Source organism: Pontibacillus yanchengensis (assembly GCF_009856295.1).
GTDB classification, from domain to species: Bacteria; Bacillota; Bacilli; order Bacillales; family BH030062; genus Pontibacillus; species Pontibacillus yanchengensis_A.
The window spans coordinates 519,042-575,667 of the sequence record NZ_WMEU01000002.1; the positions used below are offsets into that span (position 1 = coordinate 519,042).

The following is a 56,626-nucleotide window of genomic DNA, read 5'->3' on the forward strand; positions in this document are numbered from 1 at the left end:
GTAATTTGTTGTAATTGGTATGTGGTTTGGAAGATTGCGTTGTTTCAAAGAATCGTTCACGAGTACGCCTACGAGCTCTGTATCTGTACCTAACTTTTCGGATATATATTGGTCATGAGAAAGGAGTGTCTCATACACTCCTTGCCCAACTGTTCCAAGACCCAGAATGGCTATCTTAATAGTCATGCTTTTCCTCCTTGCTCTGCCTCATATCAAAAAGAGGATTATACTTTAGCTGTTTCATAAGTGTTTTTTGGAGCCCTTACACGTTGAGCTTCACGATATAAACTATCTGTTTCCTTGTAAGATATTGATAGATCGTTCAGACGTTGTTTGGATGTCGGACTTATGATGTTCTGGGTGATGAAGAAATAAGAGTCATCTATCGTTGAAGAAGCTTTTTCGATGCCAAGATTACTTAGGGCATACACAATGTCTGTCTTTTCAGGTAATGATTCATATTCAAAATAGAGAGAAAAACCTAATCTCTCCAATTTAGCAAATTCTTCCGGTTTACTGGTTCGATCAGCGCCAAACACAGCAATGGTTTTAGGGCGTACGATTTGTTCATCTCTATATAGGGAAGAAGAAAGCACTGCTTCTATAGGTGGTTGATGATTGGAATAATCACTCTTTAAGCCAGTAGCTTGCTCTATTGCATATTCTAAATCACTAATAAGATCATCTGTCGACTCCAATCCAATTGATAATCGTATTAGATCCTCTGTAACACCTGTTTTAACAAGGTCTTCTTGATTTAACTGTTGGTGCGTAGTCGATGCTGGATGAATGATTAGTGATTTTGCATCTCCAACGTTGGCAACATGAGACCATAAACGTATATTGTCAATTACTTTTCGTCCTTCTTCGCGTCCACCTTTAATACCAAACACGATAATGGAACCGTAGCCGTTATGAAGGTACTGCTGTGCTAATTGGTGGGATGGATGGTTTTCAAGACCTGGATAGGATACCCAATCAACTCCAGGGTGCGCCTCTAGGTAACGAGATATTATCTGCGCATTTTCTAGATGACGTTCTACTCTAAGGTGAAGTGTTTCTAATCCTTGTAAAAGATAAAATGCGTTTTGTGGACTTAAACAAGCACCAATGTCACGCAAAAGCTGCACACGAAGTTTTACAGCAAATCCTGCTGGTCCGACATCTATTCCATATCGAATACCATGATAACTTTCATCAGGCTCAGTGAACCCAGGAAACTTTTCGTGATTCCAGTTAAAACGTCCACTATCTACGACTACACCGCCTATAGAATTTCCGTGTCCTCCAATCCATTTCGTTGCGGAGTGGATAACAATATCTGCTCCCCAAGAAATCGGTTTGCAGACGTGAGGAGTAGCAAATGTACTATCCACTAGAAGAGGGATATGATGAGCATGGGCAACATCAGCAACACTTTCAATATCAAGCACATCTAAACTAGGGTTTCCTATTACTTCCGCAAAGATAGCTTTTGTTTTAGGAGTAATGGCTGAACGGAAGCTTTCTGGATCCGTTCCATCCACAAACGTTACGTGAATTCCATACTTTGGAAGCGTCACTGCAAATAGATTATAAGTCCCACCGTATAGGTTCGTGGAAGTAACAATTTCATCACCAGCACTTGCTATATTTAAAATAGCTAAAGTGATAGCTGCCATACCTGAAGAAGTAGCTACTGCGGCAACACCATCTTCTAATAGGGCGACTCGTTGTTCAAAAGCATCAATGGTAGGATTACCAATTCGAGTGTATATGTTTCCAGGTTCTGCTAAGGCGAATAGGTTTTGAGCATGTTCTGTGTCATTAAATACGTAGGAAGTTGTTTGATAAATAGGTACCGCACGTGATCCAGTAGTTGGATCTGGGGATTGACCTCCGTGTAAACTTAACGTCTCCAATTGATATTGATGATAGGGTAGTGTCATACAACAATTCCTCCTTAAAATTTTGAGAGATACTAGGAAAAATTGCCTGACAGGTAAGGAGGAAGAGGGTAAAATAAAAACCCCCTTCCTAAGAAGAGGGTGTATATGTACAGTCCTCCTCTTATCTTCCAGATCCTCATGACCTGTAGGAATTAGCACCTTTCCCAAACCGTTTGTTTGGATGGTTGCCGGGCTTCACAGGGCCTAGTCCCTCTGCCGCTCTAGATAAGAGATATTAAATTTACTTTCTTTGTTCCACTTGTATAGGATTATATCCTATACTGCATTAAAACGTCAATACAGTTGTTAGATAAATTAGAATATTAATTCTGTATTGAATATTCTAATTTAATATAGTGAGTCGTTAGCAAAATATGTTAGTTTTTTACTTGCAACAAAGTTAAATGTATTTAATACTAAATGGTAACTTAAAGGAATGTAGGAGTTGAGATTTCATGCCTAAATACGCAAGCTTTGGCAGGAAGTTATTAGCTGATTTATTGGATTATTTACTATTTGGTATAGTTGTTGCTACGATTATCTTTTTTGTAACAGGTAAATTTTCTTTAGTGGATGCTAACGGCTCCATCTACTTTGAGCTTTCCCATGTTCTTTATATGACTTTGTTGCCTTTACTTTGGAGCGGCTATATTGTTGGCAAGCGAATATTTAATATTTATATTACCAAAGATGGTCAACCTTTAATATTATCAACAATGGTACTTCGTGAAATCTTTGGCAAGTTTATCTTAGCTGGGGTTACACTACACTAGGTACTACTGTAATCATTAGTATCTTCATGATAAACATTCGAGAAAATCGACGTGCTATTTAAGATTTGATTGCAGGAACGATGTGGTTCATGGGAAGCCCGCAAAAACATAAGCCTTTTTCATTTTTGGTATAATGAAAATAGTTATTAAATATGGGTGTGATACACTATGGTAAATAAAATTATTCTCTTTGATGGTGAATGTAACTTCTGTGATGTAAGTGTGCAGTTTATTTTAAAACGTGACAAGCAAGAACAATTTACATTTGCGTCCTTACAAGGTGAACACGGTCAAAAATTATTAAAGCAGCATGGCATTTCTTCAAGTGTTGATAGCTTTGTTTTAGTAGATGATAAACAGATACACTTCCAATCAACTGCAGCGCTTAAAGTATGTAAGGAGTTGGCTGGCGCATGGAAATTGCTCTATGTGTTTATTGTAATTCCAAAACCAATTAGAGATAAAGTGTACAACTTTGTTGCTAATAATCGATATAAATGGTTTGGGAAGAAAAATCAATGTGCTTTGCCTTCACCTGAAACAAGAAAGCGTTTTTTAGACTAATAAAAACCTCCTATCGTTTAGGAGGTTTTTTTATGTTCAAATATAATCTGAGTTTCTTTCAATATGGCCCCAAAGCCTTTTTTGATGGGGGTGTTTTATTATCGTCTAGAAAATCATTAACGGGTAGTGGATAACCCTGCTAAAGATATGGCCACGTTCAGCTCCAGCGCCCAGCGACTAGCAAACTTCCTGCCCCTCTTTACGATAAGTCAACATCGAATCGCCATCGCTCTTCATGGTTCCTATATCTCTGAAAAGATTTAAGGAAGTTCTATTAAGGTCGCTGCATCGTGCAGCAACATCGAACCAACCCACATCGTGAGGGCAGCAGTTTGTACGTCGCTAAGCGGGTGCCTTGGGCTTTTGTTCCTAGCGATGTTCTTTATCTCCTTGGAATCCTTTTTTGGAATTACGGTTAGAGACTCTTTCCATCTTTTCACGACTAATCGTTTCATCGTTTAACTCTACATTTCCAAGGCTTTCTGTAGGTGTCATGTTATTTTTTTGTGCAGCATCATGTGTAACTTTGCGTTTGGTCATAGTAGACCCTCCTTTCCATTCTATTTTTTACAAATCACAAGGTATCATGCATGTATTATTCTTTTTCAATTTCGTCCATCATAGTGATGAATGCTTCAGGATTTTCGAATTGTTTCATTTCCCAATTGGCATGAATCCATTTCACTAATTCCTCTTTAGAATTAAAAACCTCACCACTTGTATCTTCTTTTCTAATCATGTAGCGTCCATTATCTGGATCATTGGTGACTACACAAGGGTAAGCTCCGCTTTTGCCATACAATTGATGTTCCAAAAAACATTCTCCTTTTTATCGTAGTATTTACCCTTAACATGGACTTATTCTTAATACGATTAATGAATGATTCTTATGGGAAAATCAATACTAAGAACAATAAAATAAGGAGGTACACACTTATGAAAAAAATTAAAATCAACCGTGAAAGTCATAATAAATTAGCTGGTGCATTTAACGCTAACATGAAAATCAGTAAAGCGTTTAATGAACAAGATAAAGAAGATGGGGTTACAGAGGGTGAATTACTGTCTAGTTATTACATGAAAGAAGACATAGATGATGTGAACTATTCAACAGAAAGAAATGGGAAAAGTGTTAACGACCAAGTTCGTAACCACGAATGATGCGATGTAGAGGTAGTTTATGTGTGTAGGCTTTAGGAAATAGGATTCTTCCCCATAAAACAGGCATGCTTTGATTAGCATGCCTGTTTTTACGTTACTCCAGTTCGTTATGATCTTCTTCATCCTCAAGGTAGCTATCTGTTTCAGAATAATGTATTTCTCCCACTATCGACATCATTCCGGATTCATCTAGGTCTTCTTCATATTCATCATGTTGGGCGTTAGGATACACTGTTACGTTATTGCCATACATATCAACACCTGTGAAGTTTTCATAATCCTCAACGTAACTTACATTTTCATCTGAGTTTATATACGTATCATCATATTGTTCAATATCCTGACCTGAGAAATCGGAAGGTGTTTCGGATGTCCCGTATCGGGCCACATCTTGCCATGAATCTTCTGAGTCATAGAATGCGGTAGAAATGGATTCATCTGAACGTCTACGTAATCCAGGTTGAAGCACTTCTTCCTCAACAGGCCGTTGCTCATGTTCTTCTTGGTCTGGGCTGTGTTCTTTACAATATACGGTCGTCGGAAGGGCTTCCAAACGTTCGAATGGTATTTCTTTATTACATTCTTCGCAACGTCCATAACTTCCTTGATCCATTCTATATAGTGCTTGGACAATATCTTTTAACTCTTTTTCTGCGTGTTCATTTAATGCAATATCCTTTTCACGCTCATATAGATAAGTGGCATTATCACCAGGATGGTTATCATAATTGGAAAGTTCACTAACGGACTCTTGAACGGACTCGTCTTCCAAGCCATAGTGATCATTTTGCTCTAAATGGGTCAACAGCTCTCTTTGTTGACTGTACAATTCTGTTTTTAGCTGTTGGGTTTGTTTCTCTGTTAACATGGTTTTCCCTCCTTGGAGGTTTTACTTTTCGAACATACATATAGTATTTACATCCTTAATGAAATCATGCTTTAAGATATAGCATCTAGGCTTACGATATATACGTCTTAAGGCTTACTTGAAAATATGGCTGTAGCTCATTATGCAATCCTTTTGAGACAGGTATGATAAGAGTAAGAAAGATGAAAGGAGGGCAACCGCATGAAACAATTTCTATGGTTTATCGCTGGATTAGTTGCTTTGTCTCTAGTTCTTGCTAACTTAGGTCCAATGATATTGCTTGGAGTTAGTGTATGGTTGTTGTACATCATTTTCAAGAAATTTATGAAGACCGATTCTACAGCAAAAAAAGTCTTATGGGTCGTATTGGGCTTAATTGTCTTAAGCATTACGGTGTCCAATTTATACGCATTAATTGGAGTAGCTGCAGCTTATGTTCTTTATGTACTTTACAAAGGCTGGAAATCGAAGAACAATGATCACGTTGTTGGCGATTCTATTCAAAAAGATGATGATCCATTTATTAATTTTGAAAAGCAATGGGCAGAATTAAATAAATCGTAAAGGGAGAGATTACATTGGCAAATTTATTTACCCGAATTAAAGAATCTATTTCAGCTGATTTACACGACATGTTAGATGAAAAAGAAGAAAAAAATCCAGTAGCAGCATTAAACCATTACCTTAGACAAAGTGAACAAGAAACAGAAAAAGTACGTAAGCTTGTAGAGCGACAATATCGTTTGCGAGAAGAGTTTTCGAAAGAAGCTCAGCAGGCAAGAGATATGGCTGATAAGCGAAAACAACAACTAGAAATTGCACGAAAAGCTGGGGAAGAGCAAATGGTAGAATTTGCAATGAGGGAATATGAAGAATACACAGCTCGTGCTGAGCGGATGGAGAAATCAAGACAAGAAGCAGCTAGCCAGCTAGAAACGTTAGAACAAAAGTATGAAGAAATGAAGCATCGATTAAAAGACATGAAGCTTAAGCGAATGGAAGTGATGGGGCGCGAAAATATCGCAAGAGCTCATCACCGCATGGATAGCGTGATTAACGAGTCTTCTGATAAGCCATATTCGCGTTTCGGGGAACTAGACCAATACATTCAAGATTTAGAATACAAAGTAAACAGTTCCTATTACAAAAGTACATTTGACAGTAAAATAGCACAATTAGAAAAAGATATGGAAAATAAAGAAAACGTTTCAGTCCAATCATAAAAATATGATATCCTAAAGGAAATAAGTGTAGGAAAAAAAGGCGCAGTGCTCTGCGTCTTTTTATATCGAAAGGTACAAGTTTATATTATAAGATAAACTATGAAAGAAAGGAGGACATCTAATGCTATCACGGTTATCAACCAGTACATTAAATTGGATTATCATCATTGGATTTATCCTGTTAGGCGTAGAAATAATTTTCTTTAATGGTGGTTTAATCTTTTCGTTACTGTTCTCCTCTCTTTTATTGTATGTAGGGAAAAGAAAATACTACAGAACCTTTGGTAAAGTTTTGTTTTGGGTAGGAGTCATCACAATCTTCTTTACAGTAATAAATATGATTGCTGTACGATTTTTATTGATAGCAGGCATTGTCTTATTTGTTCGTTATTACTATAAGACAAAACAAAATCCTGACAAATGGGAAGCTATATTTGCAAGTTCAACTGTTCAGGAGAATGAACATTTATGTCGAACAGCACCATTACTTAAACAACGACTGATGGGAGATCAAATTACAAGTGAAGTTGGATATGAATGGCATGATGTCAATATTCATGGTGGATTTGGGGACCGTGTGCTTGATTTAAGTAATACAGTTCTCCCAGATGAAGCTGTGATATCCATACGTCATTTAATTGGAAATATTGAAATATACGTTCCCTATGAGGTAGAAGTAAGTGTCCACCATAGTTCTATATTAGGTAGAGCTAATATATTTGGAACCCATCATCTTAAATTGATGAATCATCAACTTTCATATCATACACCTGGATATGTAACAGAGAAACCCAAGGTTAAGATCGTTACCTCCTTATTCTCTGGAGATATCGAGGTGAAACGAATATGAACCTTTTGTCTCGTCAAACCATAGCTGGATTATTGTTTTCATTCACCATTACTATTCTGATATTATTTATTACTTTTTTAGCATTTCCACTCAATGAGTGGTCTGATTTATGGAATCAAGAAACATTTGATATACCTTATATAATGTTTATTAGTACCTTTGTTATTTGTACAGGTGTACTAGGTGGCTGGTATTATGGCTGGATGTGGAGAAGGAGAGTTCATGCAATATACCAGCGTTTAGATGAACTGATGAAAGGTCATCCACTTTCATTAGACCACACTGAACAGGTTATTGAATTTATTCAATTAAACCAACAGCTTCAAAAACTTGAAGATAAACTCACCAAGCAAACTGAATTATCACAAAGGCTAGCAACTGAAAGAGCAAATGAGCGGGAAGAAAGCCTTCAAGAAGTAGTCGTTCAAGAACGTAATCGACTAGCTAGAGAATTACATGATTCGGTAAGTCAACATTTATTTGCGGCTTCCATGATGATGTCAGCTATAAATGACTCTAACCCTCCAGAAAATGATGGTATAAGAAAACAAATGAGTATGGTTGAACATATGATTCAACAATCCCAACTTGAGATGAGAGCCTTGCTCCTTCACTTACGTCCCGTTCCACTAACAGGAAAGAGTCTCCAAGAAGGAATGCAAGAATTGTTAGAAGAACTCACTCAAAAGGTGCCGATGGAAATAGACTGGAAGGTAGAAACGTTCCATCTCGATAAGGGGATAGAGGACCAGTTATTTCGTATATTACAAGAGGCTGTTTCCAATACCTTACGTCATGCTGAGGCATATTCCCTCCATGTGATGCTTATTCAAAGAGATGAATTTGTTATCATGAGGGTGGTAGATGATGGAAAAGGTTTTAATGTAGAAGAAGAAAAAACAAGTTCATATGGATTACACAACATGCAGGAGCGTGCTATGGAAGTAGGTGGTACATTAAAGGTGATTAGTTTACCAAATCAAGGTACTCGTCTTGAGGTAAAGGTACCTTATGTAAAAGGAAAGGGGGATGACAATGATTAACGTTCTCTTTGCAGATGATCATGAAATGGTTCGCATTGGAGTTTCCGCATACCTATCTTCACAAAAAGATATTGATGTTATAGCTGAAGCTGATGATGGTCAGCAGGCTGTAAATTTAGCTTTACAGCATCGGCCTGATATTATATTAATGGACCTTGTTATGAAAGAGATGGATGGTATAGAAGCAACAAAAAGAATTATTGAGCAATGGCCAACTGCTAAAATCATTATCGTGACAAGCTTTTTAGATGATGAGAAAGTATACCCAGCGTTAGAAGCTGGAGCAACAAGTTATATGTTAAAAACTTCCAAAGCAAATGAAATAGCAGACGCAATTCGGTCAACATATGAAGGTCAATCCATCTTAGAACCAGAGGTAACAGGGAAAATCATGAACAAAATGCGTCAAAAGCCAGTACAATACCCTCACGAATATTTAACAGAAAGAGAAAAAGAGATTTTAATGTTAATGGCAGAAGGGAAAGTGAATCAAGAAATAGCAGACGAGCTATATATTGCATTGAAAACTGTAAAGGTTCATGTAAGTAACATTTTAGGAAAGCTAGAAGTACAGGATAGAACACAAGCCGTAATTTATGCGTTTAAACATGATTTAGTAAAGTAATCATTCTTAACCCTTTATAATAAAAAATAAAGAACATAAAAGGGAATTACGAAACATTTACTAATGAAAAAGACTATGTAAGCAAAGGGTGAAGGAAATGACTAAAAAGAAAGTTGGCATATTATTTGGAGGGAAATCCTCAGAACATGAAGTATCATTACAATCCGCCAAAAATATTGTTGATGCAATTGATAAGGAGAAGTATGAGGTAGTGTTAATTGGCATCGATAAAGATGGAGGTTGGCATGTGAATGATCAATCTCAGTACTTGTTGCATGCGGAAGATCCTAAATTAATTACGTTAAATAAAACGAATGAGGGTGTAGCAGTTGTTCCAGGTAGCACAAGTAATCAAATGCTGAATCTTTCCACGACAACAAGCTTAGGTCAGTTAGATGCAGTTTTTCCAATTCTTCATGGGACGTTAGGGGAAGACGGAAGTATCCAAGGTATGTTGCGACTAGCCAACATCCCATATGTTGGTACGAATGTGTTAGGGTCAGCTATGTGCATGGATAAGGATATTACAAAGCGCTTGTTAAGGGACGCTGGTATTGGTGTAGCTAAATGGTACTCTTATAAAAAGCATCAAAAAGATCGAATCCAATTCAATGAAATGAAAGATAATCTGGGAATGCCGTTTTTTGTAAAACCAGCTAACCAAGGCTCTTCAGTAGGAGTTAGTAAAGTAAGAAGTGAAGCGGAATTTACAAAAGCTATAGAAGAAGCATTCTTATATGATTATAAAGTTATTATTGAAGAGGGTGTAGTAGGAAGAGAAATTGAATGTTCTGTATTGGGCAATGAAGAGCCTAAGGCATCCGTACCTGGAGAAATTCTGTCGTCAACTGATTTCTATTCTTACGAAACAAAGTATATCGATGAAAGTGGGGCAAAGTTAGAAATTCCTGCTTCATTAGATCAACAAACAGAAGATCGTGTTAGACAAACGGCCATCGAGGCATTTCGAGTTCTTGAATGTGAAGGATTATCACGAGTAGATGTTTTCTTAAAAGAAAATGGAGAAATTATTGTGAATGAAATCAACACATTACCAGGCTTTACGAAAATCAGCATGTATCCAAAGCTTTGGGAAGCAAGTGGTATTTCATATCCAGCACTTATTGATGAATTAATTGAGCTTGCTATCCAAAGATATGAGCGCGATGCTTCCTTGAAGAATACAAGAGAAGATTAAGAAGGAAATTTAGTAACCCTAGTACATATGACATGTACTAGGGTTTTTTCTTTAAAAGTAAAATAAGAATAAGTTTCTAGCGTGTCTAGCTCAAACTCCCAGCGCCTAGTATGCTTCCCTCGCCTCCGTACAATAAGTTAACATCGAATCACGCATGTTTTCGTGTTTCCTTAATCTCCTACGGAATCAGGTGAAGTTCGATTAAAATCGCTACATCACGTAGCAACATCGAACCAACCTACGTCGTGTAGGCCGCGGCATATACCGTCGCTAAACTGGTGCCCTAAGCTTTTGTTCTGAAGTGCAAATTAATCTTTCTTTGCTCCAAAGACTTGTCAGGCGACAGTTTTCTTCTTTTTAAATAATTGAATATTATGAATATATCTATAGACCTTAACAAACTAAAGGATAAAAGCTATACTTGGTTCCATCATAAAGCAACATATGTACATTTGAGGAGGACAAAAATGAAAATAGGACTTTTACCAAGATTAATTATTGCGATCATAATAGGAATTGGTGCTGGATTATTACTCCCTCAGTGGTGGATACAATTATTGGCTACATTTAATGGTTTATTTGGTGGCTTTCTAAATTTCATTATCCCTTTGATTATATTAGGATTTATCGCTCCAGGTATTGGTGAATTAGGGAAGGGTGCTGGAAAACTAGTGGCACTAACCACTACTGTAGCATACACATCTACTGTTGTAGCAGGGTTGTTAGCCTTCTTTAGTGGGCGTTTGTTATTTCCCACTCTATTATCATCAGGTAGTACATCAGGGAACTTTGAAAACCCGGAAGAGTTTCTTCAATCCCCGTTATTTGAAGTGAATTTAGAACCTGTGATGAGTGTAATGACAGCTCTTATTTTAGCCTTTGTCCTAGGTTTAGGATTAGCTTCTATTAATGGAACATCGCTGCAAAAAGGGTTGGTTGATTTTCGTAGCATTATTGAGAAGGTCATACATTATGTCATTATTCCTTTGCTACCTGTCCACATATTAGGGATTTTCGCGAATATGACGTATGGGGGTCAAGTGGCGATGATTATGTCCACTTTTATAAAAGTATTTGCCGTTATCATCGTACTACACGTTGTTATGCTCCTTGCTCAGTATAGTACAGCATCTGCTCTATCAGGGAAAAACGTACTACATTCCTTAAGAAATATGGTTCCAGCATATTTCACTGCACTTGGTACACAGTCATCTGCTACAACGATACCAGTGACGCTTAAACAAACCAAAAGCAATCAAGTGAGAGAAAAAATAGCTGATTTCGTAGTACCTTTATGCGCCAACATTCATCTGTCCGGTAGTACGATTACACTTGTCAGTTGTTCTATGGCCGTAATGATGCTAAATGGAATGCAGCCTACCTTTACTAGCATTTTTCCATTTATTTTAGCTCTAGGCTTAACGATGATTGCTGCACCTGGTGTACCTGGAGGAGCTGTAATGGCTGTTCTAGGGCTGCTTCAATCTATGTTAGGTTTTAGCGAAACTATGACTTCACTAATGATTGCCCTTTACCTAGCTCAAGATAGCTTTGGCACGGCAACTAACGTAACAGGAGACGGAGCGCTATCCATTATTATTGATAAGTTAATGGGAAAGGATATAAATACTATAGAGGTTGAAGAACATAATAATAAGACTGCTTAAAAAAAACCGGAGAGAATTTAGACTAACCTAATAAAATGAGACACTAAAAAAACACCTTCGAAATGGTACACTTAATAAAAGTACTGATTCGGAGGTGTTTTTGTGTGGGCAAAAACTTTTATTCAGGAGAAATGAAGTGTGAAGTCGTTAAGATAAGATGAGTGGGGTCTTAAGTCTGAGGAATTTCAGTACGTGAAGTTTAAATCAATAGGCATGGATAAGGTCAGAGAGCATGTAGACGATTATATAAAATACTATAATAAAGAGCGAATTCAAGAAAAATTAGGCTACCACTCTCCAATTGAATTTGGAGAAATGGCAGCCTAAGAAGGCGTTTTATTCCTGTCTCAAATGAACAGGTCAGTCTAATTCTTCGGCTTTTTTTATAAAATTAATTCGTTGTTACCAAATGTTTTCTTAAAATGATAACTCTGTTCTTCTTCAAACAATTGATTATAATAAACAGCATGGGAATACCCGTCATAAATAGAAAATAAATAAATGGATGGGAAGAAGAGTAACCATTGGACATTAATCAACTCAGGTATCATTTCAAATTTACCTGTTAATGTATAAAGGAACATTAAAGGGAGTTTTGTGTAGTAACTAATAATAACGGTCCATCCTAATATTGTAATTCCACTAATCAATTTGTTATTACAAATATGAAAGAGACCTGGAAATATCGTGTTCCACACATAAGCCATTTTTGGATTACGTACGTTAAGCGTATTTATTCCCCATGTATCTATGAAGCCAAATGTAAGTTCTCTACTTGATTGTTTTTCTTCAATTAAACTGGATTTATTGGTATCGATGCAGATACGGTATGAATCCCATATCGCAAAAACGAAAAAAGAACAATATAAGGATAGCCAATTGTAATTGATTACCTCATGTACTTGTGAGAAATTACCGATCATGGAATAAAAAATGGCTTCATTCAAGTGAGATAAATTATTTAAGATAATCTCACCGCTAACTAATAATAGTCCTTTCAAATAATGTCCTAAATGAATATGTCCCATGCCTGGAAGAGCAGCTGACCACCAAGCTATGATGATCGGTCGACGTTTCTTAATGTAATTTACGTCAAAGGCACCAATCTTTACCTTGGCTCTCCTCGGTTTAAACATTTTAATGGTTTGGATATTTTTTGACAAAAAAATCACCTCTAACGAGTATTTTGTCCATAACTAGCCACACTATCTAATGGTGTTATTTGTAAAATGGGGTGTTATTATGCATGTTTTTGCTGCTTTTGAAAGTAATGAATATGTGGAAATGGCTATAGGAGAAATTGTGGAACATCAATTTCCCAAAGAAAATATTGTGTTTGTTGAGATGAACAATGAGGAAACTGAGCGTACATTAGTAGATTCGATTAATTATTCAGATGGGATGAGCTTCTCTGATACAACAGCAACTTTAGCCACAATTGGTATGCTTTTAGGGGTCATTTATGGTTCGGTGATTTTTTTAGGTCCTGTTATTATTGGTTTAATTGGATTGGTTGCTGGAGGGTTAATAGGGTATTTTTTTGATAAAAGGAAAGAGAAGCAAAAACTAAAAAGAAGAAAACAAGAAATGAATATTAGAATCTTATTTATCATTCAATGTAAAACATACGCAGAAGTTCAACTTATTCAAGAAATTTGTAGAAAGTATTTTGTTTCCTATTTAGGAGTACACAATAAAGGAAAACAATCTAATAAGGGTGATTAAGAGAGAATGTTACGCCAAGTAGCGTTCTCTTTACTTTGATAACTTTCTGTTATCCGTTATACTTTTTTTAACATTGATATTAATCCTCAAAAGAGTTACAAGGCTAGGGAGGTATAACGAACGAAGCCCTTTATACATAATCATCAGTTTAATTATATCCAACAACAAAACGGGTTGAGGTTGTCTTTAATTTAGTGATGTTGCCACGTCCAGCTCCGGCGCCCAGCGACTAGCAAACTTCCTGCACCTCCTTACGATAAGTCAACATCGAATCGCTATCGCTCTTCGTGTTCCTTTATCTCATACGGAGCCGTCCAGTTTGTACGTCGCTAACCGGGTGCTTGCGCTTTTGTCCGAATGTGTTGGGAGAGAGAACAAGAATCTGGAGGTGAAGATATGACGGAAAAACAGAAGATGTTAGCAGGAGAATTTTATGAGGCTAGTGATACAGAGCTTTCGCAGGATCGTTTACGTGCAAAGCAAATATGCCATCAATTTAATCAGACGAATCCGAGTCAAATTCAACATCAGCAATCTATACTGAAGGAGTTATTTAATCAGGAAACAAATGCCCATATTGAACCACATTTTTATTGTGATTATGGATACAATATCCAATTAGGAGACGGCTTTTATGCTAACCATAATTGTGTGATTTTAGATTGCAATATTGTAACTATCGGTGATTTTGTTCAATTTGGACCGAATGTACAGGTGTACACAGCTACACATCCAATTGATTCCAAACAAAGATTCGAAGGTAAAGAAATGGCTTACCCTATACATATTGGGGATTATACTTGGATTGGTGGAAGCACTGTTATTATGCCTGGAGTGAAGATTGGCAGTAATACGGTGATTGGTGCAGGCAGTGTGGTGACGAAATCAATTCCAGATAATGTAGTGGCCGCAGGTAATCCTTGTAAAGTAATTAAGCATATCTAAAAGTTATGTATTATTGGAAAAGGGTGGTGCCCATAGAGGACACCACCCTTTGTAATTTATATATTCACATTTTCATTACTTCAAACCTTGTGCCGCGGTATGATCACTGTGCTATACTTTGAAAACCTTAAATAATGAAAGCCCTACCTCTCTCTCATCCTTGCGGCTCCTTGACCGCGCCAGTGAAAATAAGGTGCTGTGCGTTCAATGTTTTCACAGTTGCCAGTTGATTTTACCGTAACGTTAATGGAACTATCTTTTATAGTACAGATTCATCTGTTCTGCAGTACATTTATATAATATATCACTTATTTTGATGTATGTAAAGAGTTAGTTTGATGTTTTATTTGTCTATGTGGAGTTCAATAAAGAGAAGTAAGGTTATTCCATATAAGAGGCATGATCTGGAAGACTTGAGGTCGAGGTAGTTTGGGTGAGTGGGGTGTTTCCGTTGTGTTAAGGGAGAAAAGATAGGCCTGGAAATTAGCTCACTTTCCTGTGTTCTTTACACATCTGTTTTTCAACGGGTCGCATTTATCATGCAATACATGGACTTGTCATGTCGCTGTGATAAAAACATGGGCGCGACTTTTCCTGCTTTCGGAGCGACCGCTGTTTTTTGGGGGGTCTGGAGGGGCGGTTGTGCGAGCAAATTTTCAAGTTTCGGAGCAACCGGGTATGCGGACAGAAATGCGGTGCGCCAGAGCCCCTTTGCGAGCGAGTTTTCGAAAATTGGAGCGACTTTCTGAATATAGGAGCGATCGTCCCAATTTCCCGGCCCATGTTTCCGTACCTCCCAACATCGCGGGTGGTGGCCTGGGAACAAGGAGACTCCCGCCGGAGAAAGAGGTAGGCAAGATCCCCTGAGGGCGTTTTCCTCCGAAGGTAGCTTGCCAGCTCGCGGCAGGACGCGAGTTGTTCCCAGGCCAACTTTAGTCTAACTAAGGCAACGGAAATATTCCTCTTATAACCAATAAAAGCCCCATTAACTCGAATCCAAGTCTTCAAGATAATGGGGCTTATTTGGATAAGATGATCAACATGAATAGTTTGTACATGATCGTAAAGAGCTTTATATAAATACAAAAAACCTATTATAGTAAAACTTTTGTACTAAAATTAATTTTTTGGAAAATAGGAAGATTTTTCAAAAATATTTCAGGGTAAAATTTAAACAAATAGAATAAAATAAAGCCAAAAGGAGGGTGATGATTACTAATGAAGAAATGGAACAAAGTAAATGAACGTTTTGAAGTAGAAGAACAAGAATTTGCTGAAAATATGTACTATAAAGACCATTATAAAGACGATCGTAAAATGACAGATTTAGAATTACTATCCATATACTATAGCAACAACAATACCATCCCCATTGATGTGAGCAAATTTAATAGTAAAAGATAAGAACTCTGCAGTTTGCAGAGTTCTTTTTTAGTAGTAATGATAAAATTTATATACAAATAAAATGCTACCGTTTGATTATTTTTTGCTTGAAACGTGTGAAAGGACATTTTGATGGAATGGTATCATCATCTCTTAAGTAATACTGTTTCCACTCATAGTTATCTTCTTGACCATACCATTTCAATGATGGGTGAGCTGGTATGTTGTCATAGTTGGTTAACCTATCTCGTATTACTTGTTTAATCTTTCTACCAAAAGTTGTTGAATCATTAATTTCATTAAATACCCATCTTGGTTGTAGGGCAATCAAAAAATGAGAAGAGTGTCGGCTTTTTCTCATTTGATGAGCAGGTGTAGCACAAAAAGCGAAATAAGGTTGCTCATGAAAGCAAAACTCCCATTCATGATCATTGGGGTCTTTGGGTATGGAATCCGGCCATTCTTTTTCGTCAAACTTACTTACACCGTTTATAACAGACCAGAATAACTCTTCATAGTTTTCAACATTATAATGTTGTTTCATCTCTTCTGGGGTATAGAACATCAAAGCTAAAGATGCATATTTTCCAGTATCTCGAGAACATAAGGTGTATTCCTTTAATACCTTAGCAAATTGCTCGTGAGTTTCTTTATTTCTAGGGTCACCTAAAAATCCATAACGTAATGAATCTTCCAAAAATCCTTGGCGTCCAGGTACACATGGATACGTATGATCTTCCATCATGTTAGCAAAATCCTCGTATGCTTGTTGCTGCCATGATTCAAGAGATAGAAGGTTTTCCTCAATCCAACTTCTAGTGTACAGTTCAGTCATCCCTAATTCCTCCTTACATTATATAACATAATCAATGGAGAAAAATAGGTGACTGTCCATGTAGTTTAGATTATAATCTTAAAAGCTTGAATTCCAAAATAAATCCCAAATCCAATTAATACAAGTCCAGCTATTACTGAAATGTATGTAAGTATTTTAGGTTTGCGTAATTTCTGAAGGGAACTTGCTACTAATGCCATGAAGACATCCCAGCAAAGAATTCCTAAAAATATACCAGAACTATAAAAGAAAAGTTGAGATTGTCCATATTGATCCATGGTTTTAGCAAGAATGGAACCATAAATTCCTAACCAAAACAAAATATTCAACGGATTGGAAAGAGCCATGAAGAAGCCAGTAAAAAAAGATCTACTAGATCTTTGCGAATCTTCATTAGAAGAAGTGTCATTAGAGGACTTGATACTTTCAATACCGGTGTACACTAAAACAAAAGCCCCAAAAAACCATATAAATGTTTTTACTATAGGAATCATTATAACTTGCGCTAAACCAAAATAAATCAGCAACATAAAACCCATATCAGCAACCATAGCACCTATTCCTACCAACCAAGCACTTAGAAACCCATACTTTATTCCTTTATCAAGTTGTGCAGCGTTAATAGGACCTATGGGTGCTGAAAGGGATAGACCAAGAAAAATGTAACTAAAGAATATACTCATCCACCTTAACCCCCTTGAAAATACTCCTCTTCCAATTTTATGCAACATAATTAGCTTGTACTACAAATATGAAACCTGTTAAAACCTATTCTCGTCAAAAGGTTATAATCTCCGTTCTAAAGGTAATGTCATGCATCTAATGCCTCCGCCGCCTTTTTCTAATTCTGTAACATCTATGGATAGATATTTTTTCTTTTTCAAAACAGGATGGTCTCTGAATATTTCTAAGTTAGCCTGTTTACTAATTAGTATTGTTTCAGGATTGATATTTAAGAAGTTAATGTCGGGTATGGTTTTGTATGATTCAATCCAATATACATCAAACCCATGTCGACTCATAAATTCCTGCATCATACTATAGTGAACTGTAGACTGGGTAAGAACTTGAATAGGGAAGTAGCGTAGAAAGCTTTTGGAAATCACTACATTTGAGCCGACAACGTTACAATTCATATCTAAATGAAGCGTACTTGCACTTCTCGGTAAATCGATGATTCCAATTTCAGAGAAACCTGCTTCAAATAAGCTATTTTTTACTCTTTCAACACTAGAGATACTGGTACGCATTCCTACATTAATGAAGATTGCATCTTTGTTTAGAACTAATACATCACCGAATTCAAGTGAGCTAACATCGTTGTTTTCATGTATTTGGAAATGATGGGGAAACCATTTATTCATCAAACTGTGTAGGTGAATATATTCGGGTTTTCGCATAGAGGTTCCTGCTTCACCAGGTAAGATAGTATTGCCGAAAACGCAGGCTAGGTCTCTTACAAACATGCGGTTAATTAGTTGGTCGCTTAACCGGTAGCCCTCACTTGATAGTTCATCTTCATATTGAATGACATGCACACCTTCTTGTGATAGTGCCCCTGTTAAATTTTCATGATTTTCATGTGCAATTTCCTGATTAACAGGCCCATTCCATTGCACCATCGTAGCTGTTTTTTGGTCTGGTACATCAAGACTAGAAGGAGGGCATAATACAACAGATTTTAGTTGTTCATGTTCAGAGAAGCAATTTGGTGATATCTGGTTCATTTTTTATTACCTCCTAAAGTGTTCGTCTTATTAGAATCTCCTAGCCTGATGAAATAATACTTCTGAGGTGAGGGGGAGATTTATAGGGAGAAAGGTGTGAAGGAATGATTAAAAAATCATGAAATTTAGGTTATATTATGCAAATATTAGGAATTGCACTTGTCGTTGGCTTTATCCTAGCTTTTATACTTGCTTTGAATTCCAAGTTTCAAAAAGTAATAAAGAAATTGACGGATCCACTTCATTTTTTTCCACTTTCTGTCGTTGCGTATATATTGTTAAGACCAGTTATATTTCCTGCTAGAAGCCCAGATATAGGACCTATGGATTTTTAACTAGCATAGGTCTTGAAATAATCATCCTTACGATACTTGTCACCTCTATTACAACGGTGGTGATTGGGAACGAAATAAAATATATCCATGAGCAAGAATCCAAAATGTCAAAACATTAGGAGCGAGCAATGGACGGATTTGAATAGCACATATTATGCCACATCTATGGACAAGAATATTTCTGTGATTTGGAAGGCAGTTTAATCAAGTATTGACTTGCTACATTTAGGTGTGTTAAATATGATAATCCTCCTAGAAGTGTGACGAATGAATGGGCAGGGCTTATTGGGGCTAATAAAGATCATATTTATACAGGTGAGTATTGGATGCTACTTTGGACCCTTCTTGCATTTATGCTAACTATCTTTGCAATGAAGGGAGTGGAGGAGGTACAACATAATAAAGTTGGCTTTTCGTTAATGAAACAAAAACCTGACTCTAACGAAGAGGACCAAGATTATATTACACCCAGTGCAACTGATGGCCAAGGAAGATTCGAATTTAAACATCCTCATCCTTTTAATCAAAAGTTGGGGTGTGTAATGTTTCCTTTTTAGGAAATGATGAATCTATATAGGTAAAAGAGGTGCACGCGATGGATATTTTCTTGGATTTGATTAAAGTTGTTTTTAGGATAGCTACTATTTTACCATTCATGCTTTTAATTGGCTTATTTATGGGGAAACGATCCATAGGGGAGTTACCCGTGTTTGATTTCTTAGTCATTCTTGTGCTCGGTTCAGTAGTAGGAGCGGACATTGCTGACCCTGAAATTAATCATATCCACACAGTAGTTGCAATGATCGGCATAGCAATCCTTCAGAAAATCATCATTCATCTAAAGTTAAAACATCGACGTGTAGGTAAGTTGTTAACGTTCGAACCAATTGTAGTGATATATAACGGCAAATTTATTATGGAAAATATGAAAAAAATTAGTTATTCAATTGATAATGTACTACAAATGCTTAGAGAGAAAAATGTATTTCATACGGAAGATGTAGAAATGGCAATCATTGAAGCGAATGGTAAAATGAGCTTGAAATTACATCCAAGTAAAGAATCAGTCTTACGTGAAGACTTATCCATTTACAAACAAGGTAAGAATTTTGAACTACCAGTCATTTTAGATGGAGAGATACAATATGATCTCTTGGGGTGGTTAGACAAGTCTGAGGAGTGGCTCATCCAACAACTTATAGCACTAGGTGAACCTAATCCAGAGCTATTGTTTTATGTTGGTTTTACGCAAAACCAGCAACTTATTATTTCCAAGAAACATCAACCTACTGATCAAATACCACCTATAGAGCATTAATGGAAGAACCCTTATGGTAAAATATCATAGGGGTTTTTGTAGGTTAATTACATATTGGATTCAATGTTACTCTGTGTTTATGGAACTATAGCCACAATATGTTGAAGACTTCGAGAAAGTCGCTCTGCCATCCGAAAGCTCGCTCCCTTAGCCAACTTAAAACCAAGCATTACATAAGTAATTTTAATCATTTTACATTTTATAAGATTAATAAATGCCTCATGTGGTATTAGTATTAATGGATATTTTACAAGGAGGTTGGAATAATGGAAACACATACAGAAGAACAAAAGGTCAATATGCCGCGTATCGGAGATGCTGCACCACAGTTTAGTGCTGCGACGAGTCAAGGTAATATTAATTTAGAAGATTACAAAGGTAAATGGGTCGTCTTGTTCTCTCATCCATCTGATTTCACTCCAGTTTGCACCACAGAATTTGTTGGATTTCAGGACATCTATCCCGAGCTAAAACAGTTAAACACAGAACTATTAGGTTTAAGTGTAGATAGTGTTCCTTCTCATATTGCGTGGATTCGAAGCATTGAGGAAAATTTTGATACAAAAATAGAATTTCCGGTTATCGCAGACTTAGATAAACAAGTTGCTATGAAATATGGAATGATTATGCCAGGTGAGAGCCAAGTTGAAACAAGTCGAGCTGTATTTGTTATTGATGATAAACAGAAAATACGCTCTATAATTTACTATCCTCTTACAACAGGAAGAAATATGCAGGAAATTCTTCGTTTGGTAAAAGCTCTACAAACGACAGATGAACATGGGGTTTCTACTCCTGCCAATTGGCAAGAAGGGGATAAGGCTGTTGTTTCTCCACCAAAAACCCAAGAAGAAGCAGCTAAACGTGCTCAAGAAGAAGGGATTGAATATATCGATTGGTATATATCAAAGAAAGACGTATAACCAATGTTATATAAACTCTAATAATGAAGGAGGCTATCATGAAGATAGCCTCCTTTTTTAGTCGTCTAGGAAATTATAAACGGGTTGAGCTTCTAGGATAACTTTGATAAGGTGATTTGGCCACGTCCAAATCCAGAACCCAGCGACTAGCAAACTTCCTGCCCCTCCTTACGATAAGTCAACATCGAATCGCTACCGCTCTCCGTGTTTCCTTTCGGCCTACACGACGTAGATTGGTTCGATGTTGCTGCATGATGCAGCGGTTTTAATCGAACTTCCTACAACGCATGTTTAGTAAAGTTTGTACGTCGCTAAACGGGCGCCCCGAGCTTTTGTTCTTGTGCTAGATTAATTGTTTATATAACGTTCAAATATAGCACCAAAATCTTTTTGGGTGTATTTTTCTTTGCTTTCTGCTAGCCAATTAAAGGCATGTTGATTGATTTGTTTAAATTCTTCAAATACCTTAGTGTCATTTCCATGAGTATGGTTTTGACTTAGAGCATTGGTCGCATAATCTAAGCTCTGTTTTGTGAAATTCATATAGGTGTCATTTTCTTGAGAGATCTCAGAGATTTTAAGTAATGCTTTGTACAAGTCTTTTAGTTCCTCAAGGTTCTTTTTGTTTACATCAATCGAGAAGTGTTCATTTCCCAATGTGAATTTGATTTCTACGTCTAAATCGACAGTACCGGCTGTTTCAAGGGCGACATTCTTAATTGTGTTCTTGTAATAATCGTAACGCTTAAGAATGCGTTTTTTGCTTGTAGCACTTGTCCCATCAAGGTGAATGAGCGCTTTATTGGTGAAGCAGTACTCATCAGATTGAGACATGATAAGGAAATAGATGGTTTCGCCATCCTCATGCATAACATAATCATCTGCATCAACCTTATCAAAATCTTCACGTTGAATAACTTTTCCTACATCACTAAGACCAAGTGCATCGGAAGCAACCTTTTTAAACATGGAACCAACCTTTCCTTTGTGTACTTTTTCATCATTATTATATCACACACGAATTACAATAAAATGGAAAATCAGGATCTTTCTAGATAGTGCTGCTTCAAAGCCTTATAAAAACAAGACTCTGAATTCCAGAGCCCTCTACTGATTAATATCCAACTTCTACTGATGCATTGACCATATACATAAGGTCATTTTTGTCTTCTTTATCCGGCAACTCAATACCACTAGTAGTAAGCATACCACCATCCATAATTTCAACAGAGACATTTCCATAAGGAATGCATTGTTTAATAACATCGTAATCTAACTTTTCTTGATCTGTAGGTACAGCTAGCTTAATGTTTACTACCATGTTATCTAAGGATTGTTCTGGAAGGCTATAACGAATACCTGGCATAGAATTGGTGTGAATAGCATTTTTAATAGCGCGTTCTGCTGCTTTGGTTATGTTCTGGCCGTGAACGTCAACACCCATTCCGGTTTGAATAAATAACAATTGATCCATATATCATACAATCCCCTTTCAAAAATCAGTTAATACAATGGTATCACACATGCCGTTTGCGGTTGAAATGACAGGTGAATACATACATCCTTAATGTTGTGTGAATGAGGAAAGGTGACTGGTCTCATTGTAATTGGTAACTTTCCAAGTTTCTTCAAAACGCTCGATGTTTGTAATACATGCGTTAATTAGTTTTGTTTTTCCAGAGCCAATCTCTCCATTAGAGAGTACAGACAGAATCCCATTAATAACAGCTCCATGTGCTACTAGTAGGATTTTTTGGTGGGGATATTGTTGATGAACTTGATGGAGTCCTTGCAAGATACGGGCTTTAAAATCCTCCCATGTTTCCATACCAGGATAATTTCGATCTGGATATAAGGTTTGAATCTCATTAAAATACAAGCCTGACCCTTTTCCAAATGAGCGTTCTTTAAACGCGTCCATCTCGATAATTTCTGGAGGGGTTTTTATGTGCGTTTGAATGATTTCAGCTGTTTTTTTGGCGCGAGATAAAGGGCTTGAAATAATAGTGTCCCATTGCTCTGTTTTGAGATGCTCCCCACATTCTTTAGCTTGTTCTATTCCTAATTCATTTAATGGGATATCCTCTTGCCCTTGTAGGCGTTTTTGTTTATTCCATTCTGTTTCTCCGTGTCGTACGAGACATATTGTTGTAATAGTAATCAGTCCTAACTTCTATAATAATCTCTTCTTTATCTATTGAAGCGTATTTCTTCATGATAAGCAACTCAGAAAGACGTAAAATTGGATGGTATGGAATAGGTAAGAGCAGTGCCTTATTCTATCTAGTGCTAATAGTATAAAAGAAAGCTTACTAAAAGGTGTGAACGATATGACAAAATCTGTACTAGTCATTGCTGCACATCCTGATGATGAACTGTTAGGAGTAGCAGGAACATTAAAGAAACTGATAAAAGAAGGACATACCGTCATTTCCACTATTGTAGCCAAAGGTAGAAAAGAAGAAGAACATAAAATGAAGCAAAAAATGAAACAGGCAAATAAGGAAATCGGTATTAAGGAAGTTAAATTCCTTGAATATGAAAATTTAAAGCTTGAACAATTACCTCTCCATACACTGACCAAGGAAATCGAATTATTAATAAATCTTTACCAGCCCCAAATAATTTTCACTCATCATTATGGAGATGTAAATCGCGATCATCAAAAGGTTTTTGAAGCTGTATTAACTGCAGTTCGTCCTATACCTGGCCAATCCCCAATAGATCTGATAACTTTTGAAACTGTTTCTTCGAGTGAATGGAATATCCAAACCAATGATAAAACATTTAAACCCAATTACTTTGTGAATGTTACGGATTATATGGATGATAAAATCAAAGCTTTAAAGAGCTACGAGGTGGAGATGAGAAACTTTCCTCATCCTCGATCTTATGATGGAGTAAGGTATTTAGCACGAGTACGAGGAATGACAGTAGGGGTCCCCTACGCTGAAGCATTTGAATTGATAAGGAGGGTGTGGCTATGAAGGCAAACGAAATTCTACCTCACTCAGATGTCATCAACATAATGGACGACTATTATGGAGTATCCTCCTCAATACCAGAATTACCTCAACCAAAAACAATAAAGCACCAAAAACAGAAAAAAGCCAAAAAGAAATTAACTATATTAATAGCTACTTTCTGGGATTTTCCTCATACGGGAGGTTTATCGAATTATATCTCTAATTTACGGGATGGATTACAAGAAAAAGGTCATAAAGTAGATGTTATTTCTCCTAATCAATTTCCCACATCAGTAGTGGCTTCGTTAAAGAAGGAAGTTGAATCTGCATTAAATCGTTTTTTTAGAAAACGATACAAAACGGTTAGTAAAAAGATCCTTCAGCATGCAAGATTACTATTTATATATGAACATATGCTTGCTCAGCATAAGAATATCGGCACTTATGACGTGTACCATGCACAGGATATATTTACTGCAAATGCATTAGGTCGATTAATAGGTGAGAAGAAGAAACCTATATTTTACACACCTCATGGTATGTTTACCAGCAACCGTTTGCGATTTAATCGAATTGAGAAAGGATCGATTGAAGAGGTCTATTATTCGCATATGGAAAAGAAGGCCATCCAATATTCTGATGAAATCATTATTTTAGGAGATTCTTTTCGAAAACCTCTCATGGAATTAGGGGCCCGTAAAGAAAAGATGCTGACGATTCCTACTGGTATTGAATTTAATGCCACATTAGCGAAATCAGATAAAAGCAGTTCTAACAAACTTACGATAACCATTATTTCACGACTGGGACCTAGAAAAGGGCACTCTGTATTCTTTAAAGCATTATCCTTGATCAAGGGTTCAATAGAAAATGTTGAGGTGTTAATTGTGGGTGATGGAGAGATGCGATCACAATTAGAAAAGCAAGTGAAAGAGAGCAAACTATCCAATGTTACATTCTTAGGGAAAAGGGAAGACATTCCTGATTTATTAGCTAGAACCGATATCTTTGTGCTACCTACGTTAAATGATACGTTACCTATTAGTATTATGGAAGCGATGCATAGTAAGGTAGCAATAATATCTACTACTAGTGGAAGCATTCCTGAAATGATCAAGCATAGCGAGACAGGACTTCTTGTAGCTCCTGGTGATGTGCAAGCATTGTCCAATGCGTTAAAAAAGTTCATTCAGCAATCTAATGAACGAAAAAAGGTAGCAAAGGCTGCTTATCAGTATGCGAAACAAAACTTTTCTAGAGAACGTATGGTCCATGATATTGAAGCTCGTTATCATGATCATGTTGGAGGAGATAACCGATGAACCATGATCATCCAGCAGTGGTCTTGGATCTGAGTGCTAATGGAGTAGGAGTCATTCGTAGTTTAGCAAGAAAAGGGATTGATGTGTATGCCTATGATAAAGAGTCATCTTATAGAATAGGGAAATCGAGATTGGCTGTATGTGATATATGTCCAAACCCTATAACGGAGCCTGACAAACTTCTTCATTTCTTACAAACATTAGCTAAAGGATTACCTAAAAAGCCCGTTCTTTATGTAGGGTCTGATGATTTCGTTTCTTTTCAATCTCGCTATCGAGATCAGTTAAGGCCTTACTTTTTGTTTCTTATTCCAGAACCAGAAATGATTGAAACCTTACTAGATAAGAAGGAAACATATAAGTTAGCTGTAGAGCATCAAATCCCAACCCCGAAGACATTTTTTATTGATGATATAAGCCAATTACATGATGTCATTAGTGAAATTCAGTTCCCTTGTATATTAAAACCCTCCCATGGCTATCAATTCCGTACAAAATTAAACAAAAAGGCAATACGGGTAGAGGATGCATCTCAATTAATGAAAGATTATGAGTACTATCAATCTATTGGAGAAATGGTCATTCAAGAAGAGATTCCTGGTGATAATCGTTGTTTCTATAAATTAGCTACCTTTTATGGGGAAGATATGAATTTATTGGCTTCCTTTACTCTCCAAAAAAATCATCAATTTCCGGCTGAATTTGGGACAGGTGCTCATATTGAAAGCCGCAAAGTACCTGAGTTATATACACTAGGTTTACCGTTTTTTCAAAACCTTCAACTAAAAGGGATTGCTATGGCTGAATTTAAAAGAGACCCTAGAGATGGTGTATTTAAATTTATTGAGATAAACCCACGTTTTTGGTTAACGCATAGTTTAACGGGAGCGGCGGCTGTTGATTTCGCGTACTTGTATTATTTATATATGACGAAACAAAAAACTCCCTCGACTATTGACTTCAAAGAAGGAATAAAATGGATTTATTTAGTGCGTTATTTTCTCACTTACCTTGAAAAAAGGAAAGAGGGGAAGATGAATTTCCTTGAATTTATAAGAGGGCTTAAAGGGGAGAAGGTATTTGCATTATTCGCAAAAGATGATGGGATGCCGTTTGTTCGAAGTTCTACCTCTCACTTATGGAAAGCTTGGAGAAAGAGAAGAAAGGAGTGATAAATATGGATCGATCGAAAGGTTTAGTGGAACAAATAAAACAAACTAATATTGAGTCAAAGCTTACTTCCTCTTTTAATGAGGAGGTCATTGTTGATACGTCTATCGCTTGTCTGAAATCCACCTCACGAAGTAGTATCTATTCATTGACACTTTTGGGTAAACAGAGAAGCATTCCCATTATATTAAAAGTTTATAGTCATGCTAAATACAAAAATGAAGTAGAGCTTGCCATCTACCGTCAAGCGCAAGATTACCTCGCGGATTTTTTGCCAGCTGTGTATCTGAATCACCAACAAGGGGATGAGACGTGGGTGTTTATGGAGTTTGTCCAACAAGTTAGAGGGAGAACCTTCTTCTCCCCATCTCATTTAGACTACATCATTCCTGCTGTAGCACAACTCCACGCCCATACGTACCAAGTATCCCAAGATCCCAATCATCAACTATCTTCTTGCAATCTACCTGTTTACTACTCTGGCATTATGGCAAAAGAACGAGGGAAATACAGCAAGAAAACCGTAAACTTTATAGAAAAATCGTTACAAGATAAACGTTTGAAATCAATACTTGCTCCTCATGCTGGGCCGCTTCTAACGATATATAAGAAAGAATTATTCATGTTTGATGAGTTGTTCCATGATGGGGTGGCCCTAACTCATGGTGACCTCCATATGCAGAATATATGCACGCATGATGTCTCAAAAAAAGAGCCATGGGATATTCAATTCATCGATTGGGAATCAGCAAAGATTGGTCCAGTCTGGTTTGACATGGTTGTATTAGTAGAATTGTTGTTAGGATTTCGAAAAGATTGGCAAGCTGATGCAGATATGATTCGAAAAAAATGTATTGATACGTATGTGAGGGAAATGAACAGTCATGGAATAACATTTCAAACAGACCCACTAAAACTATACAAAATGGCTTACCTACAAAGAACGCTAGAAAAAGGATTACACACTCAACTCAGACGTATCTTTGATGGTCGAAAAGGAGAACTTTTACCTTATCATTTAGAAAAAATCTCTACCTGGGGTAAGGAATTAGGGATTTATCAAGCATAAGAAGGAGGGGGGAGGTATGGGGGAGAATATCCATCCCAGTTTACTATACGAACTAGATACCTTTTACGGAAACACTCCTAGAATATCTAAGGTTAATCTGAATGAAGCGGATATCAAAGGTACGCTTATTCCCAATAAAGAATCACTAAAAATTCTAATCGTAACCTCATTTCGATACCCAATAACTGGTGGGTTATCACACTATATTACTGGGATTCAGAGGGGATTGCAAGAAGCTGGGCATGATGTAGATGTTCAAAGTCCAAGTCAACTTCCTGAAGAAGAATTTAGGGATAGGATTATCCAGTATAAAAAAGCGACTGAAACCTATTTGATAGATAGATTTGGAGAAGCAAATCCAAAAATCGTGAAGAATGCTAGCTTTATGCAAACTTATCAAATGTTCTTGGAGGAAAAAAATCTACAAAAGTATGATGTCATTCACGCACAAGATTTGTTTTCTATATTCATTTTAGGCAAGCTTAATTCCATGTTTCAAAAACCACTATTTTTCACCCCTCATGGCTTATTCACTCAAAGTCGCTTGAAATTCAATAAAATTCAGCCCAATTCTGTAGAAGAAACGTATTTTAGCGAAATTGAAAAACAAGGCCTAAAAGCCGCTAATAAGGTAATCCTCATAAGCAATTCGTTCAGAAAGCCACTTAAGGAATACGAAGCTTTAGATGAAAAAATGATTCGAGTTCGAACAGGAATTGATTTTTCAGTTGAAGATGTAAATCGTAATCCTAATCAGGTCGTCATAACATGCATTGCTCGCTTATCTCCAAGAAAAGGTCATTCGTATTTATTAGAAGCACTCTCGCAAATGAAAGAGAACTTAAATCATGTGAAGGTGAACATTGTAGGGGAGGGTACAATGCGTGAATCGTTAGAAAAACAAGCGAAACAATTAAAACTGGAGAATATTCGTTTTCTAGGAAAGCGATTTGATATAGAAGAGATATTGGCTACTTCTGATATATATGTTTTGCCAACTCTTAATGACAATTTTCCAATATCCGTTTTGGAGGCTATGTTTGCCAAACAAGCAATTATCACTACCAACTGTGGTGGAATTCCAGAGATGATTGAACACAACAGAACTGGGGTGATATGTGAGCCAGGTAATGTACAACAATTAACAGAAGCACTGGAATTACTCATAAAGGATGCTTCTTTTAGAAAAATTCTTGGCACCAATGCCTATCACTATGCCAATCAATATTTAACGAACGAGAAAATGGTCGAGGGGATAGAAGAGGCGTATCGTAAAACAGTTTAGGGTTAGAAAGAAGAAAAGGAAAAATAGACAAATATAGAAAGGGGGGATTGGTGTGAAAGTACTTGTGACAGGAGGTGCAGGCTTTATCGGTTCCCATGTTGTAGAATGGTTGATTCACAAAGGGCACTCCCCTGTAGTGTTAGATAATTTATCAAGTGGGAAAAGGGATCATTTACCAGATTCTATCCCTATCTACCAGATAGATGTAGCATCAGATGAAGTGAAAAACGTTTTTAAGGAAGAACAACCAGACGCTGTTATTCATATGGCTGCTCAAACAGATATAACAACCTCGATACTCCATCCAGAAGAGGATATACGCACCAATGTACTCGGAACGATTCAGCTACTTTCATGTGCAAAAGAATATAATATAAAACAGTTCATTTTTTCCTCATCTTGTGCAGTCTATGGTGATCACAAAGGTCTCATGAATGAACAAACTCCAACGAGTCCTATCTCCGTATATGGTGTCTCTAAGCTTGCAGCTGAAACATATATTAAACTCTTTTATCAACTTTTTGGAGTTCCCTACACCATATTTCGATATGGAAATGTTTATGGACCGAGACAAGATTCGTCGGGAGAAGGTGGTGTGGTAGCGATTTTTATACGAAATATGTTGCTTAAGCAGGATCCAATAATTTATGGAAGTGGTAAACAAACAAGAGATTTCGTTTATGTACAGGATGTGGCGAGAGCGAATGAAAAAGCATTAACATCAGCTTTAAATGATACGTTTACTATAGGATCCTCTCAAACACTCAGCATAAATGATCTCTACCATCTACTTGATGGTAAGCTTCCTGGAAACTATTCACCTGTTTATAAACCGGAAAAAGACGGTGATATTCAGCAATGTGTTTTAGATCATGCAAAAGCTACTAAGTATTTAAATTGGACTCCTTCCGTTACTATGCATTCAGGATTAGACGAAACGATAAATTGGATGAAGAAAACGTTATAAGAGTGGTTAAGTAGTTCAGCTTTGGAGGAGAACATCTACTATTGTACTCCTTAAGTGAACTACTTTTTATGATTATGGTGTAAAGGAGGTTGCTCTTAAAAATTTAAAAATCTCTGAACTTTAAAAGGTATCTGATATCAAAAAGAACGCTCTGAAATAAAAAAAGGAAGAGCGAGTACTCTTCCTTTTTTCTATCGAAGCAATTTCTTCACAATGGATAGTCCCAATTTTGATCCCGGATAGCGGAATGAGAAATCAAATTTAGTGGTTTGGTAAACGACGCTTTTCTGATGAGTAAAGGCATCGAAGCTTGCTTTCCCATGGTAACTTCCTAAACCACTAGGTCCTACACCACCAAAGGGAAGGTGAGGGTTTGCGACGTGAAACAAGGTATCATTCATACAACCGCCTCCAAACGGAAGCTGATCAAGTATGGTTTGCTGTTTTTGCTCATCTTCAGAAAAGTAATATAAAGCTAATGGTTTTTCCTGTGTTTGAACTTGTGTAATGACATCATCCAGGTTGTCAAACGTTAATACAGGCAGAAGAGGTCCGAAAATTTCATCTTTCATAATGGCATCATCCCAGCTTATATGATCCAATACCGTTGGTTCTATGATAAGCTCCTCAGCGTTTGTTTGTCCGCCATGGACCAACTCTCCATTATCTAAATAAGCAGACAATCGTGAGAAGTGTTTCTGATTGACAATATGGGTGTATGTTTCATTTTGCATCGGTTCTTTTCCATACATCTCTACAATGGAATCTTTCAGTTTACTTAATAATTCTGGCTTCACATTACGATGTACATAAAGGTAGTCAGGAGCAATACAGGTTTGGCCTGCATTTGTATATTTGCCCCATGCGATACGCTTAGCGGCAACATCAAGCTTCGCATCCTCGTCTACAATGACAGGGCTTTTTCCTCCAAGTTCTAGTATGACTGGGGTAACGTGCTTTGCAGCTTTTTCCATAACAATTTTTCCAACAGGTACACTTCCTGTGAAGAAAATGAGATCAAAACGTTGCTCAAGTAACTGTTGAGTCTCTTCCACTGCCCCTTCGAAAACAGTGAAAAAGGCAGGGTCAAATGCTTCTTCTACCAATTGCTTTAATAATGACGAGACAGTAGGAGTTAATTCAGATGGTTTAAGTACGATAGTATTACCGGCAGCGATAGCACCAATCACTGGAGCTAAAGCCAGTTGAAATGGATAATTCCAAGGTGCGATGATTAAACATGTGCCGTATGGATCTTTGTGGATGTAGCTTTTGGATCCAAAGTGAGAAGCTGGTGTTTTTACTTTGGTTGGTTTCATCCATTCCTTAACTTCTTTCAACATAAAATTTATTTCAGCATATAAAAAGCCAATTTCATGGGTATAACTATCAAATTCAGACTTATTAAGGTCCGTTTTTAATGCATCCATAATACGTTGTTCATTGGTTTCTATCATCGTTTTTAGTGCTTGTAACCGTTCTTTTCGAAACGCAAGGGATTTGGTTTTTTCTGTATAGTAGAACTGTTTTTGATGATGCGCGATTTCACTGATATTCAAAACGAGACCACCCTTTAATTTAAATGATTTATTTAATATTTTTTGGTGATTAGTTTAAGAAATGGTTCGATTACTATGTTTCAGCTATCATTTTTAACTTTTTTGCACGGTTTAATATTCCTCGTGTTTCCTTTATCTAATACTGGTTTAAAGGATGTTCGATTAAGACCGCTGCATCCTGCAGCAACATCGAACCAACCTACTACGTGTAGCCCGCAGCATATACGTTGCTCCTAGGGCGCTTGCGCATTTCGTTAGGAAACTGGGAATTGTGATAAGTCTGTTGCAATATTTGTGTTTGGAAATTGTTCTCTAGCTTCGCTTACAAGTCCTTCAAGGTCATCATCTTGATAACGGGATGAAATATGGGTAAGGATTAATTCTTTTACATTTGCATCACTTGCGAGTTGAGCTGCTTGTTGAGTAGTAGAATGGAAGTAATTATAGGCAAGATTTGTCTCATTTTTTGAAAATGTAGCTTCATGGACGAGTACGTCTGCGTCTTTTACAAAATCTTTCAATTTACTCATGTATCGAGTATCTCCAAGAATACAAACCTTACGACCCGACTTTCGTTCTCCTAGATATTCTTCTCGATGGAGAACTTTTCCTTCAAAGGTAACAGCAGGTTGCTCTTTAATTTGTTGATAAATAGGACCTGGTGGAACTCCTTGTGCTTTTAATTTATCGACTAGTAACTCACCAGGCTTATCATGTTCTTGAATACAATATCCAAAGCTCGCAATGACATGGTCTAATTTATGACAGCTTACTGTACAATAATCATCCTCATAAATAATTCCTTCTTCCACTTCATAAAATTCTAGGCCATATGTTAAATTCGTTCCGCTAATCGCAAGAGCTGTTTCTACATAAGCCTGAATCCCTTTTGGTCCATAGATGGCTAAAGACGAATCTCCCCCTTGAAACGAACGACTTCCCAAGAATCCTGGTAGCCCAAAAATGTGATCGCCATGGAGGTGTGTTATAAAAATTTTTTCAATACGCCTAGGTCGAATGTTTGTATGTAAAATTTGGTGCTGAGTAGCTTCGCCGCAATCAAATAACCATGTGCTGCCTCGTTCTTGTAGCATTTGTAATGCAATGGATGTAACATTTCGTTTTTTAGAGGGAACACCAGCTCCAGTCCCTAAAAAATACAAATTCATGATAATCCTCCTACGTGATACATTGATCTTCAACTCCAATAATCAATTGTTTCAATAGATCGATTCTTTGTTCCAGTGTTAAATAATAATAGCGTTTGGTGCCTTCTTTATCGGTGGCTATAATACCTGCTTCCCGTAAAATTTTTAAATGATGAGAGACTGCAGGTCGTGAGAGGGGGGAGTGTTCGGCTATCTCGCTTACATTCAACCGTTTATGTTTATCTAAAAGAAGAATAATATCTTGTCTAGCAGTATCACCCAAAGCGTGAAACGTTAATGTATTTAATCGAAACAACTGTTCAATATGACCAGTCATAAAAATTGTTCTCCTATAGAAAATTATAAATTTCAGTGCTTGTGTAAAACTAAAAAAGTGATGTGACCACGTCTAGCTCCAGCGCCCAGCGACTAGCAAACTTCCTGCTCTTCCTTAGGATAAGTCAACATCGAATCGCTTCGCTCTTCGTGTTTCCTTTATCTCAAAAGGGTTTTGAGGAAGTTCGATTTAAACCACTACATACGTATCAACATCGAACCAATCTACGTCGTGTAGGCCGCAGTCTGTAAATCGCTAACCGGGCACATGCGATTTTGTTTTTCTAATTGGTTTAAATTTTTAAACGAAGTATAATTGTTATTGCTTTAAATTGCAAGAAATAAGGAGAGCAATTTAAAAAATATACAAAAATTTGAAAAACGTTGAATCCAAATGAAGTATTTATCCGTCTAAAATAGTGATGAAGATTTTATATGGAAAAAGGATGAGAAAGTATGAAGCGTTACCTTTTATTATTTACTATTGTGCTAATCGGACTTCTTTCTGGTTGTGGTAAGCAGTCCAATAGTTACACTTTGCAGGAGCTTGAGAAAGACTATCCTTCCCTTGAAAAGCAATTAAGCTCTCTGACAGAAGAGGAAAGAAAACGGGTGAAAATCCCAGACTATATCCCCTTTCATGTAACGAATGTAGAGGCCGTTGTTTCTCCAAACGAGGACCAATCCATAGTAGAACTTGTATTTTCAAATGGAACGTTAAATTTACACGTAATGACAATGAAAGGTAATAGTGACGTCTATCAGAACCAAAATCAAACTGTTGAATTGGCTAATGGAGGTCAGGCTAACTACTCCATAAATGAGTTTGGTAAAAAACTTTTTTGGAGTGACAAGCAAAGTAATGAAACTTACATTATCAAGTTAATGTCCTTTACGCCTGGGGATAAATTGAATTACACCAAGAAAGATGTGGTTCAGATAGCAAATTCCATGTATTCTTCTACATAATATAATAATGGTGAGTAAAAAAATCCTAACAATTGTTTTTCATTTGTTAGGATTTTAATGTGTTATAAGACGATTTCTGATAACGTAGAGAGGTACACTGTTTCAACGAACATTGTATTTAGAATTTTTGCTATAAATTAATCGAGTTCATGAAAGGAATGGTCCATCTAATGGGAGTAATGGAATTACATAATAAAAAAGATTGGATCAAAGCTTTCCCTATCATGAAACAGCTAAGAAACCAACTAACGCAAGCTACATATCTTGCCATGATGGAGGAAATGAAACAGAATGGATATCGACTCTTTGCGTATGAAGAGGAAGGAGACATCGTAGCACTAGCGGGTGTTATAATCGATACATGCTTCGCATGGGGTAGGTATGTATGGGTACACGATCTCGTTACCAATGAACATGTGAGATCTCAAGGTTATGGAAAAAGGATGTTACAATTTATAGAGGAATGGGGAAAAGAGCAAAACTGTGAACAAGTAGCTTTATCCTCTGGTCTAGAAAAAGAATTGGCACATCAATTTTATGAGCATAAAATGGGGTATAAGCGAAAAAGTTATGTATTTCGTATTATGTTATAATCAACTTTTAGAAGGAAAACGCCTGAGTTTCTCATCATGCAGAAACATGGTTATGCATGCTTTCTGTAAAACAAAACAAATACCGCAATGATTTTTTTAGTCTTACACTGTGCTACAAAAAAGTAGAGTGTTAGTACGATATTATTTTCGATAAAGGGTTGATGCAAGTGGTAAAGTACCATCATGTCTATCAAGAATTACTCTCAACATTGCCAAAGGAACATGTGATGGTGAATGAGATTCTAAAAAACCATACTTATACACAATTAGGTGGAAAAGCAGACTTATTTGTAACACCAACTACCTATGAGGAAGTACAGCAAGTTGTAAAAATAGCAAATAAAGCCGATGTTCCTTTTACGTTACTTGGGAATGGTTCGAATGTAATTATTAAAGATGGCGGCATACGTGGAATTGTGTTGAGCCTGAAGAAGCTTGATTCCATCAAACGAGAAAACAACAGTATTATCGCAGAAAGCGGAGCTAGAATAATAGATGCATCACGAGAAGCTCTTAACGAGAAACTGACAGGGTTAGAATTTGCTTGTGGTATCCCTGGTACCGTAGGTGGCGCTCTATTTATGAACGCCGGGGCCTATGGTGGAGAAATTAAAGATGTGTTATATCACGCAATTGTAGTGGATCGTAACGGTTCCCTGCTGACCTTATCAGCTGAAGATTTAGATCTGGAGTATCGCACAAGTAATATAGCTGAAAAAGGTTACATTGTCTTAGAGGCACGATTTGATTTAGAAATTGGGGATTACGATACCATTAAGGAAAAGATGGATGATCTTACGTATAAACGAGAATCTAAGCAACCACTTGAATATCCTTCATGTGGAAGTGTCTTTAAACGTCCTCCTGGATATTTCGCTGGAAAATTAATTCAAGATAGTGAGCTTCAAGGAAAAGGTATCGGGGGAGCGGAAGTTTCTACGAAGCATGCTGGGTTTATTGTCAATAAATCCAATGCTACTGCAGAGGAATACATCTCCGTGATTGAATTGGTTCAAAAGACAGTGAAAGATAAATATGGTGTATCACTTGAACGAGAAGTGAAAATTATTGGAGAAGACGAAGAAGTCGCTGACTAAATTGACATCCAATATAGAAAAGAGCTTGGAAATGAATCCGAGCTCTTTTTGTATTTTCGTATAAAATTAAAAAATATGATTCATCCTCGCTCTAATTACCATCCACGTTTATACTGTTTTGGTGCATCTATCTCTACACATAAATCGTCTGCAGCTGCTTTCGCCCAATATGGGTTTCGAAGCATGGCACGAGCAACGAATATTAGGTCAGCACGACCGTTTTGAATCACTTCTTCTGCTTGTAGGCCTGAGGTGATTTTTCCTACAGCACCAGTCGCAATTCCTGCTTGGTTACGAATCTCATCAGCGTACTTCAATTGGTATCCAGGAAAAACAGGAGGACGAGCTGGAATAACGCCACCAGAACTACAATCAATCAAATCGATGCCCAGCTTTTTCATCTCTTTTGCGAAATGAAGAAAATCTTTATTTGTATTTCCGTTATCGTCATATTCATTAGCCGATATGCGAGTGAAGATGGGACCATCCCATGTCTCTTGTACAGCTTCTATTACTTCCCGAAGGAATTGGAACCTTGCTTCTGCATTCCCGCCATATTCATCCTTCCTCTTATTTGTTAGAGGAGACAGGAATTGGTTAATTAGATAGCCATGAGCGCCGTGTAATTCAATAATATCAAAATGAGCTTCTTTTGCGCGACGAGCACCTTCCGCAAAAGCGTGAATAGTCCTGTTTATATCCTCTTTTGTCATTTCATTAGGCGTCTTCATATTTTCATCAAATGGAAGGGCGCTAGCAGAAAAAATATCTCCTTCTAATCTCGCTTTCCTTCCAGCATGTGCCAACTGAATCCCAGCTCTAGCCCCATGCCGATGAATCCCTTCATTGATTTTCTGAAGTCCATCTATATGATCATCACTCCAAATACCGAGGTCTTGTGGAGAGATACGCCCTTCAGGTAAGACAGCTGTCGCTTCTGTCATAACTAATCCTGCCTGTCCAGCAGCTCTGCTTTCATAATGAGCAAAATGAAAAGGAGCTACTTGACCGTCTTCTGTTTCCGATGAATACATGCACATTGGTGACATGACAATTCGATTCTTAAGGGTAACTTTACCAAATGTAATAGGTGAAAAAAGAGCCGCTTCCATTAAAATTCCTCCTTATTTCCTTCCATCTCTGTGTTTTGTTATTTTCTCATAGAAACAGGAAGGGGTCACAGCTTATGCTTACAGAATGAACTGGACTATCGTTCTTGATGGCATAAAACCAAATATTGTATGTTGTAACAATTAGAGAGAGGAGGAAAGAAACTTGCAGAAGAAGCCATCCATCTTATATCGTCCATTCTACAGCAACTTTTGTAGGCGAAAATTCTCCTAGACGATCTACAAATGATTCAATTTCTTCTAAACGGTCCTTATCGAACTCAGGAAAATGGAAAATGATAAAGCCTTAGAATGCCAATATAATCAATATTTAAATGAAGAATTAGTAGTAGAGCCAAATGAGATACAACTTATAGGCTACGATTAGCTGCAAACTTACATCATCAGAAAGTATATCCTACTGATTGGAAAATGATATTGATGAAGATATGGTAACAACACTGTTTCATGAAATAGAAAATAATTATCCAGCATTGGCACAACGATTAAAGCAGAGAGAACTTTATTAAAATATTGAAGGTCGTTTTACATTCGAAGATGTGATTAAGAATGAAAATAGTTTAGCGAATATTTGGTGAATGGTGGGGCGGTAGCAGTGATTCAAGCTCTAATGGATGTTATAATGGAAGATGGAACAATCGTAATGCCAACTCAATCAGAAGATTTAATGGATCCATCAAAATGTAGAAACCCGCCTGTACCTAAAGATTGGTGAGAAGAAATTCGAAAACCATGCCAGCTTATGATGGGAAGGCAAAGGTTCTCTTTATTGGTCTAATAGCTGTACTTCATTACATCTTGCTGAGAATCGAAATCATAAACAAGATGTTATCATCATGGGAGCTTCCATGTTTATTGAGGGGCAAGAGGTATGGAAGAAGTTTCATGAACTTAATTTGCGGGATGAACTTTTTCATTCTATTGGGGAGGGGGTTGAACAAAATCATGAAATCAATCAAGGGTTTGTCGGCTCCGCATCTTCAAAATTAATGTCCATGCAAGAACTGGTAGATTATGCAGTAACGTGGCTTAACCAGTATGACCAACAATCATAAAACTCCATGAAAAAAGCAGAAACACCTTTCTACTTAGGCTTCTGCTTTTTTAAGGAGGATAAGGGATAAAAGGTACCGCGCCATGTAATCCCACCGCGGTAGTAGGTTAGCAGAACAGCACGAGTAATAGTAAAGGTAAACACGAGAGCCTCAAAAGGAAAAAGCAATACAATTGGTAATGAGTAAGTGGTTAGTTTTTCGGTTGTCAAACTGTGCAAGGCGTAAATAAGCACTACTACCAAGAGGCTGAGCCATTTTGTTAAGCCATCTGAAATAAAGAAAACAATGAAAGGGAGAACCTGGGAGATAAGCGTGCCTGTTATGGCGAAAATAGCTAATAGCCAAGAATAGTGGAGCCCTGCGAACGTGTTCTTCTCTAACCCCTTGATTGCATTTCTAAGGGTTGGGTACCACTCGACTTTTAGATGCTCCAAACCAGTTACTAGGCGTTGTTTATGTCCATTTTGCTTTACTTGCTGACCAAGGTAGAGGTCATCATCTGGTCTATTCGCCATAGCTTTATGGGTACCAACTAACTCATACACTTGTTTTGATAGTAGTTGAAATGCTCCAACCCCCATTCCCCCCTTATTCGAGGTATCGTTATTGGCAGTCCAAGGACGTTTGAAAAAGCCAAATCCAAATAAAAAGTAAGCAATGAAGCCCTTAAGCAAAATCCCTTTTGCTTTTAGGTCTGGTGCAACAGTTACATAAGATGCTTTTTCCTGTAGGAGTAATGAAAAAGTCTTCTCAATCATATCTGGTTGATATTCAATGTCAGCATCGGTAAAGATCAGATAATCCCCTGTTGCTAAGGTGTAACCTTGGTATAGGGCATGATTTTTTCCTAACCAATGGTCTGGTAGTGTTTCAACATGATGGACCTTAACATTTTCGTATGTTGCGTAAAGGTTGGCAATTAATCCTGTATCATCTGTGGACCGATCGTTTACAATAATTAATTCAAGGTTAGGGTAGGTTTGTCTGATTAATGACGTGATACTTTTTTCAATCGTGTCTTGTTCATTTTTGGCAGCCATAATCAACGAAATCTTTTCGTTGGAAGGCTTGGAAGATATAGTTTCTAATCTTGGGATACGACTAAGGCCGATATAGGCATCGAAGAGAGCAACCATCCAAAATATCGCAAGTATGATCATGAGGATTAACATTGTGGACGCTCCCTTCGAGTTTTAAGATGGTACTATCATCATATCATTGAATGAATAAGAAAACACGACAGTGAGGTGCGCTGCCGTGTATTTTATCGGAATACAAACTTGTAAATAGTTGATGCTTAGCATTAGGGACTTTGTAAAGTAAAGTCCCGGAGCACATACGTCGCTAAACGGACACTTGCGCTTTTCTAAGATGTCTAGCTCCAGCGCCTGCCGCCTCGGTGTCTTAAGTAAATCCTGTCTGTGGCAAAATCGTCCCGACAGGCTTTGCTTAAGCCTGTCGGGGCTGAACAAGGCGCTCCGAGCTTTTCTTATTTACGTTTGGTTCTTTCTATTGTTTTGTTTACAGCGTCAGTTGTCTTGTCAACAGCGTTCATAGCTGCACTTTCGGTAGCCTCCGCAGCTCCTTGAACGGTATCGAAAACAGTATCTGCGCCATCTTTAAATGTTTTGGCAGCTTTTGTTACATTTTTTTGTGCGCGGTTACTATTGGCCATCCTTCTTCACCTCCTATTCCTTACATGAATAGGTTGCTTTACAAGGACAGTTTTATACTAGTTCACACCTTGGTATATATATGGAATCGCATAGTTTTGCTTGATATATGTACTGATTCCGTCTTTGTAAAATGGCATGTGAAGATCTGCCTCATCTAAATCCATCCATACGACATCTTCTATTTCATTTGGTCTGGAAATATGTATCTCCCCATCTTTTATTTCTCCTTGAAACGTAAAAAATATCGCATGATGCCCATTGTGTTGAAAGAATGATTCATTCACAGAAATTAAGTTGCTTACTGTTACGTCAAATCCAGTTTCCTCTTTAGCTTCCCGAATTGCAGCTTGTTCTAACGTTTCGCCCTTTTCTACAGCTCCACCAGGTAACGAGTAATCATAAGAATCCCCTCGTTTGTTTCGGACCATCAGTATTTTTTGGTTTGGTTCATCAAAAATTAGAGAATAGGCAACATCTACACGTTTCATTAATATGGCACCTCCAACTATTTCAAAACAATATTAATAGTGTATCATGGATAATTTTGAATGTTTAGAAAAAAAGGAGGGTACTGTTAATTTCTGCTTTGGCTTATTTAACGCAATCAAGCTATAATAATAAAGGAACAACACTAAATAACAACTAACAAGACGTGGTGAACATGATGATTGTAATCATTGATAATTATGATTCATTTACATATAACTTAGCTCAATATATAGAAGACATGGTGGGACAAGTCGCAGTGTACCGAAATGATGCTGTTACATTATCAGAACTTAAACAGTTGGAACCAAATGGTATCATTTTATCTCCTGGGCCAGGAACTCCGGACCAAACAGGTATTAGTCGGAGTGTACTTGAAACATTTTATAGAGAGATCCCAATACTCGGGGTATGTTTAGGACATCAATTAATTGTGGAAGCTTTTGGAGGTAGTATTCAAAAAGGGGCTAGTCCTATGCATGGAAAAGTTACCACCATCCATCATGATGAGAAAATAGTTTATCAAGGAGTACCAACGCCTACAAATGTTACGAGGTATCATTCGTTAATTGCTCAAGAGGGGGATTTGCCAAAGTGCTTACAAATTACAGCCAAAACATATGATGGTGTTATTATGGGCGTACGACACAAACATTATCCTGTGGAAGGTTTGCAATTTCACCCTGAGTCTATTTTAAGTACATACGGATATAAGATGTTGCAAAATTTTATTGAATTGACTTCAAAATATAAAGGAAGAATGGTGGGGATATAATATGAATAAATCTCCATTTATGCAATTTGAATTTAAAGAAGAGGCGACACATTCATTACAATTTTCAAACCCAATAAAAGAATTCATGGCTTTTACAATAAAGGACGTACAGCAATGCTTCTCAGAAATCGAAAAGTGGATTGATGAAGGATATTACATAGCCGGATATATTTCCTATGAAGCAGCTCCAGCCTTTGACTCTTCTATGGAAGTCAATGAAGGAAATCAATTGCCTCTTGCATGGTTGGGGGTCTTCCGTGAACCGGATAGAAGTCAAATGCCAATACCTGAAGGGGAATATCAGCTATTAGATTGGGAAGAGGAAACAGGTTATACTTCTTATTATCAAGGAATCGAACAGATTAAACATGCAATAGAAGAAGGTAATACCTACCAGGTGAACTATACGACAAGGCTTCGATCAACGTTTCATGGTGATTCTTATTCATTTTATAAGCAGCTCGTTCAAAATCAAGAATCTCCTTATAGTGCTTATCTCCAACATGAGCGTTTTTCTATTTTGTCTGCTTCCCCAGAGTTGTTTTTTCAAAAGAAACATAATAAGTTAACCACAAAACCTATGAAGGGTACAATGAAGAGAGGTCGTTCTTCCAGTGAAGATGAACTCCTTTCCGAGAAACTTTTTCACTCAGAGAAAGATCGGTCTGAAAATCTAATGATTGTTGATTTGCTTCGTAATGATGTAGGTAGGCTAGCTAGACCAGGTTCTGTAAAAGTGCCAAGCTTATTTGAAATTGAACGGTATCCAACTGTCTTACAAATGACATCAACTATTGAAGCAATCATTAACCCTGCTATACCATTTTTCGAAGTGTTTAAAGCATTATTTCCGTGCGGATCTATTACAGGAGCGCCTAAAATTAGAACGATGCAGTATATCAAACAATTAGAACTATCCCCAAGAGAAGTGTACTGTGGTGCTATTGGGTATATTACACCTGAGCGCGATGCTGTTTTTAACGTACCGATACGAACGGTTTGGATTAATCATGAAAATAATGAAGCAGTCTACGGAACAGGTGGAGGTATTACCTGGGATTCCACATCAGAAGGGGAGTATGAGGAGTTACAAACCAAGGCTAAGTTGCTTACAGAAAAAAGGCGGTCATTTGAACTGTTAGAAAGTATGTTACTGGACGATGGCTTTTATCCTCTTTATTCATTTCATGTAAGGAGACTTCAAAAAAGTGCCTATTATTTTGGTTTTGAGCTCGACTTAAATAATTTGACGGAAACATTGCGAAACGTTTCCGTGCAATACCCAGTAAACAAGTGGAAGATTCGATTGTTACTGTCCAAAGAAGGAAACATTACTGCTGAGGCTCATCCATTAACCATGATGAATGAACCTGTTTTGTGTTCGGTAAGCACCTCATCAATCAACTCAGAAAACCCGTTTTTATATCATAAAACGACCAATAGGGAGGTCTACGTGGATAAGATGAACGAGGCACCAGAGGGAGCATTATCTGTTCTGTTATGGAATGAAAAGGATGAAGCAACAGAATTTACAATTGGAAACCTTGTTGTTGAAAAAGAAGGGGAGTATGTGACGCCTCCTGTCTCGAGTGGTCTATTAGCAGGTACCTTCCGCGAACAACTACTGGAAAATGGGTTGTTGAAGGAAGAGGTTATTAGGATAGATGAGGTGTATGAAGCGGAATCGATATGGATGATCAATGGAGTACGCGGTTGGTTAAGAGTAAACCTTATTTAATACAGAGAACGAAAGGGGGGATACAAGATGGACATGTTGTTATGGGTGCTAGTTGTTGCAGGATTTATTGTTAGTTATATCGGATTAATTTATCCCGTTTTACCTAGTCCGTTATTTTTGTGGATTAGTCTGTTAATCTATCAATTCTTTATTAATGCCAATGAATTATCCATTTGGTTCTGGATTACGATGATTCTTTTGACCGTGTTACTAATCATTTCTGATATTATTATTAATAGTAAAGCGGTTAAGCGGTTTGGGGGATCAAAGTGGGGAGAGAGAATGGCCGCAATAGGTGTTATTGTCGGTTCTTTCATCATCCCTCCAATTGGGGTGATTGTTGTCCCATTTGTGTTAGTGTTTATTACCGAAATGGTACAAAAAGAAGATGTAGAAAAAGCATTTAAATCCTCATTAGGTGCCTTGGTAGGCTTTCTAGGAGGAACAATAGCCAAGCTTATTATTCAAACGTTTATTATTATTTGGTTTGTAATTAGTGTCTTTATTTGGTAAGAGACCCTATTTATAGGGTCTCTTGGTTTATACGGACTTGGTCTAAAGGAGGGATAAATTGAAGGATTTTCATTGTTGTGCTACTTGCATTCATTACCGGGTAGAGAAAACGAGTTCTGGAACGAAACGGTATTGCGAAAGGCTTGGATATGAGACGAATCCAAAGTGGCAATTCAATTGTTGGACTCCAACGGAAACAGTGAAGAAATTAATGGATAAGCAACAAAGTAAACGTGATTAAATCGTTTAATGGTTTCTGTAATTGGTGAAAAAGGATATACTAATACTAATATAGTCTACTAGTTTCATAGACTCGTAGGGGGCTAATAGACTGGTGGGGAAATACATAATAATAGGGAGGAAGGCATGAAGAAACTTAGCATAGGAATAATGTTTTTAGGATTGCTATTAGCACCTTTTATGGGGAGTAAAGCTTCTGCAAACATTGTTCAAACGAACGATACGTACACATATGACATGATGGAGAAAGATTTAGATTCATTAGATGAACAATTTAAAGATTTAATAGAAGTTTATAATATAGGTGACACTCCATATGGAAGAGATTTATATTTGGTGAAGGTTGGTTATGGAGATGCTAACGTCATTTATAATGGCTCTCACCATGCTCGTGAGTGGCTTACCACGACATTAAATATGAAAATGATGGAACGATACGCTCAAGCCTATAATAGTAATAGCAGTCTAGGTGGATATAACGTAAAAGATTTATTACATAATACGACCATGTGGTTCGTGCCCATGGTAAATCCAGATGGTGTTACGTTACAGCAATTTGGATTGGATGCATTTCCTAAAAGTGTACATAACGAATTAATTTCCATGAACAATGGAAGCAGTAACTTTGATCGATGGAAGGCAAACGCCCAAGGAATTGATTTAAATAGACAATATCCAGCAGGTTGGGATTCTGTCATTGCCGTAAATCCAACTCCTAGCTGGAAGAACTATAAAGGGGACCACCCATTCCAAGCTCCAGAAGCAAAAGTGATGAGAGATATCACTTATATTTTGGACCCAGATATCACCTTGGCTTATCATACTGCTGGGCAAATTCTATATTGGAACTTTAATGTGGAGCAATCAAACTTGGCAAGAGACCGCAGAATAGCTTCAAAATTCTCGACAGCTTCTGGTTATCGAATGGTTGATACCCATTCTGGAGCGGGGTACACTGATTGGATTAATCAAGATTTTGATCAACCTGGACTTACTCCAGAGTTAGCGGTGTATCAAGGGGAAACGAATGTTGATCCGAGTAAATTTCAAGAAGCATGGGTTCGTAACAAACATGCAGGGTTAGCTATGGCAGATGAAGGGGTTAAGATTCATACTAAAAAAGAGAAAAACACGGAACAGAAAACAGTTTATGTCGATCAAAAAGCAAAAACAAACATTCTACCAAGCAATCAAGCAGCACCATATGAACAAGTTCAAAACGTAAGGGAAAACTATCATTTAACGTTACCTGAATCAGTAGAGTTATATAGTTGGTATCAGAATTGTCAGGCATGTACCTTACAAGATCAGCAAGCTGCAGATATCTTCGACGAACTTGTTCATTTTACAGAAAAAGATTCTAAGAAAAATATAATTCAGGATAAAACATGGACAATTACATTAAATACAGAAATGGATGCTTCTAGCGCTACAAAAGAAAATGTCTATGTCATGAATCAAGAAGGCAGTAAAATAACCAATCCTTCGATTAAAGTAGACGGGAAACGCGTTATGATTACATCACCGAAATCAAACTATCAATCTGGTAAATCGTACACGTTATATGTAAAGGAGCTCGTATCTACACAAGGTAAAAAGATGGAGCACCCAGTGGAAATGACATTTACAGTTGAATAATTACATTTACAAAGCCAGCTTCTTTTCTTAATGGAAGCTGGCTTTGTCTATACTTAAAAAGCTATTTTTTGAAATTGAAGGAGGCCCAAAGGTTGAGAAGAAATTGCTTCCAGTTAAAAAAATGAGCACATAACATTTGAAGTGAAGGATGAAGGTCCTGGCTTTGAACAGCATCCTCTTCATCAAAACGTACAGGGGGAGGTCTTCGGATTATTTCGTTAATTTAAAGAAATGGGGGGATGGAGCATACAATCATCTACTACAGGAAGTAGCTATCAGTTTTTTGTTCAGACGAAAAAGTAACTTGGAAAAGTCGTCGTTCTTTTCAATACGTATTTATCTGTAGTAACATTGGTGTGTTTTAAAAAGCAATGCAACTAGAAGAAGGGGATACGAAATATGAGTGAACAACATACGGAAGAACGCTATGAATTTTTAGCAGATGATCCTAATTTTAGCGTCATGCCTGTCATGGTCTCGCTAATCATTGGAGCTTTTTTTGCTATTTTAAATGAAACTTTATTAAATATTGCTTTAACAACGTTGATGGAGCAATTCTCGATTTCCGCCCCTACTGTTCAATGGATGGCAACTGGGTTCATGTTAGTTATGGGAATTATGACCCCAATATCAGCTGTTTTATTACAATCATTCACTACAAGAAAAATGTTTATCGGAACCATGACCGTATTTACGATTGGAACGTCAATCTGTGCTATTGCGCCTTCATTTTCTATCCTTTTAACAGGTAGGTTACTACAGGCTGTAGGTACAGGATTATTAATCCCAATTATATTTAATACGTTCCTACTATTGTTCCCACCAGAACGGAGAGGATCGGTAATGGGCACAGTTGGCCTAGTCATCATGTTTGCCCCAGCGATTGGTCCGACATTATCAGGTATTATTGTGGAACATCTTGGTTGGAGATACTTGTTTATTACTGTTATTCCGTTTGCTTTATTCTCTATTGCCTTCGGATATAAATTCTTAAAGAACGTCGGAGAAGTAACAAAACCAAAAATTGATGTCTTCTCTATTTTGTTATCAACCTTAGGGTTTGGTGGCATCGTTCTTGGATTCAGTTTAGCTGGAGAAGGGGAAGCAGGATTTCTTACCCCGAAAGTATACCTTTTAATTATCACCGGGATTGTTTCACTGATATTCTTTACATTACGACAACTAAAATTGCCGGAACCATTATTGGATGTAAGGGTATTTAAATATCCAATGTTTACTTTAGCTGTATCGCTATTTCTTATTATCATCATGACAATGTTTTCGTCGGAAATCATTTTACCGATGTACATGCAAGGTCCATTGGAAATAAAAGCTGCAACGGCTGGATTAGTACTTTTACCAGGAGCTTTGTTAAATGGGTTAATGTCACCTGTAATGGGAAAATTATTCGATAGATTTGGCCCTAGAAAGCTAATGATTCCAGCCACGTTTACGCTGTCTATTATTATGTTTGCGTTAAGTAGAATAGGGATGGACACACCACTTTGGTATATTATTGTTTGTTATCTATTCTTAATGTTATCTATTTCTGCCGTAATGATGCCAGCCCAAACCAATGGATTAAACCAGCTTCCAAAATCGTTATATCCTCATGGAACAGCTATTATGAATACACTTCAGCCTGTAGCAGGAGCGATGGGAGTTGCAGTCTTTATAGGAATTATGACTAGCAGGCAGCAAGCTTACTTGAGTAATGCCGCAAATCCAAATAACCCAACAACTATTAATGAAGGAATGGTTGCTGGTGTAGAGTTAGTTTATTTAATTGTATTTGCTGTAGTTGCTACAGGTTTTGTTCTTACCTTATTCGTTAAACGAGCAACTCCAGAAGATATCCAAACGACTGAAAGCGAAGCAGAGACTAGTTCATAATGATTTCAGTGTAAAAAAGGGAAGTAGGTACTTATGGAGTGCCTGCTTTTTTATATAATGAAATCCATATATATACATCCGATTCTTGATATTATCTAGAGAAATGCAGTGAAAAAATCCGTAATATTGTTATAGATAGAAAAAAGAGGAGCGCACAGTGTTGTGGTTGGAAATGTGCTCTCCTCTTTCGTTATTACTCTATTTTTCTGCTTGTTTATCTAATAATTCTATCAGAGCTTCCGGGGTTATACCTTTTTGTTCCATTTTATTAATAAAAGGTAACCATTTTTCAAACTTATCATATACTTCGTCCGTTTCCTCAGGATTTTCTCCAATAAATGTTGATAGAGATGCATCATACGTTAGAGCTACTTGTCTAAGAGTTTGTAGTGATGCAGTTTGTGCCCCACTCTCTATACCCGAAAGGTCTTTATGGTTTAACTCAAGTTTCGCGGCTAATTCCTCTATTGTATCGTTATGTTCTTCGCGTAAGGCTTTGATTGTGGTACCAACGTTATTCATACGAATCTCCTTTTAGAAATAGTTCTATTATTATATCTCTAAATACCATACTAAATTGAATAGCCCCTTAAATCAAAGTATTTCTTTAGACTAATGGAGTATCTGGGGAATTTATTTACCCTGATGCATTTTTAGGATAAGTTAACAGCATTATATTGGAAAACGATGAGCAAATTTTTAAAGCTCATCTTTTATAATGTCCTTCGGTGGAAATGATGGAAATAATTAATAGTGAATCCTCCACGCCTCCTGTGTTACTTTATAATTGATTACGATCGAAGGAGGTAGATTCTTTGTTTAAAAAAACATGGATTTTTACTATTGTAGCTCTTTGCACACTAGCTTTTTCATTTCCGGAGCAAAGTTCTGCCCATGCAAATGCTTATACCGTTCAAAAGGGCGATTCGTTATATAAGATTGCGATGAAATATGGAGCTCCATTGAAACAAGTAATGGCGATGAATAACAAGGAAAACGCAATGATTTACCCTGGTGAACAGGTGAAAATCCCTGTACACGCTAGTGCTTCTGAACAAGACCTTCTTAGTCGACTTGTCGAAGCGGAAGCAAAAGGAGAGAGCTATGCAGGTAAAGTAGCTGTTGCCACTGTCGTCTTGAATCGGGTAGAAAGTGATCGCTTTCCAGATTCTATTAAAGGAGTCATTTATGATGGGAAACAATTTTCGCCAGTTTTAAATGGAAGCATCAACCAACCAGCTAGTCATGAATCCAAGCGTGCTGTGAAGGAAGCTCTCGCTTATCAAGGATATGACAATGAATCTCTATTCTTCTACAATCCAGATAAGGCACAAAGTAAATACCTTAGTAATAAAGAAGTTACAACTGTTATTGGTAATCATTTTTTCTTAAGATAAACATAAAAGGCAAGCACTCAATCAGGGGTGTTTGCCTTTTTCATAGTTTAGAAAATGTTAAATATGTTGGCTTGTATGTAAAGCTAGTAAGTTATAGAGATCACGTCTAGCTTTTGTTGTAAGGAAGTACAACGCCCCTGAAAAAAGAAAGCTATGAATATTGATATCCTAACTACGGAAAAGTAATCCCTTATGACCTTGTTAACGTTTTGGATATGGTATAGACCCTTTGTGCGAACCTTACCATCAGACTTGAATTGATAAATATCCATCCTTTTTCAGCAGCATATGTTTTAAAGGCACGCCAAGAATCGGTGCATAAAACATTTTCATTTGAAAGTTTATGTCCGATAGCCTTGTCTAACTGCTCTTTTGTTAATCGGCCCATTCCCAATGTCTGCGAAAAAGTCATCTTTTCACGGTCTCTTGCGACTAAGACACAAACTTGTTCGTTGCTTATGCCCCGTTTCTTAGCGAATAAGATATTTCCATTTGTTTTAATGATGATAAGAGTTTGTGTCTCCAGTAGAACAATGTAACGTGAGTAACATTACCAACCAATTCAGCAGATTTACGCAGAGAATATCCCTCTATCATACATTCGATGAATTTAATCCATTAATTGAGATGGCGTGTTCGATATAGAGCAGTATTTGTTAGTCAGTAAATGTCTTTTTACACGCTTTACAGCGATAACGTTGCTTTTCTACTTCATCGCCATCAACAATCATTGAGTATGTGCCATACCGAACGAAATGTTCTGGTAGTTGTAATGGATGATGAAAATCGTGTAGTATTACAAAAAAGAAAAGATGTTGGATTGTGGGGACTTCCTTCTGGTAATGTAGAGCCTGGAGAAACTATTTCAGAAGCAGCAATCAGGGAAGTGAAGGAAGAGACAAATCTGGATATAAGTATAATGAAACTAATCGGAGTATATTCAGATCCTAGTAATCAATCATTCACGTATCCAAGTGGAAATGTCGTCCACTTTATCATCTCCTGTTTCTTAGTAGAAATAGTAGGAGGAACGATTACGCCCTGTTCTAACGAATCAATGGATGTAAGGTTGTTTTATCAGGAAGACATACCACTAAAAGACCTAATCACTATGCACCCTAAATGGTTAGAGGATGCATGTTCAACTCAAGAAAAGGCATTTATACGCTAAGATTCTTATATAATAATAGTCATAGTAAACATCATTTGCTTTAATAAAGTAATAGAGAGAAGGGAGAATTCATGTGAAAAATAAATGGGAATCCGCCTTTTCCTCCTTATCTCAGATTACGGTCTCCTCTAATGACAATAATGAACCTGTAACCATCCAGAGTGTCCCAGAGGATATTAAGTGTATAGGTATTGGGACAGATGCGGCAGTATTTCAATCAGTTGATGAACCTTTGTATGCATATAAACTATATGCAAGAGATAAAGTATCGAAACTAAAAGTAGAAGAAGAAATCTACAAACGGTTAGGAAATTCTAACTTTTTTTCATGGTGTTATGACTCTTATGATAACCTTCTTGTGCTACAGTACGAGGAAGGACTTACTCTATTCGACTGCCTATTGCAAGGCATCCATATACCGAAGCAGGTCGTCAATGATGTGGAAGAAGCTAGAGAATATGTGCGGGAGAAGGGCTTAAACCCGAGAGATATTCATTTGAAGAATATTTTGTTACAAAACGGGCGAGCCAAAATAATTGATGTATCAGAATATGTCCAACCAGGTGATGATTTTCGATGGAACCACTTAAAGCGAGCCTATGAAGAGTATTATCACCTTGTTGATGAGAAATGTGTCCCTTTTTGGGTAGTGGAAACGGTACGTAAATGGTATAACCAATCTAAAAAAACAACCTCATTTGAGGAATTTATGAAGGTTGTATTGAAATTGACAACCTTTACAAAACATTAATTAAAGAAAGGGTTTGAATTACATGTCTAACGTTAACCCCTTTCTGATGTTTGAAGGTAAAGCTGAGAGAGCAATGAATTATTATACTTCCATCTTTGATGATTCGGAAATCCTATCGTTATGGAAAGAATGAACAGGGGTGGAAGAAAGTATCATGCAAGCTTCTTTTTCAATAAAAGGTCAAGAAATTATGTGCATAGATAGTAGTGTGAAACATGATTTTTCATTCACCCCATCATTCTCATTGTTCATTACGTGAGACTTAGAAGTAGAATTTACGCCAGTTTTATAAGGAATTAAGTGATGGTGGGGAAGCGCTCATGCCTCTAAATGATTATGGTTTTAGTAAGCAATTTGGTTGGATTGTTGACCAATTTGGGTTTTATTGGAAAATGAATCTCCCGTTCTCAAACGAATAATGGATATAAATTAGAGTAGTGATATAGTATGAAAATAAGAAATTGTAGCCCTCAAGATCACTAAATAAGCTCTTTGCTAAGTAAATGGTGAGGAGATCGAACAATATCTGTAACTAGACTCTTTTTTGAACACTTTCAGAATACTAGCTTCATCATATAGCTTCACGAGGAGATTATTGGTTTTTGTATCGCAATCAAAAGAAGGAGAGGCTTATATTCACTTAGTAGGTGTTCATCCAGATTATCGAAATCAAGGGTTAGCTTATAAGTTGTATACGCTATTTATAGAATGGAGATGGTGTTGATCGTGTGTTGTTTATGAAAAGAATATAACATACATAATTTATCAAGTAGAAATGCGGAAGAAAAAGCCTGATTTCACAATTGGATTCTTGTGTAAATCAGGCTTTTAAAGTTAAATTATAATGCCAATCGAAATGCTTTTACGATAACACCATCATTTGCGGGTTCAAAATCATATTGTGGTAATCGTTCAAATCCATACCGTTCATATAGTGCTATGGCATCTCTCATAAATTGCCCTGTGTGTAAGCCGATAAACTCATATCCTTGTACTCTTGCTCGTCGAATACACTCATCTATTAAGGCTGAGGCAACTCCTTGTCCACGTGCTTCTGGTGATACCGCTAAAACTCGAATCTCAGGATAATCTAAAACATCTACATAACCTTCATATGCGTCTGTTTTAGCAGGGAATAGCGCAACACTTCCCATGATGCTACCTTCACGTTTTGCGATAAGCAGTTCCACTCCAGGCTGCTGGTCGGCATCTGATGAAATTGCTTGTTTCAAGGCCTTCCAATGTTCATCTGGTATGGACTGGATATGATCTCGATAAGCATTGACTCGCTGCTCTCTAATAACTGGTAATTCATCCTGTGTTGCTTCGCGAATAGTCATAGTCATAACTTGTTAGTTTCCTTTCTTACGTCTGAACTTATCGTTAGAATTACTTAATGTAGCTCCTGAATGAGGTGTTTCCAACACTGAATTCAGGACCTTAAATGGAGTTCTATTTTTCTGTTTAATACTAACTTTACTCTACGTTTATAGTACAGTAAGGAATACCCAACCCCTTATCTTGTTAAAAAGTTTTCCGTATAAAAGGGCCTAGACTCATCATCATAGGCTACACCTACCGTAAGCCTCTCAAATCTCTGGTTTAGGATATTCTCTCTGTGACCGAGTGAATTCATTAATCCGGCGTGGGTGAAGATACTGCTTTGTTGACCTGCCGCGATATTCTCTCCTGCCGTAATAAAGGAAATGTCATCCTCCCTCATACGGTCAAAAGGCGATTGCCCCTCCAGATTCTTATGGCTAAAGTATCCGTTTTTTGCCATATCGACACTATGGTCTCGGGCGGTTTTTCTTGCTCGTTCATCCCATGTTAAAGTGGGTAATTGATGTTTGACTCTTGCTGCGTTGGTAAGATCAAATAATTGATATTCAAACCCGAGTTTTAATGGTTTACTAGGTTCTGCATAAAACCTTTGCTTATCCTGCTCAAGGTTAGCAGAGATGATTTGGATCGCTGTTACTTGATTTTGTTCATGATTATCAAAAAAAATTGTTACATAATTCTGGTTTAAAAGGAATGTATGGTACTCTCCATCACCACTTATCTGATAATGGGTCATCCCTTTTTTTATGGTTTTAAGGGGTTCCCCTAACGTTTCAAGAACCGAAGCTCGTGTACTAGCAAATGAAATGCCAAATTTTGATGTTAACAAGTCCTGGTTTGTATATAAGCCAACCACTTTATTTTGATCATTATAAGCGGCCATGAAAAAATTATGATAGTCTTCATGATAGGTTTCCCACTCCACACCATATTCGTTAAGCGTCTCTCGCTTGGGGGCACCAACCTTTTGTTCGACTTTAGCACGAGAATCACCAATTTCAACATTATGAACAGAAAACGATTGTTGGTGAGGCGTAGCTAACTCTGGTTTGTCCGGTGCAGGTTGTACGGCTTCATCTTGTTCGGTATCTTCAAAGGTGTTTTGTAACTGTCCAATCACTAATCGAAATTCCCTCTCCACTTGATCTACTACGTTTTTTATATGGGGATTGTTTTTTATATTATTGATATCTTCTTGAATTGCTTCGCTAGTGCCTTTCATGCCTGACTGTTTCAGGTCATCGCCATAAAAGTACCAAAAGCCTCCTACTAGAAGCAACAACACAAAGATCCGTCGGAAAATCGACAATCTTAACACTCCTGACCTATATCAAATGAATAATAATAGTATCTCCTATATTTATTGTATAGCATAATCTTATTCCGCTGTGGGTTTTTGATTTATAAACCTTTAAAAGGGTAGCACTTTAATAAGGATAATACAAAAAGGGGATTCTTAAACTGATGTGAAATGACATATTAAGACTATTATTGAAATTCAGATGGATTAAGTCAATTCATAAATAATGGCACGAATAGGGCGTATTATTGTTTATGCTAGTAACCTCTTCTTAAGGTGATTGGATATTTATGTTAGTATTGACGTTGTTTTGAGGCGACCATTTGGGATGAGAAAAATAGCTTTCAGATAAATGGTGAAGTTGACCGTGAACGAACCAATACAATCCAAAATTTAAATAAAACAATGATTTATTCGGCACCATTATCCTGTTTTGAGAAAAATCCTCCAAGTAAAGCTGACTATGGACCAACGAAGAGTACCCACAATATTCAATCAGTCAAATAAATTTCCATTAAAAGTTCCAACAGAAATGCCGAGTTCATTCCAGAAGTTTAAACTACAGACTGGAACGATATCCAAGATGGTAGAGATATAGCGATTGAGTTTAAGAGCAACTTCTAAAGAGACAGATAGTATATTAAGCTTTTATGCAAAGGATTATGATATGTCGATATTACAATCATTTAAGAAAGATGCAGAAATAATTTCTCTTGAAAAGGATGTAGATGTATATTTTAACCCTCCTGATAAAAAATTAGCTGAATGGTACTCAGGTCACATTTCTTGGGTAGACAGAGTAATGTTTTTTATTCTGTTGAAATGACGGGATCTGACCTAAAAGCAAGTGATGTAAAAAGAATATTGCTTGATCTAGTAAAACAAACGCAATAAACGGTTGTTGTATATCCGTTTTGAATGAAAAGGGGAAATTATATGAATCAAGCAGCAAAGGAATATTGGGATACATATTGGGGAGGTCAAGTAACACCTGAATCCGTTAGTGCTTGGCAGTTTGGTGAAGATGCGGATTATTTAGCGCAATTAGTTATGGATGGTATGAAAACCGCTACTTGTTCTGGACATATATTTTATGAGCTCGAAAACGAACCTTTACCAATTATAGAGGATTATAGCATTATTCTAAACAGTAACGATCAACCAGTAGCAATAATTAAAACCACTGACGTTACTATTTTGCCGATGAACCAAGTATCAGAAGAATTTGCAGCGGCTGAAGGTGAAGGTGACCTGAGCTACGCATATTGGTGGAATACCCATGAAACCTTTTTTCGTTCTGGGTTAAAGGAGTTTGGCTTAGAATTCTCAGAAGATATGTTAGTTGTTTGTGAGCGGTTTAAGCTAATCGATGTTAATGAAAAATAATAAGGATTGTATCATTTTTGAAAAGTGTGAATGGCAATTAAATACACGAAATAAGTCGAAGAATCTCTCAAATTAATAGAAGCCCTACGGAATGGAAGTAGTCCAATGCGGAGCTTTTTTAATTGTAATATTCATCCAAGTGACCATTAAAAAGGATAAAACAATTATTACTTGATTAAAGGATTATTCTGTTAAATGATACGACATATTTGTAATAGAAATTACGATAGCTAGTGTGACAGGTTTTATAAAATAATTTTGCATGTAGAGCCTGGTGGAATATTCACTCGCAAATGGGTATGAATATACTAGCTTTCTAATGTATGAATGGTTTTATTTATTGATTTATCTCGAATTCATGTATTCAGGATAAGGGCCATAATATGGAAGACTTGGATTCGAGATATTTACAATGCAATAAAACTCTTTAAAAAAAGTGAAATATTAATATGGATATTTATGTTAAAGTGTGGTCAGGTATTTAAAGTACATATAATGTCAATTTAACTATTAAGGAGAATAAAGATGGCTTGTTTAAAACCCGATGTCCTAGTATTAGGAACATATCATATGGGGGATCGAGGGGAAAGGGACCTTTATCAATTAAAATCAAATATAAATAGTGATAAGAAACAAGAAGAAATTCTCGAAGTCATTGAATGTATTAAAGCATATAAGCCTACAAAAGTGGCCGTCGAATTTGAAACTGTAAGAGCAGACATTTTAGAAGAACAATATAAAAAATACATAAACAATGAATTAGAAGATTTGGAACCCGATGAAATACATCAATTTGGATTTCGAATTGCTGAGGAACTAGGCCATAAAGAAATTTACCCAGTAGATTGGAATCGTCCAGTCGGTGGTGTGCCCATGGGATTTGTTTATGAACTATTAAAAGAAACTGACGAAGAATTGTATAACCAAATAATTGAAGAAGGTGAAAAAAATAATAAACTTGAACAAGAATTAATAAATACAAAATCTATAAGAGAAGTATTGGTTGCGATAAATCACCTAGACAATTTAAAAAAACAACAAGAGATACACATGAAATTAGCTCTAGCTTCCGTTAATGATTATTATCTTGGAATTGATTGGCTAGCAAATTATTGGTATCGTCGTAATCTAATTATCTTTAATAATGTAAAACAACTGGTTGATCATTCCAATGAACGAATTCTTGTGATATACGGTGCAGGTCACAAATATTTACTTGATCAATTTTTTGAGGATAGTGGTAAATTTAACGTTCAATCAATTACAGATTATTTATAATAGCTTTATCTTGAAAACAAGTCTTCAGGACAAGGGGGATATATGGAAAAAAAGAAGAGAGACTTTCTAAAAGAACACTTAGCAGCAATTTCTTTTTTCTTATTGATTGCATTATTTGATCAGATTATTAAAGTTGGTTGGATTGAAACCAAGTATGTCTTAATCTTTTCTGCAGGTTATACTGTTGTTATGCTTTTTGACTATTATAGAAGGTACTCAGATAGTGAAAGTAATAAATAATTGGAACCTAAGCATCCAACTTAGGTGCTTAGGTTTTTCCTTTCTATCAGTATTCTTTTCATATTCAAGTAGGACGCTTTGGTGCTCCAGTTTCTTTAGTAGAGGCAAAATAAGGAGCACCTTGTGATTTGCGTTTTTTCTTCTATTAAACCAGAAATTTGTATTAATGGCGCTAATTGAATTTGTTATTTATGTTATTATAAACCCTAATTTCGAAGATTACTCACAAAGGGGATAAAGAAAAGTTCCATTTTAGGATATAAATTAAGAAAGGGGAGAGACTTATTAAGTGGAATTATTATAAGTTAAGTTATAAAAGGAAGTTTAAACGAACCCTATTTACTACTCCAATTATCATTTTTATACTTATTATTAATTATTATTTCGGTGACTGGAAATCGCCATATTCTGAAATTTTAACATCAATAATCGTAATCATAATATCTTCACAATTGATTTATACATATAAAATGTGGAAGAAAAAAGAAAGTTAGTAGCTAAATAAAAATAACATAAGTAAATAGATAAATTCGATCCATTTTAAATCCTCATACAATGGTGGTATATGAATTTTTTCAAGCTTTCTTGGATTTACCTCTAGATTTATATATATCAAGTAGAGGAAAAGAGAATTTAACTCGAATTCAAGTATTTAATGCAATCGCGAAATAGGTATAAAATGGAGGTTCTTTTCTTTGAAGGTTAAATCTTACTTATTAATATTGATAGTGTTCATGATAATAGCTTCAATATTATTTAGTGTGTACTCTCACTATAATAATAAAGCTAAGCAAGGAATTGTGAATAGCTTGAAAATTCATATTGATTCTTTGGATGAATTACAAAGTCGAATTGAAAAGATAGATGATAATAAATTAAATAAAGAAGAAATATCATTAGCTAGCACCTTATTAACTGTTTATGGCATTCTAATAATGTAAGGATTGGCATTTAATTTATGCCGGCCCCCGCGGGGGCCGGCATAAATTAAAAAAGTCACTTGCCAACCCCTCATAATAACTTTAAACTCCTCGTTGGACCAA

General features: G+C 36.8%; 62 protein-coding genes, 4 pseudogenes and 1 riboswitch (1 of these 67 running past the window's edge). Of the genes and pseudogenes, 43 read left to right on the forward strand and 23 right to left on the reverse strand.

The window, feature by feature from the left end; translation table 11 throughout:
• Positions 1–186: the 5' end (the start) of a homoserine dehydrogenase gene (locus GLW08_RS09755; protein ID WP_160848427.1), read on the reverse strand. Its footprint begins 798 nt before the window's first position; the window shows 186 of its 984 coding nt (coding positions 1–186); it begins with the start codon at positions 184–186; its stop codon lies off the left edge, out of view.
• 38 nt (positions 187–224) lie between these two features.
• A complete protein-coding gene (locus GLW08_RS09760) occupies positions 225–1,928 on the reverse strand; it encodes an O-acetylhomoserine aminocarboxypropyltransferase/cysteine synthase family protein (RefSeq protein ID WP_160848428.1) in 1,704 nt (567 codons plus the stop codon).
• A 118-nt stretch (positions 1,929–2,046) separates the two neighbouring features.
• A riboswitch (SAM riboswitch) is annotated at positions 2,047–2,160 on the reverse strand.
• Positions 2,161–2,383: 223 nt separating this feature from the next.
• On the opposite strand from GLW08_RS09760, the gene GLW08_RS09765 reads away from it, so the two are divergent.
• Positions 2,384–2,701, forward strand: a complete 318-nt coding sequence (locus tag GLW08_RS09765) for an RDD family protein (RefSeq protein WP_160848429.1) — start codon at positions 2,384–2,386, stop codon at positions 2,699–2,701.
• 168 nt (positions 2,702–2,869) lie between these two features.
• Positions 2,870–3,265 carry a thiol-disulfide oxidoreductase DCC family protein gene (locus tag GLW08_RS09770; RefSeq protein WP_160848430.1) on the forward strand — a complete coding sequence of 132 codons (396 nt, stop codon included), beginning with the start codon at positions 2,870–2,872 and terminating at the stop codon, positions 3,263–3,265.
• Positions 3,266–3,634: 369 nt separating this feature from the next.
• Here GLW08_RS09770 and GLW08_RS21630 read toward each other — a convergent pair whose 3' ends face one another.
• Together GLW08_RS21630 and GLW08_RS09775 are read right to left on the reverse strand one after the other, a co-directional pair.
• Positions 3,635–3,805, reverse strand: a complete 171-nt coding sequence (locus tag GLW08_RS21630; protein WP_202406399.1) for a hypothetical protein — start codon at positions 3,803–3,805, stop codon at positions 3,635–3,637.
• A gap of 55 nt (positions 3,806–3,860) precedes the next feature.
• Positions 3,861–4,079, reverse strand: coding sequence for a hypothetical protein (locus GLW08_RS09775; RefSeq protein WP_160848431.1), 219 nt, complete (start codon positions 4,077–4,079; stop codon positions 3,861–3,863).
• 122 nt (positions 4,080–4,201) lie between these two features.
• On the opposite strand from GLW08_RS09775, the gene GLW08_RS09780 reads away from it, so the two are divergent.
• On the forward strand, positions 4,202–4,426 hold the full coding sequence (locus GLW08_RS09780) for a hypothetical protein (RefSeq protein ID WP_160848432.1): 225 nt from the start codon (positions 4,202–4,204) through the stop codon (positions 4,424–4,426).
• A gap of 94 nt (positions 4,427–4,520) precedes the next feature.
• Here the strand turns inward: GLW08_RS09780 and GLW08_RS09785 are convergent, their stop codons facing one another.
• Positions 4,521–5,294, reverse strand: a complete 774-nt coding sequence (locus tag GLW08_RS09785; RefSeq protein WP_160848433.1) for a TraR/DksA C4-type zinc finger protein — start codon at positions 5,292–5,294, stop codon at positions 4,521–4,523.
• Between the two features lie 201 nt (positions 5,295–5,495).
• Here GLW08_RS09785 and GLW08_RS09790 point away from each other — a divergent pair, with 201 nt between their 5' ends.
• The 8 genes and pseudogenes from GLW08_RS09790 to GLW08_RS09825 all read left to right on the forward strand — a co-directional run.
• Positions 5,496–5,858, forward strand: coding sequence for a flagellar basal body rod protein (locus tag GLW08_RS09790; RefSeq protein WP_160848434.1), 363 nt, complete (start codon positions 5,496–5,498; stop codon positions 5,856–5,858).
• Between the two features lie 14 nt (positions 5,859–5,872).
• Positions 5,873–6,517, forward strand: coding sequence for a PspA/IM30 family protein (locus GLW08_RS09795; RefSeq protein ID WP_160848435.1), 645 nt, complete (start codon positions 5,873–5,875; stop codon positions 6,515–6,517).
• Between the two features lie 121 nt (positions 6,518–6,638).
• On the forward strand, positions 6,639–7,367 hold the full coding sequence (gene liaF / locus GLW08_RS09800) for a cell wall-active antibiotics response protein LiaF (protein WP_160848436.1): 729 nt from the start codon (positions 6,639–6,641) through the stop codon (positions 7,365–7,367).
• Positions 7,364–8,410, forward strand: coding sequence for a sensor histidine kinase (locus GLW08_RS09805; protein ID WP_160848437.1), 1,047 nt, complete (start codon positions 7,364–7,366; stop codon positions 8,408–8,410). Before liaF ends, GLW08_RS09805 begins: the two co-directional genes overlap by 4 nt.
• Positions 8,403–9,035, forward strand: coding sequence for a response regulator transcription factor (locus tag GLW08_RS09810; RefSeq protein ID WP_160848438.1), 633 nt, complete (start codon positions 8,403–8,405; stop codon positions 9,033–9,035). The genes GLW08_RS09805 and GLW08_RS09810 overlap by 8 nt, the downstream gene beginning before the upstream one ends.
• A gap of 97 nt (positions 9,036–9,132) precedes the next feature.
• Positions 9,133–10,233: a D-alanine--D-alanine ligase gene (gene ddlA, locus GLW08_RS09815; protein WP_160848439.1), complete on the forward strand. Its 1,101-nt coding sequence runs from the start codon at positions 9,133–9,135 to the stop codon at positions 10,231–10,233.
• A 467-nt stretch (positions 10,234–10,700) separates the two neighbouring features.
• A complete protein-coding gene (locus GLW08_RS09820; RefSeq protein WP_160848440.1) occupies positions 10,701–11,900 on the forward strand; it encodes a dicarboxylate/amino acid:cation symporter in 1,200 nt (399 codons plus the stop codon).
• A 180-nt stretch (positions 11,901–12,080) separates the two neighbouring features.
• Positions 12,081–12,227, forward strand: a pseudogene (locus GLW08_RS09825) (IS3 family transposase); the annotation flags it as partial.
• A gap of 56 nt (positions 12,228–12,283) precedes the next feature.
• On the opposite strand, the gene GLW08_RS09830 reads toward GLW08_RS09825, so the two are convergent.
• Positions 12,284–13,063, reverse strand: coding sequence for a hypothetical protein (locus GLW08_RS09830; RefSeq protein ID WP_160848442.1), 780 nt, complete (start codon positions 13,061–13,063; stop codon positions 12,284–12,286).
• Between the two features lie 79 nt (positions 13,064–13,142).
• Between GLW08_RS09830 and GLW08_RS09835 the strand changes: the two genes are divergently transcribed.
• The 3 genes from GLW08_RS09835 to GLW08_RS09845 all read left to right on the forward strand — a co-directional run bounded on the left by GLW08_RS09835 (position 13,143) and on the right by GLW08_RS09845 (position 15,974).
• Positions 13,143–13,625, forward strand: coding sequence for a SoxR reducing system RseC family protein (locus tag GLW08_RS09835; protein WP_160848443.1), 483 nt, complete (start codon positions 13,143–13,145; stop codon positions 13,623–13,625).
• Between the two features lie 396 nt (positions 13,626–14,021).
• Entirely contained in the window at positions 14,022–14,570 is a 549-nt protein-coding gene (locus GLW08_RS09840; RefSeq protein ID WP_160848444.1) for a sugar O-acetyltransferase, read from the forward strand.
• A 1,218-nt stretch (positions 14,571–15,788) separates the two neighbouring features.
• Entirely contained in the window at positions 15,789–15,974 is a 186-nt protein-coding gene (locus tag GLW08_RS09845) for a hypothetical protein (RefSeq protein WP_160848445.1), read from the forward strand.
• A 64-nt stretch (positions 15,975–16,038) separates the two neighbouring features.
• Here the strand turns inward: GLW08_RS09845 and GLW08_RS09850 are convergent, their stop codons facing one another.
• The 3 genes from GLW08_RS09850 to GLW08_RS09860 all read right to left on the reverse strand — a co-directional run bounded on the left by GLW08_RS09850 (position 16,039) and on the right by GLW08_RS09860 (position 18,515).
• A complete protein-coding gene (locus GLW08_RS09850) occupies positions 16,039–16,788 on the reverse strand; it encodes a YqcI/YcgG family protein (RefSeq protein WP_160848446.1) in 750 nt (249 codons plus the stop codon).
• Between the two features lie 65 nt (positions 16,789–16,853).
• Positions 16,854–17,471 carry a LysE family translocator gene (locus GLW08_RS09855; RefSeq protein ID WP_160848447.1) on the reverse strand — a complete coding sequence of 206 codons (618 nt, stop codon included), beginning with the start codon at positions 17,469–17,471 and terminating at the stop codon, positions 16,854–16,856.
• Between the two features lie 102 nt (positions 17,472–17,573).
• Positions 17,574–18,515, reverse strand: a complete 942-nt coding sequence (locus GLW08_RS09860) for an arginine deiminase family protein (RefSeq protein ID WP_160848448.1) — start codon at positions 18,513–18,515, stop codon at positions 17,574–17,576.
• Between the two features lie 595 nt (positions 18,516–19,110).
• On the opposite strand from GLW08_RS09860, the gene GLW08_RS09865 reads away from it, so the two are divergent.
• From GLW08_RS09865 to GLW08_RS09875, 3 genes are all read left to right on the forward strand, one after another.
• Positions 19,111–19,407, forward strand: coding sequence for a hypothetical protein (locus GLW08_RS09865; RefSeq protein WP_160848449.1), 297 nt, complete (start codon positions 19,111–19,113; stop codon positions 19,405–19,407).
• Between the two features lie 38 nt (positions 19,408–19,445).
• Entirely contained in the window at positions 19,446–20,168 is a 723-nt protein-coding gene (locus GLW08_RS09870; RefSeq protein ID WP_237458382.1) for a DUF421 domain-containing protein, read from the forward strand.
• Positions 20,169–20,434: 266 nt separating this feature from the next.
• Complete coding sequence (locus GLW08_RS09875; protein WP_036817857.1) at positions 20,435–21,091, forward strand: peroxiredoxin; 657 nt, start codon at positions 20,435–20,437, stop codon at positions 21,089–21,091.
• 348 nt (positions 21,092–21,439) lie between these two features.
• On the opposite strand, the gene GLW08_RS09880 is transcribed toward GLW08_RS09875, so the two are convergent.
• The 3 genes from GLW08_RS09880 to GLW08_RS09890 all read right to left on the reverse strand — a co-directional run bounded on the left by GLW08_RS09880 (position 21,440) and on the right by GLW08_RS09890 (position 23,246).
• Positions 21,440–22,060 (reverse strand): PH domain-containing protein, encoded by a 621-nt coding sequence (locus GLW08_RS09880; protein WP_160848450.1) that lies wholly within the window; start codon positions 22,058–22,060, stop codon positions 21,440–21,442.
• 145 nt (positions 22,061–22,205) lie between these two features.
• On the reverse strand, positions 22,206–22,565 hold the full coding sequence (locus GLW08_RS09885; protein WP_160848451.1) for a Lin0512 family protein: 360 nt from the start codon (positions 22,563–22,565) through the stop codon (positions 22,206–22,208).
• A gap of 90 nt (positions 22,566–22,655) precedes the next feature.
• Positions 22,656–23,246, reverse strand: coding sequence for a histidine phosphatase family protein (locus GLW08_RS09890; RefSeq protein WP_160848524.1), 591 nt, complete (start codon positions 23,244–23,246; stop codon positions 22,656–22,658).
• A gap of 175 nt (positions 23,247–23,421) precedes the next feature.
• Here GLW08_RS09890 and GLW08_RS09895 point away from each other — a divergent pair, with 175 nt between their 5' ends.
• Genes GLW08_RS09895 through GLW08_RS09920 form a run of 6 tightly spaced genes read left to right on the forward strand, consistent with a single transcriptional unit; the run spans position 23,422 to position 29,870 of the window.
• A complete protein-coding gene (locus GLW08_RS09895) occupies positions 23,422–24,078 on the forward strand; it encodes a PIG-L deacetylase family protein (RefSeq protein WP_160848452.1) in 657 nt (218 codons plus the stop codon).
• Positions 24,075–25,379, forward strand: a complete 1,305-nt coding sequence (locus tag GLW08_RS09900; RefSeq protein ID WP_160848453.1) for a glycosyltransferase family 4 protein — start codon at positions 24,075–24,077, stop codon at positions 25,377–25,379. The genes GLW08_RS09895 and GLW08_RS09900 overlap by 4 nt, the downstream gene beginning before the upstream one ends.
• Positions 25,376–26,551: a carbamoyl-phosphate synthase gene (locus GLW08_RS09905; RefSeq protein ID WP_160848454.1), complete on the forward strand. Its 1,176-nt coding sequence runs from the start codon at positions 25,376–25,378 to the stop codon at positions 26,549–26,551. The genes GLW08_RS09900 and GLW08_RS09905 overlap by 4 nt, the downstream gene beginning before the upstream one ends.
• A 5-nt stretch (positions 26,552–26,556) precedes the next feature.
• Positions 26,557–27,618 (forward strand): phosphotransferase, encoded by a 1,062-nt coding sequence (locus GLW08_RS09910; protein ID WP_237458383.1) that lies wholly within the window; start codon positions 26,557–26,559, stop codon positions 27,616–27,618.
• Between the two features lie 16 nt (positions 27,619–27,634).
• Positions 27,635–28,903, forward strand: a complete 1,269-nt coding sequence (locus tag GLW08_RS09915) for a glycosyltransferase family 4 protein (protein ID WP_160848456.1) — start codon at positions 27,635–27,637, stop codon at positions 28,901–28,903.
• 52 nt (positions 28,904–28,955) lie between these two features.
• On the forward strand, positions 28,956–29,870 hold the full coding sequence (locus tag GLW08_RS09920) for an NAD-dependent epimerase/dehydratase family protein (RefSeq protein ID WP_160848457.1): 915 nt from the start codon (positions 28,956–28,958) through the stop codon (positions 29,868–29,870).
• 191 nt (positions 29,871–30,061) lie between these two features.
• On the opposite strand, the gene GLW08_RS09925 is transcribed toward GLW08_RS09920, so the two are convergent.
• The 3 genes from GLW08_RS09925 to GLW08_RS09935 all read right to left on the reverse strand — a co-directional run bounded on the left by GLW08_RS09925 (position 30,062) and on the right by GLW08_RS09935 (position 32,914).
• Positions 30,062–31,423 (reverse strand): aldehyde dehydrogenase family protein, encoded by a 1,362-nt coding sequence (locus GLW08_RS09925; protein ID WP_160848525.1) that lies wholly within the window; start codon positions 31,421–31,423, stop codon positions 30,062–30,064.
• A gap of 260 nt (positions 31,424–31,683) precedes the next feature.
• Positions 31,684–32,598, reverse strand: coding sequence for a ribonuclease Z (gene rnz / locus GLW08_RS09930; protein ID WP_160848458.1), 915 nt, complete (start codon positions 32,596–32,598; stop codon positions 31,684–31,686).
• Between the two features lie 10 nt (positions 32,599–32,608).
• Positions 32,609–32,914, reverse strand: coding sequence for an ArsR/SmtB family transcription factor (locus GLW08_RS09935; protein ID WP_160848459.1), 306 nt, complete (start codon positions 32,912–32,914; stop codon positions 32,609–32,611).
• Positions 32,915–33,369: 455 nt separating this feature from the next.
• Between GLW08_RS09935 and GLW08_RS09940 the strand changes: the two genes are divergently transcribed.
• The 3 genes from GLW08_RS09940 to murB all read left to right on the forward strand — a co-directional run bounded on the left by GLW08_RS09940 (position 33,370) and on the right by murB (position 35,572).
• Entirely contained in the window at positions 33,370–33,882 is a 513-nt protein-coding gene (locus tag GLW08_RS09940) for a hypothetical protein (protein WP_160848460.1), read from the forward strand.
• Positions 33,883–34,061: 179 nt separating this feature from the next.
• A complete protein-coding gene (locus tag GLW08_RS09945) occupies positions 34,062–34,475 on the forward strand; it encodes a GNAT family N-acetyltransferase (protein ID WP_237458384.1) in 414 nt (137 codons plus the stop codon).
• A 167-nt stretch (positions 34,476–34,642) separates the two neighbouring features.
• On the forward strand, positions 34,643–35,572 hold the full coding sequence (murB, locus tag GLW08_RS09950; RefSeq protein WP_423808692.1) for a UDP-N-acetylmuramate dehydrogenase: 930 nt from the start codon (positions 34,643–34,645) through the stop codon (positions 35,570–35,572).
• Positions 35,573–35,667: 95 nt separating this feature from the next.
• Here the strand turns inward: murB and namA are convergent, their stop codons facing one another.
• The gene (gene namA / locus GLW08_RS09955; protein WP_160848463.1) at positions 35,668–36,684 is read right to left on the reverse strand and encodes an NADPH dehydrogenase NamA; all 1,017 of its coding nucleotides are present in this window, start codon (positions 36,682–36,684) and stop codon (positions 35,668–35,670) included.
• Positions 36,685–37,276: 592 nt separating this feature from the next.
• Here namA and GLW08_RS22105 point away from each other — a divergent pair.
• Both GLW08_RS22105 and GLW08_RS09965 read left to right on the forward strand, forming a co-directional pair.
• Positions 37,277–37,417 carry an AAC(3) family N-acetyltransferase gene (locus GLW08_RS22105; protein WP_337193924.1) on the forward strand — a complete coding sequence of 47 codons (141 nt, stop codon included), beginning with the start codon at positions 37,277–37,279 and terminating at the stop codon, positions 37,415–37,417.
• Positions 37,418–37,490: 73 nt separating this feature from the next.
• Positions 37,491–37,757: pseudogene (locus GLW08_RS09965) on the forward strand (AAC(3) family N-acetyltransferase); the annotation flags it as partial.
• Between the two features lie 29 nt (positions 37,758–37,786).
• Here GLW08_RS09965 and GLW08_RS09970 read toward each other — a convergent pair.
• The 3 genes from GLW08_RS09970 to GLW08_RS09980 all read right to left on the reverse strand — a co-directional run bounded on the left by GLW08_RS09970 (position 37,787) and on the right by GLW08_RS09980 (position 39,921).
• On the reverse strand, positions 37,787–38,929 hold the full coding sequence (locus GLW08_RS09970) for a glycosyltransferase (protein ID WP_160848465.1): 1,143 nt from the start codon (positions 38,927–38,929) through the stop codon (positions 37,787–37,789).
• A gap of 317 nt (positions 38,930–39,246) precedes the next feature.
• Positions 39,247–39,432, reverse strand: a complete 186-nt coding sequence (locus tag GLW08_RS09975) for a hypothetical protein (protein WP_160848466.1) — start codon at positions 39,430–39,432, stop codon at positions 39,247–39,249.
• Between the two features lie 57 nt (positions 39,433–39,489).
• On the reverse strand, positions 39,490–39,921 hold the full coding sequence (locus GLW08_RS09980; protein ID WP_160848467.1) for an NUDIX hydrolase: 432 nt from the start codon (positions 39,919–39,921) through the stop codon (positions 39,490–39,492).
• 173 nt (positions 39,922–40,094) lie between these two features.
• Between GLW08_RS09980 and GLW08_RS09985 the strand changes: the two genes are divergently transcribed.
• The 6 genes from GLW08_RS09985 to GLW08_RS10010 all read left to right on the forward strand — a co-directional run bounded on the left by GLW08_RS09985 (position 40,095) and on the right by GLW08_RS10010 (position 46,716).
• Entirely contained in the window at positions 40,095–40,694 is a 600-nt protein-coding gene (locus tag GLW08_RS09985) for an aminodeoxychorismate/anthranilate synthase component II (RefSeq protein WP_337193925.1), read from the forward strand.
• Position 40,695: 1 nt separating this feature from the next.
• Entirely contained in the window at positions 40,696–42,432 is a 1,737-nt protein-coding gene (gene pabB, locus GLW08_RS09990; RefSeq protein ID WP_160848468.1) for an aminodeoxychorismate synthase component I, read from the forward strand.
• A 27-nt stretch (positions 42,433–42,459) separates the two neighbouring features.
• Complete coding sequence (locus GLW08_RS09995; RefSeq protein ID WP_160848469.1) at positions 42,460–42,945, forward strand: DUF456 domain-containing protein; 486 nt, start codon at positions 42,460–42,462, stop codon at positions 42,943–42,945.
• Between the two features lie 58 nt (positions 42,946–43,003).
• Positions 43,004–43,186 (forward strand): hypothetical protein, encoded by a 183-nt coding sequence (locus tag GLW08_RS10000; RefSeq protein WP_160848470.1) that lies wholly within the window; start codon positions 43,004–43,006, stop codon positions 43,184–43,186.
• Positions 43,187–43,311: 125 nt separating this feature from the next.
• Positions 43,312–44,823 carry a M14 family zinc carboxypeptidase gene (locus GLW08_RS10005; RefSeq protein ID WP_160848471.1) on the forward strand — a complete coding sequence of 504 codons (1,512 nt, stop codon included), beginning with the start codon at positions 43,312–43,314 and terminating at the stop codon, positions 44,821–44,823.
• 399 nt (positions 44,824–45,222) lie between these two features.
• Positions 45,223–46,716, forward strand: coding sequence for an MDR family MFS transporter (locus GLW08_RS10010; RefSeq protein WP_160848472.1), 1,494 nt, complete (start codon positions 45,223–45,225; stop codon positions 46,714–46,716).
• A 198-nt stretch (positions 46,717–46,914) separates the two neighbouring features.
• Here the strand turns inward: GLW08_RS10010 and GLW08_RS10015 are convergent, their stop codons facing one another.
• A complete protein-coding gene (locus tag GLW08_RS10015; protein ID WP_160848473.1) occupies positions 46,915–47,238 on the reverse strand; it encodes a helix-turn-helix domain-containing protein in 324 nt (107 codons plus the stop codon).
• Between the two features lie 293 nt (positions 47,239–47,531).
• On the opposite strand from GLW08_RS10015, the gene GLW08_RS10020 reads away from it, so the two are divergent.
• Positions 47,532–48,113 carry a cell wall hydrolase gene (locus GLW08_RS10020; RefSeq protein ID WP_160848474.1) on the forward strand — a complete coding sequence of 194 codons (582 nt, stop codon included), beginning with the start codon at positions 47,532–47,534 and terminating at the stop codon, positions 48,111–48,113.
• Positions 48,114–48,301: 188 nt separating this feature from the next.
• Here the strand turns inward: GLW08_RS10020 and GLW08_RS10025 are convergent.
• Positions 48,302–48,874 (reverse strand): annotated as a pseudogene (locus tag GLW08_RS10025) (IS1595 family transposase); the annotation flags it as partial.
• A gap of 11 nt (positions 48,875–48,885) precedes the next feature.
• Here GLW08_RS10025 and GLW08_RS10030 point away from each other — a divergent pair.
• From GLW08_RS10030 to GLW08_RS22410, 4 genes and pseudogenes are all read left to right on the forward strand, one after another.
• Positions 48,886–49,284, forward strand: a complete 399-nt coding sequence (locus GLW08_RS10030; protein WP_237458386.1) for an NUDIX domain-containing protein — start codon at positions 48,886–48,888, stop codon at positions 49,282–49,284.
• 73 nt (positions 49,285–49,357) lie between these two features.
• Complete coding sequence (locus tag GLW08_RS10035; RefSeq protein ID WP_160848475.1) at positions 49,358–50,035, forward strand: serine/threonine protein kinase; 678 nt, start codon at positions 49,358–49,360, stop codon at positions 50,033–50,035.
• Between the two features lie 22 nt (positions 50,036–50,057).
• A pseudogene (locus GLW08_RS10040) lies at positions 50,058–50,454 on the forward strand (VOC family protein).
• Between the two features lie 176 nt (positions 50,455–50,630).
• Complete coding sequence (locus tag GLW08_RS22410; protein ID WP_160848476.1) at positions 50,631–50,759, forward strand: GNAT family N-acetyltransferase; 129 nt, start codon at positions 50,631–50,633, stop codon at positions 50,757–50,759.
• Positions 50,760–50,874: 115 nt separating this feature from the next.
• On the opposite strand, the gene GLW08_RS10050 is transcribed toward GLW08_RS22410, so the two are convergent.
• A complete protein-coding gene (locus GLW08_RS10050; RefSeq protein ID WP_160848528.1) occupies positions 50,875–51,375 on the reverse strand; it encodes a GNAT family N-acetyltransferase in 501 nt (166 codons plus the stop codon).
• 176 nt (positions 51,376–51,551) lie between these two features.
• The gene (locus tag GLW08_RS10055; protein WP_237458387.1) at positions 51,552–52,688 is read right to left on the reverse strand and encodes a CAP domain-containing protein; all 1,137 of its coding nucleotides are present in this window, start codon (positions 52,686–52,688) and stop codon (positions 51,552–51,554) included.
• 592 nt (positions 52,689–53,280) lie between these two features.
• Between GLW08_RS10055 and GLW08_RS10060 the strand changes: the two genes are divergently transcribed.
• From GLW08_RS10060 to GLW08_RS10075, 4 genes are all read left to right on the forward strand, one after another.
• Positions 53,281–53,505, forward strand: coding sequence for a hypothetical protein (locus GLW08_RS10060; protein ID WP_160848477.1), 225 nt, complete (start codon positions 53,281–53,283; stop codon positions 53,503–53,505).
• Positions 53,506–53,615: 110 nt separating this feature from the next.
• Entirely contained in the window at positions 53,616–54,065 is a 450-nt protein-coding gene (locus GLW08_RS10065) for an ASCH domain-containing protein (RefSeq protein ID WP_160848478.1), read from the forward strand.
• A gap of 525 nt (positions 54,066–54,590) precedes the next feature.
• A complete protein-coding gene (locus GLW08_RS10070; protein WP_160848479.1) occupies positions 54,591–55,343 on the forward strand; it encodes a DUF5694 domain-containing protein in 753 nt (250 codons plus the stop codon).
• Between the two features lie 42 nt (positions 55,344–55,385).
• A complete protein-coding gene (locus GLW08_RS10075; protein ID WP_160848480.1) occupies positions 55,386–55,583 on the forward strand; it encodes a hypothetical protein in 198 nt (65 codons plus the stop codon).
• Positions 55,584–56,626 lie beyond the last annotated feature (1,043 nt).

Excerpts from the sequence above, each read along its gene's own strand:
- GLW08_RS09760 (WP_160848428.1), bottom strand. The coding sequence starts at position 1,928 with ATGACACTACCCTATCATCAATATCAATTGGAGACGTTAAGTTTACAC.
- GLW08_RS09765 (WP_160848429.1), top strand. The coding sequence starts at position 2,384 with ATGCCTAAATACGCAAGCTTTGGCAGGAAGTTATTAGCTGATTTATTG.
- GLW08_RS09770 (WP_160848430.1), top strand. The coding sequence starts at position 2,870 with ATGGTAAATAAAATTATTCTCTTTGATGGTGAATGTAACTTCTGTGAT.
- GLW08_RS21630 (WP_202406399.1), bottom strand. The coding sequence starts at position 3,805 with ATGACCAAACGCAAAGTTACACATGATGCTGCACAAAAAAATAACATG.
- GLW08_RS09780 (WP_160848432.1), top strand. The coding sequence starts at position 4,202 with ATGAAAAAAATTAAAATCAACCGTGAAAGTCATAATAAATTAGCTGGT.
- GLW08_RS09785 (WP_160848433.1), bottom strand. The coding sequence starts at position 5,294 with ATGTTAACAGAGAAACAAACCCAACAGCTAAAAACAGAATTGTACAGT.
- GLW08_RS09790 (WP_160848434.1), top strand. The coding sequence starts at position 5,496 with ATGAAACAATTTCTATGGTTTATCGCTGGATTAGTTGCTTTGTCTCTA.
- liaF (WP_160848436.1), top strand. The coding sequence starts at position 6,639 with ATGCTATCACGGTTATCAACCAGTACATTAAATTGGATTATCATCATT.
- GLW08_RS09805 (WP_160848437.1), top strand. The coding sequence starts at position 7,364 with ATGAACCTTTTGTCTCGTCAAACCATAGCTGGATTATTGTTTTCATTC.
- GLW08_RS09810 (WP_160848438.1), top strand. The coding sequence starts at position 8,403 with ATGATTAACGTTCTCTTTGCAGATGATCATGAAATGGTTCGCATTGGA.
- ddlA (WP_160848439.1), top strand. The coding sequence starts at position 9,133 with ATGACTAAAAAGAAAGTTGGCATATTATTTGGAGGGAAATCCTCAGAA.
- GLW08_RS09820 (WP_160848440.1), top strand. The coding sequence starts at position 10,701 with ATGAAAATAGGACTTTTACCAAGATTAATTATTGCGATCATAATAGGA.
- GLW08_RS09835 (WP_160848443.1), top strand. The coding sequence starts at position 13,143 with ATGCATGTTTTTGCTGCTTTTGAAAGTAATGAATATGTGGAAATGGCT.
- GLW08_RS09840 (WP_160848444.1), top strand. The coding sequence starts at position 14,022 with ATGACGGAAAAACAGAAGATGTTAGCAGGAGAATTTTATGAGGCTAGT.
- GLW08_RS09845 (WP_160848445.1), top strand. The coding sequence starts at position 15,789 with ATGAAGAAATGGAACAAAGTAAATGAACGTTTTGAAGTAGAAGAACAA.
- GLW08_RS09850 (WP_160848446.1), bottom strand. The coding sequence starts at position 16,788 with ATGACTGAACTGTACACTAGAAGTTGGATTGAGGAAAACCTTCTATCT.
- GLW08_RS09855 (WP_160848447.1), bottom strand. The coding sequence starts at position 17,471 with ATGAGTATATTCTTTAGTTACATTTTTCTTGGTCTATCCCTTTCAGCA.
- GLW08_RS09860 (WP_160848448.1), bottom strand. The coding sequence starts at position 18,515 with ATGAACCAGATATCACCAAATTGCTTCTCTGAACATGAACAACTAAAA.
- GLW08_RS09870 (WP_237458382.1), top strand. The coding sequence starts at position 19,446 with ATGGATATTTTCTTGGATTTGATTAAAGTTGTTTTTAGGATAGCTACT.
- GLW08_RS09875 (WP_036817857.1), top strand. The coding sequence starts at position 20,435 with ATGGAAACACATACAGAAGAACAAAAGGTCAATATGCCGCGTATCGGA.
- GLW08_RS09880 (WP_160848450.1), bottom strand. The coding sequence starts at position 22,060 with ATGTTTAAAAAGGTTGCTTCCGATGCACTTGGTCTTAGTGATGTAGGA.
- GLW08_RS09885 (WP_160848451.1), bottom strand. The coding sequence starts at position 22,565 with ATGGATCAATTGTTATTTATTCAAACCGGAATGGGTGTTGACGTTCAC.
- GLW08_RS09895 (WP_160848452.1), top strand. The coding sequence starts at position 23,422 with ATGACAAAATCTGTACTAGTCATTGCTGCACATCCTGATGATGAACTG.
- GLW08_RS09900 (WP_160848453.1), top strand. The coding sequence starts at position 24,075 with ATGAAGGCAAACGAAATTCTACCTCACTCAGATGTCATCAACATAATG.
- GLW08_RS09905 (WP_160848454.1), top strand. The coding sequence starts at position 25,376 with ATGAACCATGATCATCCAGCAGTGGTCTTGGATCTGAGTGCTAATGGA.
- GLW08_RS09910 (WP_237458383.1), top strand. The coding sequence starts at position 26,557 with ATGGATCGATCGAAAGGTTTAGTGGAACAAATAAAACAAACTAATATT.
- GLW08_RS09915 (WP_160848456.1), top strand. The coding sequence starts at position 27,635 with ATGGGGGAGAATATCCATCCCAGTTTACTATACGAACTAGATACCTTT.
- rnz (WP_160848458.1), bottom strand. The coding sequence starts at position 32,598 with ATGAATTTGTATTTTTTAGGGACTGGAGCTGGTGTTCCCTCTAAAAAA.
- GLW08_RS09935 (WP_160848459.1), bottom strand. The coding sequence starts at position 32,914 with ATGACTGGTCATATTGAACAGTTGTTTCGATTAAATACATTAACGTTT.
- GLW08_RS09940 (WP_160848460.1), top strand. The coding sequence starts at position 33,370 with ATGAAGCGTTACCTTTTATTATTTACTATTGTGCTAATCGGACTTCTT.
- GLW08_RS09945 (WP_237458384.1), top strand. The coding sequence starts at position 34,062 with ATGGAATTACATAATAAAAAAGATTGGATCAAAGCTTTCCCTATCATG.
- namA (WP_160848463.1), bottom strand. The coding sequence starts at position 36,684 with ATGGAAGCGGCTCTTTTTTCACCTATTACATTTGGTAAAGTTACCCTT.
- GLW08_RS09970 (WP_160848465.1), bottom strand. The coding sequence starts at position 38,929 with ATGTTAATCCTCATGATCATACTTGCGATATTTTGGATGGTTGCTCTC.
- GLW08_RS09975 (WP_160848466.1), bottom strand. The coding sequence starts at position 39,432 with ATGGCCAATAGTAACCGCGCACAAAAAAATGTAACAAAAGCTGCCAAA.
- GLW08_RS09980 (WP_160848467.1), bottom strand. The coding sequence starts at position 39,921 with ATGAAACGTGTAGATGTTGCCTATTCTCTAATTTTTGATGAACCAAAC.
- GLW08_RS09985 (WP_337193925.1), top strand. The coding sequence starts at position 40,095 with ATGATGATTGTAATCATTGATAATTATGATTCATTTACATATAACTTA.
- pabB (WP_160848468.1), top strand. The coding sequence starts at position 40,696 with ATGAATAAATCTCCATTTATGCAATTTGAATTTAAAGAAGAGGCGACA.
- GLW08_RS09995 (WP_160848469.1), top strand. The coding sequence starts at position 42,460 with ATGGACATGTTGTTATGGGTGCTAGTTGTTGCAGGATTTATTGTTAGT.
- GLW08_RS10005 (WP_160848471.1), top strand. The coding sequence starts at position 43,312 with ATGAAGAAACTTAGCATAGGAATAATGTTTTTAGGATTGCTATTAGCA.
- GLW08_RS10010 (WP_160848472.1), top strand. The coding sequence starts at position 45,223 with ATGAGTGAACAACATACGGAAGAACGCTATGAATTTTTAGCAGATGAT.
- GLW08_RS10015 (WP_160848473.1), bottom strand. The coding sequence starts at position 47,238 with ATGAATAACGTTGGTACCACAATCAAAGCCTTACGCGAAGAACATAAC.
- GLW08_RS10030 (WP_237458386.1), top strand. The coding sequence starts at position 48,886 with ATGGATGATGAAAATCGTGTAGTATTACAAAAAAGAAAAGATGTTGGA.
- GLW08_RS10050 (WP_160848528.1), bottom strand. The coding sequence starts at position 51,375 with ATGACTATTCGCGAAGCAACACAGGATGAATTACCAGTTATTAGAGAG.
- GLW08_RS10065 (WP_160848478.1), top strand. The coding sequence starts at position 53,616 with ATGAATCAAGCAGCAAAGGAATATTGGGATACATATTGGGGAGGTCAA.
- GLW08_RS10070 (WP_160848479.1), top strand. The coding sequence starts at position 54,591 with ATGGCTTGTTTAAAACCCGATGTCCTAGTATTAGGAACATATCATATG.
- GLW08_RS10075 (WP_160848480.1), top strand. The coding sequence starts at position 55,386 with ATGGAAAAAAAGAAGAGAGACTTTCTAAAAGAACACTTAGCAGCAATT.